Source organism: Myxococcus hansupus (assembly GCF_000280925.3).
Taxonomy (GTDB): Bacteria; Myxococcota; Myxococcia; order Myxococcales; family Myxococcaceae; genus Myxococcus; species Myxococcus hansupus.
Window position 1 is genome coordinate 915,212 of sequence record NZ_CP012109.1, and the last position, 56,539, is coordinate 971,750.

The 56,539-nt window shown below is 69.2% G+C and carries 52 protein-coding genes (2 of these 52 cut by a window edge); 15 read left to right on the plus strand and 37 right to left on the minus strand.

The window, feature by feature from the left end; all coding sequences use genetic code 11:
- Positions 1-111, plus strand: partial view of a helix-turn-helix transcriptional regulator gene (locus A176_RS03835; RefSeq protein ID WP_044889718.1) — the 3' end only. Its footprint begins 255 nt before the window's first position; 111 of the gene's 366 nt are visible here — the last part of the coding sequence; its start codon lies beyond the left edge, outside the window; the stop codon is at positions 109-111.
- Between the two features lie 23 nt (positions 112-134).
- Here the strand turns inward: A176_RS03835 and A176_RS03840 are convergent, their stop codons facing one another.
- Together A176_RS03840 and A176_RS03845 are read right to left on the minus strand one after the other, a co-directional pair.
- Positions 135-1,349: a DUF790 family protein gene (locus tag A176_RS03840; RefSeq protein ID WP_002633402.1), complete on the minus strand. Its 1,215-nt coding sequence runs from the start codon at positions 1,347-1,349 to the stop codon at positions 135-137.
- A 75-nt stretch (positions 1,350-1,424) separates the two neighbouring features.
- The gene (locus tag A176_RS03845) at positions 1,425-2,804 is read right to left on the minus strand and encodes a DEAD/DEAH box helicase family protein (protein WP_002633401.1); all 1,380 of its coding nucleotides are present in this window, start codon (positions 2,802-2,804) and stop codon (positions 1,425-1,427) included.
- A gap of 104 nt (positions 2,805-2,908) precedes the next feature.
- Between A176_RS03845 and A176_RS03850 the strand changes: the two genes are divergently transcribed.
- The 5 genes from A176_RS03850 to A176_RS03870 all read left to right on the plus strand — a co-directional run bounded on the left by A176_RS03850 (position 2,909) and on the right by A176_RS03870 (position 7,108).
- Complete coding sequence (locus tag A176_RS03850) at positions 2,909-3,358, plus strand: DMT family transporter (RefSeq protein WP_002633400.1); 450 nt, start codon at positions 2,909-2,911, stop codon at positions 3,356-3,358.
- Between the two features lie 13 nt (positions 3,359-3,371).
- Positions 3,372-3,779 carry a DNA-binding transcriptional response regulator gene (locus tag A176_RS03855; protein WP_002633399.1) on the plus strand — a complete coding sequence of 136 codons (408 nt, stop codon included), beginning with the start codon at positions 3,372-3,374 and terminating at the stop codon, positions 3,777-3,779.
- Positions 3,780-3,907: 128 nt separating this feature from the next.
- A complete protein-coding gene (locus A176_RS03860) occupies positions 3,908-5,032 on the plus strand; it encodes a formylglycine-generating enzyme family protein (protein ID WP_158513079.1) in 1,125 nt (374 codons plus the stop codon).
- Positions 5,033-5,211: 179 nt separating this feature from the next.
- Positions 5,212-5,511, plus strand: coding sequence for a hypothetical protein (locus A176_RS03865; RefSeq protein ID WP_002633397.1), 300 nt, complete (start codon positions 5,212-5,214; stop codon positions 5,509-5,511).
- A 994-nt stretch (positions 5,512-6,505) separates the two neighbouring features.
- Positions 6,506-7,108, plus strand: coding sequence for a hypothetical protein (locus A176_RS03870; RefSeq protein ID WP_021781123.1), 603 nt, complete (start codon positions 6,506-6,508; stop codon positions 7,106-7,108).
- On the opposite strand, the gene A176_RS03875 is transcribed toward A176_RS03870, so the two are convergent.
- The 5 genes from A176_RS03875 to A176_RS03895 form a co-directional block, all read right to left on the minus strand.
- Positions 7,097-8,083: a hydrolase gene (locus A176_RS03875; protein WP_002633395.1), complete on the minus strand. Its 987-nt coding sequence runs from the start codon at positions 8,081-8,083 to the stop codon at positions 7,097-7,099. The genes A176_RS03870 and A176_RS03875 overlap by 12 nt on opposite strands.
- A gap of 771 nt (positions 8,084-8,854) precedes the next feature.
- Positions 8,855-9,205 (minus strand): YkgJ family cysteine cluster protein, encoded by a 351-nt coding sequence (locus tag A176_RS03880; protein WP_002633394.1) that lies wholly within the window; start codon positions 9,203-9,205, stop codon positions 8,855-8,857.
- The gene (locus A176_RS03885; protein WP_002633393.1) at positions 9,202-10,335 is read right to left on the minus strand and encodes a hypothetical protein; all 1,134 of its coding nucleotides are present in this window, start codon (positions 10,333-10,335) and stop codon (positions 9,202-9,204) included. The genes A176_RS03880 and A176_RS03885 overlap by 4 nt, the downstream gene beginning before the upstream one ends.
- 23 nt (positions 10,336-10,358) lie before the next feature.
- The gene (locus A176_RS03890; RefSeq protein ID WP_002633392.1) at positions 10,359-11,315 is read right to left on the minus strand and encodes a GNAT family N-acetyltransferase; all 957 of its coding nucleotides are present in this window, start codon (positions 11,313-11,315) and stop codon (positions 10,359-10,361) included.
- 75 nt (positions 11,316-11,390) lie between these two features.
- Positions 11,391-12,062 (minus strand): hypothetical protein, encoded by a 672-nt coding sequence (locus A176_RS03895; RefSeq protein ID WP_002633391.1) that lies wholly within the window; start codon positions 12,060-12,062, stop codon positions 11,391-11,393.
- Between the two features lie 245 nt (positions 12,063-12,307).
- On the opposite strand from A176_RS03895, the gene A176_RS03900 reads away from it, so the two are divergent.
- The gene (locus tag A176_RS03900; protein WP_021781122.1) at positions 12,308-13,306 is read left to right on the plus strand and encodes a DUF481 domain-containing protein; all 999 of its coding nucleotides are present in this window, start codon (positions 12,308-12,310) and stop codon (positions 13,304-13,306) included.
- Between the two features lie 85 nt (positions 13,307-13,391).
- On the opposite strand, the gene A176_RS03905 is transcribed toward A176_RS03900, so the two are convergent.
- The 17 genes from A176_RS03905 to A176_RS03985 all read right to left on the minus strand — a co-directional run bounded on the left by A176_RS03905 (position 13,392) and on the right by A176_RS03985 (position 32,876).
- Positions 13,392-13,847, minus strand: coding sequence for a cytochrome C oxidase subunit IV family protein (locus A176_RS03905; protein WP_002635925.1), 456 nt, complete (start codon positions 13,845-13,847; stop codon positions 13,392-13,394).
- A 14-nt stretch (positions 13,848-13,861) separates the two neighbouring features.
- Positions 13,862-14,527 carry a cytochrome c oxidase subunit 3 family protein gene (locus A176_RS03910; RefSeq protein WP_002635924.1) on the minus strand — a complete coding sequence of 222 codons (666 nt, stop codon included), beginning with the start codon at positions 14,525-14,527 and terminating at the stop codon, positions 13,862-13,864.
- The gene (locus tag A176_RS03915) at positions 14,517-16,187 is read right to left on the minus strand and encodes a cytochrome c oxidase subunit I (RefSeq protein WP_002635923.1); all 1,671 of its coding nucleotides are present in this window, start codon (positions 16,185-16,187) and stop codon (positions 14,517-14,519) included. Before A176_RS03915 ends, A176_RS03910 begins: the two co-directional genes overlap by 11 nt.
- Entirely contained in the window at positions 16,171-17,217 is a 1,047-nt protein-coding gene (gene coxB, locus A176_RS03920) for a cytochrome c oxidase subunit II (RefSeq protein WP_002635922.1), read from the minus strand. Before coxB ends, A176_RS03915 begins: the two co-directional genes overlap by 17 nt.
- A complete protein-coding gene (locus A176_RS03925) occupies positions 17,214-18,095 on the minus strand; it encodes an SCO family protein (protein ID WP_002635921.1) in 882 nt (293 codons plus the stop codon). The genes coxB and A176_RS03925 overlap by 4 nt, the downstream gene beginning before the upstream one ends.
- Before the next feature lie 36 nt (positions 18,096-18,131).
- A complete protein-coding gene (locus tag A176_RS03930; RefSeq protein ID WP_002635920.1) occupies positions 18,132-18,599 on the minus strand; it encodes a hypothetical protein in 468 nt (155 codons plus the stop codon).
- Entirely contained in the window at positions 18,596-19,843 is a 1,248-nt protein-coding gene (locus A176_RS03935; protein ID WP_002635919.1) for a hypothetical protein, read from the minus strand. Before A176_RS03935 ends, A176_RS03930 begins: the two co-directional genes overlap by 4 nt.
- Positions 19,840-20,433 (minus strand): c-type cytochrome, encoded by a 594-nt coding sequence (locus A176_RS03940; RefSeq protein ID WP_002635918.1) that lies wholly within the window; start codon positions 20,431-20,433, stop codon positions 19,840-19,842. The genes A176_RS03935 and A176_RS03940 overlap by 4 nt, the downstream gene beginning before the upstream one ends.
- Complete coding sequence (locus tag A176_RS03945) at positions 20,430-20,975, minus strand: DUF3341 domain-containing protein (RefSeq protein WP_002635917.1); 546 nt, start codon at positions 20,973-20,975, stop codon at positions 20,430-20,432. The genes A176_RS03940 and A176_RS03945 overlap by 4 nt, the downstream gene beginning before the upstream one ends.
- A gap of 4 nt (positions 20,976-20,979) precedes the next feature.
- A complete protein-coding gene (nrfD, locus tag A176_RS03950) occupies positions 20,980-22,395 on the minus strand; it encodes an NrfD/PsrC family molybdoenzyme membrane anchor subunit (protein ID WP_002635916.1) in 1,416 nt (471 codons plus the stop codon).
- 3 nt (positions 22,396-22,398) lie between these two features.
- A complete protein-coding gene (locus A176_RS03955; protein WP_044889716.1) occupies positions 22,399-25,593 on the minus strand; it encodes a TAT-variant-translocated molybdopterin oxidoreductase in 3,195 nt (1,064 codons plus the stop codon).
- A complete protein-coding gene (locus A176_RS03960) occupies positions 25,590-26,252 on the minus strand; it encodes a cytochrome c3 family protein (protein ID WP_044889715.1) in 663 nt (220 codons plus the stop codon). Before A176_RS03960 ends, A176_RS03955 begins: the two co-directional genes overlap by 4 nt.
- Before the next feature lie 401 nt (positions 26,253-26,653).
- The gene (locus A176_RS03965; protein WP_002635913.1) at positions 26,654-27,028 is read right to left on the minus strand and encodes an HNH endonuclease; all 375 of its coding nucleotides are present in this window, start codon (positions 27,026-27,028) and stop codon (positions 26,654-26,656) included.
- Position 27,029: 1 nt separating this feature from the next.
- Positions 27,030-27,683 carry a ligase-associated DNA damage response endonuclease PdeM gene (pdeM, locus tag A176_RS03970; protein ID WP_002635912.1) on the minus strand — a complete coding sequence of 218 codons (654 nt, stop codon included), beginning with the start codon at positions 27,681-27,683 and terminating at the stop codon, positions 27,030-27,032.
- Positions 27,653-30,238 (minus strand): ligase-associated DNA damage response DEXH box helicase, encoded by a 2,586-nt coding sequence (locus A176_RS03975; RefSeq protein WP_002635911.1) that lies wholly within the window; start codon positions 30,236-30,238, stop codon positions 27,653-27,655. Before A176_RS03975 ends, pdeM begins: the two co-directional genes overlap by 31 nt.
- Entirely contained in the window at positions 30,225-31,820 is a 1,596-nt protein-coding gene (locus tag A176_RS03980; RefSeq protein WP_002635910.1) for an ATP-dependent DNA ligase, read from the minus strand. Before A176_RS03980 ends, A176_RS03975 begins: the two co-directional genes overlap by 14 nt.
- 3 nt (positions 31,821-31,823) lie before the next feature.
- Entirely contained in the window at positions 31,824-32,876 is a 1,053-nt protein-coding gene (locus A176_RS03985; protein ID WP_002635909.1) for a ligase-associated DNA damage response exonuclease, read from the minus strand.
- 261 nt (positions 32,877-33,137) lie between these two features.
- On the opposite strand from A176_RS03985, the gene A176_RS03990 reads away from it, so the two are divergent.
- Together A176_RS03990 and A176_RS03995 are read left to right on the plus strand one after the other, a co-directional pair.
- On the plus strand, positions 33,138-34,631 hold the full coding sequence (locus tag A176_RS03990; protein WP_044889714.1) for an anthranilate synthase component I family protein: 1,494 nt from the start codon (positions 33,138-33,140) through the stop codon (positions 34,629-34,631).
- The gene (locus A176_RS03995) at positions 34,628-35,191 is read left to right on the plus strand and encodes an anthranilate synthase component II (RefSeq protein ID WP_002635907.1); all 564 of its coding nucleotides are present in this window, start codon (positions 34,628-34,630) and stop codon (positions 35,189-35,191) included. Before A176_RS03990 ends, A176_RS03995 begins: the two co-directional genes overlap by 4 nt.
- On the opposite strand, the gene A176_RS04000 is transcribed toward A176_RS03995, so the two are convergent.
- The 10 genes from A176_RS04000 to aroF form a co-directional block, all read right to left on the minus strand.
- A complete protein-coding gene (locus tag A176_RS04000; protein ID WP_002635906.1) occupies positions 35,192-35,797 on the minus strand; it encodes a histidine phosphatase family protein in 606 nt (201 codons plus the stop codon).
- Positions 35,798-35,915: 118 nt separating this feature from the next.
- The gene (locus A176_RS04005) at positions 35,916-36,452 is read right to left on the minus strand and encodes a hypothetical protein (protein WP_002635905.1); all 537 of its coding nucleotides are present in this window, start codon (positions 36,450-36,452) and stop codon (positions 35,916-35,918) included.
- 15 nt (positions 36,453-36,467) lie between these two features.
- A complete protein-coding gene (locus A176_RS04010; protein ID WP_002635904.1) occupies positions 36,468-38,117 on the minus strand; it encodes a DUF6923 family protein in 1,650 nt (549 codons plus the stop codon).
- A 357-nt stretch (positions 38,118-38,474) separates the two neighbouring features.
- A complete protein-coding gene (locus A176_RS04015; RefSeq protein ID WP_002635903.1) occupies positions 38,475-43,001 on the minus strand; it encodes a CARDB domain-containing protein in 4,527 nt (1,508 codons plus the stop codon).
- A 119-nt stretch (positions 43,002-43,120) separates the two neighbouring features.
- Positions 43,121-43,918: a tryptophan synthase subunit alpha gene (gene trpA, locus A176_RS04020; protein ID WP_002635902.1), complete on the minus strand. Its 798-nt coding sequence runs from the start codon at positions 43,916-43,918 to the stop codon at positions 43,121-43,123.
- Entirely contained in the window at positions 43,915-45,120 is a 1,206-nt protein-coding gene (trpB, locus tag A176_RS04025; protein WP_002635901.1) for a tryptophan synthase subunit beta, read from the minus strand. Before trpB ends, trpA begins: the two co-directional genes overlap by 4 nt.
- Before the next feature lie 5 nt (positions 45,121-45,125).
- Positions 45,126-45,764 carry a phosphoribosylanthranilate isomerase gene (locus tag A176_RS04030; protein WP_002635900.1) on the minus strand — a complete coding sequence of 213 codons (639 nt, stop codon included), beginning with the start codon at positions 45,762-45,764 and terminating at the stop codon, positions 45,126-45,128.
- Complete coding sequence (locus A176_RS04035; RefSeq protein ID WP_044889799.1) at positions 45,761-46,519, minus strand: indole-3-glycerol phosphate synthase TrpC; 759 nt, start codon at positions 46,517-46,519, stop codon at positions 45,761-45,763. The genes A176_RS04030 and A176_RS04035 overlap by 4 nt, the downstream gene beginning before the upstream one ends.
- A gap of 175 nt (positions 46,520-46,694) precedes the next feature.
- Positions 46,695-47,711 (minus strand): anthranilate phosphoribosyltransferase, encoded by a 1,017-nt coding sequence (trpD, locus tag A176_RS04040; protein WP_002635898.1) that lies wholly within the window; start codon positions 47,709-47,711, stop codon positions 46,695-46,697.
- A gap of 3 nt (positions 47,712-47,714) precedes the next feature.
- On the minus strand, positions 47,715-48,740 hold the full coding sequence (gene aroF, locus A176_RS04045; RefSeq protein ID WP_002635897.1) for a 3-deoxy-7-phosphoheptulonate synthase: 1,026 nt from the start codon (positions 48,738-48,740) through the stop codon (positions 47,715-47,717).
- Positions 48,741-48,890: 150 nt separating this feature from the next.
- Here aroF and A176_RS04050 point away from each other — a divergent pair, with 150 nt between their 5' ends.
- The 4 genes from A176_RS04050 (at position 48,891) to A176_RS04065 (ending at position 52,324) form a co-directional block, all read left to right on the plus strand.
- Positions 48,891-50,141: an NAD(P)/FAD-dependent oxidoreductase gene (locus tag A176_RS04050; protein ID WP_002635896.1), complete on the plus strand. Its 1,251-nt coding sequence runs from the start codon at positions 48,891-48,893 to the stop codon at positions 50,139-50,141.
- Positions 50,138-50,797, plus strand: coding sequence for a hypothetical protein (locus A176_RS04055; RefSeq protein WP_044889712.1), 660 nt, complete (start codon positions 50,138-50,140; stop codon positions 50,795-50,797). The genes A176_RS04050 and A176_RS04055 overlap by 4 nt, the downstream gene beginning before the upstream one ends.
- 33 nt (positions 50,798-50,830) lie before the next feature.
- Positions 50,831-51,808 (plus strand): sigma-70 family RNA polymerase sigma factor, encoded by a 978-nt coding sequence (locus A176_RS04060; protein WP_002635894.1) that lies wholly within the window; start codon positions 50,831-50,833, stop codon positions 51,806-51,808.
- 96 nt (positions 51,809-51,904) lie between these two features.
- Entirely contained in the window at positions 51,905-52,324 is a 420-nt protein-coding gene (locus A176_RS04065; RefSeq protein ID WP_002635893.1) for a VOC family protein, read from the plus strand.
- A 52-nt stretch (positions 52,325-52,376) separates the two neighbouring features.
- Here A176_RS04065 and A176_RS04070 read toward each other — a convergent pair whose 3' ends face one another.
- Positions 52,377-52,943, minus strand: coding sequence for a hypothetical protein (locus A176_RS04070; protein WP_002635892.1), 567 nt, complete (start codon positions 52,941-52,943; stop codon positions 52,377-52,379).
- 163 nt (positions 52,944-53,106) lie between these two features.
- Between A176_RS04070 and A176_RS04075 the strand changes: the two genes are divergently transcribed.
- Positions 53,107-54,117 carry an AraC family transcriptional regulator gene (locus A176_RS04075; RefSeq protein ID WP_002635891.1) on the plus strand — a complete coding sequence of 337 codons (1,011 nt, stop codon included), beginning with the start codon at positions 53,107-53,109 and terminating at the stop codon, positions 54,115-54,117.
- Positions 54,118-54,139: 22 nt separating this feature from the next.
- On the opposite strand, the gene A176_RS04080 is transcribed toward A176_RS04075, so the two are convergent.
- On the minus strand, positions 54,140-54,985 hold the full coding sequence (locus tag A176_RS04080; RefSeq protein WP_044889711.1) for an alpha/beta hydrolase: 846 nt from the start codon (positions 54,983-54,985) through the stop codon (positions 54,140-54,142).
- A gap of 387 nt (positions 54,986-55,372) precedes the next feature.
- On the opposite strand from A176_RS04080, the gene A176_RS40750 reads away from it, so the two are divergent.
- The gene (locus tag A176_RS40750) at positions 55,373-55,501 is read left to right on the plus strand and encodes a hypothetical protein (protein WP_257720804.1); all 129 of its coding nucleotides are present in this window, start codon (positions 55,373-55,375) and stop codon (positions 55,499-55,501) included.
- A gap of 84 nt (positions 55,502-55,585) precedes the next feature.
- Here the strand turns inward: A176_RS40750 and nhaA are convergent, their stop codons facing one another.
- Positions 55,586-56,539 carry the 3' portion of a Na+/H+ antiporter NhaA gene (nhaA, locus tag A176_RS04085; RefSeq protein ID WP_002635888.1) on the minus strand. It continues 459 nt past the right edge of the window, so 954 of the gene's 1,413 nt are visible here — the last part of the coding sequence; its start codon lies beyond the right edge, outside the window; it ends in the stop codon at positions 55,586-55,588.

Here is a 56,539-nt window from a genome sequence, read left to right on the forward strand (position 1 = left end):
TACGGCGAGTCCGCCGAGCTGCGGCGGTTGATGCGCCGGGCCAAGCAGCTCGACCGGACGTCCATCCGAATCCTCAGCGTGCTCGCGGCGCAGTTCAAGCCGCGGAGCTGAGTCCCGGCACCCGGGCGCGGGACTCACGGCCCGGACTCCGGGGCCTCCAGCCGCGCCAGGCGTTCGCGCAGCTTGCGCGCCGAGGGAAAGCCGTTGAAGAGCACCACCTGCGGGTGGGCTTCCAACTGCGCGCGCTCCGGCGCCTCCTTCGCCAGCGCCCGGTCCACGCCCAGCAGCAGCCCGGCGTCCGGCCGCGAGCGCAGCTCCGTCAGCCGTCGCGCCAGGGGCGCCGCGTGCCAGGCGTGGAACAGCTCCAGGGCGACTTCACGCCGGGACGCGCGGTGGCGGAAGGTGAGGTCTGGCACGCACAGGCCCGAAGCGCCCACGTGCCGGGGCAGGGGCGTGAGGTCCAGCTCCCACGCCTCGTCCTCGAAGCCCTCGGCGAGCGTCGCCACCTCGGGCGGGATGTGTCCCAGCGCGGCGGGGAGCGGCGAGCGCAGCGGGTCCTTGTGGCTCAGCATCAGCGTGGCCTGCCGCCGCGACGGCTCCACGGTGGCGGTGAGCTCCCAGCGCTCCAGGATGGGAACCACGGAGAGGAAGGTCGCCAGTTGAAGGCCGTACTTCTTCTGGAGCGCGAGCATCGCCCCGGGGCCTTCCACGTCGAGCGCCCAGTTGTCGTCGTCCCGGTAGACCTCCGCGACCAGTCGGCAGAACTTGAGCCACCGGAGCACCTTGCGCACGCGCAGCAGGTCCGGGGCCTGGGCGCGCAGCCGCAGGCGCCGTGCGGACAGCAGGGGGCCCTGGGCCAGCGCCAGGTTGTAGCGGTCGACCAGCTCCTGGGCGTCGAGCGCCTCGCCATCCCAGCCCACCAGCCGCCGGTGGCCGGGCAGGTCCGAGTACAGCGCCTCGCGGGCCTCGGCCAGGGGGACGGGCAGGGACTGGGACAGCCGCGCCTCGAAGTCCTCCACCGTGGCGTCGGGAGGCAGCGCGCGCAGCACCTGGCCCGCGGACTTCAGCCGCTCCCACCGGGACTCCGTCACGCCGGGCGCGGGCTCGTCGAAGAGGAGCCGGTCCTGCACCAGCTTGACCAGGCCTCGGGCCACCTTGGGTTTGGTGAAGGCGCCGGCCTTGAGGCCCAGGGACTCCTCCACGTCGTCGCGCTGGTTTCCTTTCGAGGCGTCGACTTCGGTGAGCAGGTCCTGGGCGAAGCCGAGGAGCTCGGCGTCATCGCGCTTCACGAAGGCGGGACGCAGCACGCCCTGGCGCACGCGAAAGTTGAGCAGCTCGCGCGTCAGCATCGCGTGGGGCCTTCCCTGTCGACAACGGAGCGCGAGGCGTATCCAGACACGTCGAGCAGCGAGCGCGCCCGCATCTCAGGCGCCCTCCTGATAGGCGCCGTGTTGGCGCCGCCGTTCGCTGATGCTGCTCTCCGCCGTTTGCGCCGAGCACACCTCGTACAAGAGGGCCCGCTTCCCCGGGCGCTTGCGCAGGATGCGGCCCAAGCGCTGCACGTGCTCGCGCACGCTGGCACTTCCACTGAGCACCACGCCCACGCGGGCCTCGGGCACGTCGACACCTTCGTTCAACACCCGCGAGGTGAGCAGCACCGGCAGCTCGCCCGAAGCGAACGCGGCCAGCAAGGCCTTGCGCTCCGGCACGGGCGTGTGGTGCGTGAGCGCGGGCAGCAGCAGGCGCCGCGCCAGCGTGTAGACAGTCTCGTTGTCATCGGTGAAGACGAGCACCCGGTCCTCGCGGTGCTCCAGGAGGATGCGCCACAGCACCTCCTGCTTGGCGCTGGACGTGAGGGCAATCCGCCGCTGCTCCCGATACGCGCGATACGCGGCGCGGCCCTCGTCGCTGCGCTGGCTCTGCGCCAGAAACCGCGCCCAGCCGTCCGGCGCGGAGAGCGGGACCCCCAGCCTGCGCACGAAGTTCAGGTACAGCGCCCGGGCCGTGTCGTAGCGGCTCTTCTCGTCCGGGGTGAGCGGCACCTCGATGCGCTTCACCTCGTAGGGCGCCAGGTACTGACCCTGCAACTGGCGGATGTCCGTGTGGTGGACCCGAGGGCCGAGCAGCTCCTCGCACACGCTCTCGCCGCCGTCGGTGCGCTCCAGCGTCGCGGTGAGGCCCAGCCGGTACGGCGCCAGCGAGCCCTCCGCGATGAAGCGATAGCTGCGCGCGGGAAGGTGGTGGCACTCGTCGCAGACCAGCAGGCCAAAGCGGTTGCCGTGGAACTCCGTCTGCATCGCCGCCGAGTCGTACGTCGTCACCGTCAGCGGCTGCCGGTCATTCACCCCGCCGCCCAGCAGCCCCACGGGCACGGAGAAGTGCCGCGACAGCACGCCCTGCCACTGCGCCATCAAGTCCAACGTGGGCACCACCACCAGCGCGGGGCGCTTCACGTGGGCGATGGCCAGCACCGCCAGCAGCGTCTTGCCCGCGCCCGTGGGCAGCTCCACCAGCCCCCGGCCTCCCGCGCGCGTCCACGCGTCCAGCGCCTGCTGCTGATGTGGGAAGGGCTCGATGGGCGAGGCGAGGGGCAGCTCCAGCGGCTCGAAGCGCTTCGCCTTGTCGTCGTACGGGAGGCCCAACTCCCGCAGTCGCAGCACCACGTCGCGGTAGTGCCACGCGGGCGCGCGGTACACCCCGGTGCGCCCGTCCTTCTGGAAGAGGGCACGCAGTCGCGCGTCTTCTGGCAGCGTGGGCGCGACCAGGGTGCCGCAGTCGAAGTGGAGCTCGGTGGGCGACGGCATCGGAAGGGTGGGACCTATCCGGTCATCCTGGGTTTCGCCAGTCTCAATGGGGGCTTGGGGGCAGGCTTGCAGGTGGGCGCTGTTCACGGTACCCAGCGCGCCGCATGCGCTTCATCACGCTCGTTCCCATGCTGTGTGGCCTGGCGGTCGTCGCCCAGGCCGGTCTCAACCGTCGCTTCGCGGGCCAGTGGGGCCTGATGAGTGCCGTCCTCGTGAACATGGTGGTGGCGACGGTGGCCACCTTCGCGGTGTACATGGCCGTGCGGACCGTGCCGGGCCTGTGGCCCGAGGCCGCGGCGGGACAGGGCCGCCTGAATGGCTTCACGCCCTGGCACCTGCTGCCGGGCCTGTGCGGCGTCGTCATCGTGCTCGGCATGCCCTGGGCCATGAGCCGCCTGGGCGCGGTGCAATCCGCGCTGCTGCTGATGGCCGCACAGCTCCTCACCAGCCTCGTGTGGGACGCGATGGTGGAAGGTCGCCCAGCCACCTTCCCCCGCGTCCTGGGTTCGGGGGTCGCTTTCGCGGGGGCCGCCATCGCCGTCTGGAAGGGCTAGATTCCAAGGCACGATGCGCCGCGTCCTCGTCGTCAGTCCTCACGTCCCCTCGCGCGAGTTGCTGCGGCGCATCCTCGAAGCCCCGGACTTGTCGGTCTCCGCGACCGGCGACACCGACGATGCCTTCTCCGCCTTGACGTCCCGTCCCCCCGCCGTGGTGGTGGTGGACCTGCGCCGCCCGGATGAGGACCACCCGCTCTTCCTGGGCTTGTTACGCAAACGTCACCCGAGGCAACCCGTCATCGCGCTGGTGCCTGGCCGGCTGCGCATCTTCGACGGGCAGCATGAGCGCGTGGTGGAAGCCCACGGAGAGACGGCGGAGGCGCTTCACCAGTTGCTCGCCGCGTTGCAGCAAGCCGTGCAGGAGCTGCTCGCGCAAGAGCTGCTCCGGTTGTGGCGCCCTCCCGTCGGCCGCGCCTGAACCGTGATTCAGGTGGTCTGTATTGTCGGGGAAAACATGTTCCGGCTATACAGGCGGCACATGCCTGTCCGTGAGTGCTTTGGGGGCTCGCGCGATGGGAGATGCCATCGGTAGGGGGCCGTACATCCATGGGTCATTCAAGTTGGAAGGCATTCCTGCGCAGCGGTGTGTTCGCGGCGCTGTCGGGCGTGGCGCTCGTGTCCGCGCCCGCGCTCGCTCGCAACACCATCACCACCGCCGCGGGATGCTCGCAGGAGTTCAAGGGCAGCAAGGCGCAAATCAAGACGTGCCGCGAGTGCGTGGATGCCGACGGCCGCTTCCGGCTGAGCGCGGCGCGGAAGAGCTGGTCGTGCGATGCCGGGTCGTCGAGCGGAAGCAGCGGCGCCTCCGGCAGTGGCGGGCTGCGTCCCTCCAGGCCCGTGGGCTCGGACAAGCCTGCCCGGCCCGCGCAGAAGCCCGTGCCGAAGAAGTCACCGGCGTCGCCTCCGCCCGCGTCGCCGGGCAAGCACTTCAAGGACTACGTCACCATCAAGGCGGGCACGTTCACCATCGGCTCGCCCGAAAGCGACCCTGACCGGGATTCGAATGAGCATCGCGCCTCCATCACCTTGACGCGCGACTTCTTGATGAAGACGACGGAAGTCACGCAGGGCGAGTGGCTCTTCATCCAGCGCACGGCCACCGAGTACCACGACGAGGACTGCGGCTATGACTGTCCCGTGGGCGGCATGAGCTGGAAGGGCGCGCTCGAGTACCTCAACGCGTTGTCCAAGAAGGAGGGGCTGGAGGCCTGCTACGTCTTCGACGGTGAGCAGGTGGAATGGCCCAAGGGGCTCGACTGCGCGGGGTACCGGCTGCCCACCGAGGCGGAGTGGGAGTACGCGGCGCGCGGTGGCTCCGAGGCGCCCCGGTATGGCGAGGCGGCGGAGATCGCCTGGTTCTTCGACAACAGCGCCAACACCTTGCATCCGGCCCGGACGAAGAAGGCCAATGCCTATGGCCTGTATGACGTGTACGGCGGCGTCCAGGAATGGACGTGGGATTCCGCGGACGACGCGTCCTTCCAGGAGGGGGCGACGGACCCCTTCACGGGAACGGGCTCGCAGCCCACGGAGCGCGGCGAGCGCATCATCCGCGGCGGCTCCTATCGCGACTCCATCCGGGTCATGCGCGCGCCGTGGCGCCGGGGCTACAACGCGAGCTTCACCTCCGCGGAGCTGGGCTTCCGGCCCGTGCGCACGGTGGTGAAGTAGCGGAGCGGTTTCCCCGCGCGTGTCGCGTCGCTCCATCGGGCGCGACCGCGCCGGCGTTCCGCGGTGTCGTGGTGGCTGTGCAAACACGCCCCGGCTCCACGGGGGCAAACCTGGCCTGTCCGCGAGTGCGCTGAGGACTCACGTGACAGGCGCCGTCACTCGCAGGGGGGAGTCCATCAATGCGTCATTCAACCTGGAAGTCGTTGCTTCGGGGTGGTGTCTTCGCCGCGCTGTCGGGCGTGGTGCTCATGTCCGCGCCCGTGCTCGCTCGCAACACCATCACCACGCCCGCGGGATGTTCGCAGGAGTTCAAGGGCAGCAAGGCGCAGACCAAGGCCTGTCGTGAGTGCGTGACGTCCGGCGGCCGGTTCAAGAAGAACGTCGCCCGGAAGACCTGGACGTGTGAGTCCAAGGAGGGCGCCAGCATTCAGACCTTGAGCGACGACGAGGCGCTCGTGTCCAAGGCCGTGGCTTCCTAGCCTTCAGTTCGTCGCGAGGCTCGAGCCGGATGGCGCGGGACAGGCTTCGTCCCGCGCCATCACTCGCCTCGCGAGTGTGCGGTGCTCGACGTCTGGAGGCGCCTGCCGCGAGGACTCCGGTTTCGTCGCCGTTTCGACAGCGCACCGGTACGCCGGGACAGTCCTTCCGGTCCGCGGACGTAGTTTTTTCCGGCCGCCGTCCAGCGCCGAGCCCGGCTGTTCGCCCCGTGTTTTCATAAAGGGTTGAAACTGCTCGTGTTTTGCCTGCCGTCAGGCGCGGCACGGCGAATGCTATGGCGTTGGGCACGGTACGACGCGGACCGGGAGACGGGGCGGGTTGGTGGGTGTGGCGCTCCGGTACGCGTGGCGGGTTGCAGGGGCGGGTTGGAGCTGGGACGGCGCTTGGAGTGGGGAGGCGGGTCTCGGTGGGATGGGGGAAGCAGCACGGTGCGGCCTTCGCGGCGCCTCGTGGGGGCGGGGACGGTGAGGGACGTACCAGCAAGGCCGGGCTCGAGGACGGGGCTGGGAGCAGGACGGGGGGAGTAGAGGTGCTGAGTCGCCGCGCTTCATGGGGGTGGAGCGGGGTTGATTCGTGCCGCAGGGCCGGGCGCTACGACAGGTTCGGGAGCAGGACGGGGGAGTAGAGGTGCTGAGTCGCCGCGCTTCATGGGGGTGGAGCGGGGTTGATTCGTGCCGCAGGGCCGGGCGCTACGACAGGTTCGGGAGCAGGACGGGGGGCGTGACGGGAGCGGACCCGCTGTGCTTCGTGGGGGCGAAGCGCGGCGGGTTCGCACCGGCGTTTGGGGAGGGGCCGCGGCCTGGGGCCTGGCACGGGCGAGGCGTATTGCCGCCGCCCGGTGCTGACCAGTCAGGCGGTCATTGCGTGTCCGGACCGCGGATGAAAGTCGGAGGGCACGCAGTAGCTTCACCCGTGAGGTCGCTCGAAACGGTGAGGTGAGAGGGCGGGACGGGGTCGCATCACGGGAGGCAGTGCATGGGGGCGGTGTCCGCTCTGGCGGCGGTAGGGATGATGCTGACGGCGCAGACAGCGCCAACGTCGGGGCTCCCGCGGCGAACGCAGGACCCGGAGCGGCTGGCTCCCTTCGGGTTGATGCTGGACGCCAGCGCGCCCGAGGGCGCGGGACTCTCCCTGTCGTTCCGGCCCACGCGCATGCTGCGGCTCCATGTCGGTGGTACGCACAACGGCGTCCGTCCTGGCGCGCGCGTGGGACTCACGTTGCTGCCGTGGAAGGGCGCCCTGTCGCCAGCGCTGACGTTGGAGGCGGGGCACGCACGGCCCGCGAACGGCGAGGGCCTGGAGCGGCGCATCGTGGACCGCACCCAGATGCCCATCCATTCCTTCGAACGCGTGGGCTACTCCTACGCGAGCGCGCTGCTGGGCTTCGAATGGCGGACGCCGCGGCGGCTGACCTTCTTCGTGCGGGGCGGCGTCAGCGTGATGCGGCTCTACAGCCCGGGCATCGTCGGTGTGGACGAGCAGTTCCGCGACGCGCTGGAGCCCGCGAACTTCCACGGGTGGAGCCTGAGCGACATCGAGCCCACGGCGAAGCTCGGCATCCTGTGGTCATTTGGTTGAGGGTCCGGCCCGTACGGCGTCGAAGAAGGCCAGCACCTGCGCTTCGGCCCAGAAGTCAGGGCGGTGCAGTCGGCCTCCGACGAAGCCCACGTGTCCGCCGTGCTCGGTCAGCACGACGCTAAGGAAGGGATTGTCCGTGGCGGCGGGCGGAATGACGGGCGCCTCCAGCATCGGGTCGTCGGCCGCGCTCAGCAGCAGGGTGGGCCGGCGGATGGCGTGCAGTCGGGGGCCCGAGGAGGATTCCGCGTAGTAGTGGGCGGCGTCCCGGAACCCGTGCAGCATGGAGGTGACGGCGTCGTCGAAGGCGCGGATGGTGCGAGCCGCTTCCAGGGCCTTGGCATCGAAGGCGCCGGGAAAGTGCCGCAGCTTGTGCCGGGCCTTCTGCTTCAGCGTGCGCAGGAAGCGTTCGCGGTAGAGCAGGTGGAAGGGGCCGCCGCCATCCAGCTTCCGGCAGCAGGCGTCCAAGTCGTACGGCGCGCTGACGGACGCGGCGGCATCCACGGGCGCGTCGTCGCCCAGCGTCTCCAGCAGCCGGCACAGCACGTTGGCGCCCAGCGAGAAGCCCACGGCGAAGAGCGGGCCGGTGACACGGGCGCGCGTCTCGTTCAGCACGCGCAGCGCATCGTCGACATCACCCGAGTGGTACGAGCGGGCCAGCCGGTTGGGCTCGCCGCTGCATGAGCGGAAGTTGAGCGCGGTGGCGCCCCAGCCTCGCGCCTGCGCGCCTCGGAGGATGGCCGTGACGTAGCCTGCCTGGGACGAGCCCTCCAGGCCGTGCAACGCCACCACATGCGGCGCGCCTGTCGGGCCGTTGAACGAGTCCAGGTCCACGAAGTCGCCGTCTGGCAACTCCAGGCGCTCCCGCCGCAGCACGGGCGTGCGCGTGGGGCGCACCAGTGAGGCGTAGATGGTCTGTGCATGCTCGTTCGCCAGGCCAGGCGCGGGCACGAAGGGCTGGGTGGGCTGGAATCGCACGGCCGGGGGATAACGCCCATGCGCGGTGACGACAAGCGCCGATGGCGGGCCTCCGCGCGGCAGACGTGCGGACAGTCGCCGCGACTCACGCGGCGCGTGCTCGCCTCTGTCAGGCACCCGCCGTGGCCATGCTGGAGCCGCTGACATGTCTGTGTTCGTGCGGACGCCCGCGAGTGCGCGGGCCCCGCGCCGACTCCCCTGGGGGCGGCGCAGGACCTCGCTGTTCGGAAATGTCGGGGGTTTTGTGTCGACAAATGTCCCGACATTTCCGAACAGCGAGCGCTCGACCGCATCTCCACCGCCTCCTGCCGGCGCATGACGTCATGACCTGAAGAGGAGGATTCGCGAGTGGCGTGTCACGCCGTTCCGGACCTCCGGCCGGGAGTGGCGTCCCAACCGCCCAGGAATGCGAGGCACCCGCCCGGAGCATGGGCGTCAGCGCCTGGCAGAAACCGCGGCAGGCGATGTCCGCAATCCTGAGGACTGCCGCGGCAGGCCACATCACCACGACAGGCGGCGAGACCTGCCACGCGGGTTCGGTCCGCAGAAAGAAGGACAGGTCGCCAGGGCCCCTGAACCTCGTGAGCGGTAGCCTCGGTGGCGACACGCACGGGCGCGCCTATCCGTCGCCGCGCCCGCCTGACTTGGGCAGCGCCGCCAACCGTCGCGCCTATCCGTCGCCGCGCCCGCCTGACTTGGGCAGCGCCGCCAACCGTCGCGCCTATCCGTCGCGCGCTCGCCTGACTCGGGCAGCGCCGCCAACCGTCGCGCCTATCCGTCGCCGCGCCCGCCTGACTTGGGCAGCGCCGCCAACCGTCGCGCCATGCGCATGGAGGCACAGCCCTCTTCACGCAGCACCCGCGCCTCCTCCTGGAGTCCGAAGAGGCCCAGGTACTTCTCCACGCGCTCCTCCAGGGTGGGGGCCTCGATGAGGGTGCAGACCTCATCCGGCTGGTAGTCGCGGCAGATGGCCGGACGCTGCTCGTACACGGCGCAGAGGTTGTCCTCCAGGAGGTGCGGGCAGCGCATGCCCAACGGCTTGTCGAGCGCGGCGATGTCGGGCGCCACGCAACAGGCGCCGCAGCAGGTGCACTCCACCTTCTTGGCCGGCGTGCCACTCACCGGGGGAGGACCTTCTCGACCTGTCCCAGGTTCGTCACCGTGAGACTCGCGCTCTGTCCCTTCTTCCATCCGAGGAACTCCCGTTCGCCCTTGGGCTCCAGCACATGCTCCTGAACGCCGTCATTCTCGTAGCGCAGGCGCACGGTGTAGGCCTCCTCGCGGCGCAGCCGGTCCGCGTTGCCCACGGCCAGGTCGGGCCAGCGGGGCGCGTCGTCCGCGCCGGACGCCTCGCGCCGGTCCACGGACTTCCATTCGTAGGTGTCGTACGTGCACTGCCGCGCGTAGACGGGCTCCTGTCGGTAGCGCGTCTCGTTCTGGCAATCCTCGTACGACTCGCGGCAGTACTTCGTCACGTCCTCGCACGTCTCTTCCACGAAGCCGTTGCCCCGGTCCTTGCGGCGGCACTTCTCCTCCGTGCCGCAGGCCACCTTGCGCGTCTTCGTCCGGCACACGCGCTCGGTGCCGTCGGCGACGCGGCGCGTGCCCCGCTGGCGCGACACGCAGTCGCGGATGTGAGCCACACCGGCCAGCTCTCCCGTTCCGTTGACGGGCATGCGAGGCGCCACGGCGCGCAGCTCGTCCTGCCAGCCCGTCTTCGACACCGGCGTGAAGCGCTCTTGCACCACGGCGCGCTTCCAGGCCGTGCCGACGACTTCGCCGGCGTACTCGTGCGTCCTCCCCGCCCACACGCCGAAGACGCTGGAGCCGAAGCAGCAGAGGAACACCGCGCCCAGCGCGAGCCACAGCATCGGCCTCTTCCGGGCGGGAGGCGGCGGTGGGGGCGGCGGCTCCGAGAACGCCTGCCGGGGCGCCACCTTCGCGTCGTCGGTGCGCTCCGCGCCGCAGTGCTTGCAGCGCGCCTGGTCACCCCGGGTGGCCGCGCCGCAGAACGCGCAGAACCAGTCTTCGCCCGCGTTGGCCAGCTCCAGCGCCGACGCATCCGTGACGCCCTCGCGCCGGGACTTGCCGGTGGCGGCGTCCACCTCTCCGAAGTCGAAGTCCGACTCCTGGCCCGTCAGCTCGCGCGGGTTGTTGCACCGGGGGCAGCGCTTGTGCCGGGCGGCAATCGCCTTCGTGTCACACGAAGTGCAGTTCCACGTGCCCTCGATGATGCGCGTTCGCTTCGCCATGATGTTTCATCCTAGCTGCCCTTTCACGCCCACAGCGCGCGAGGGAAGGGGACATCCGAGGCGGCGGGGAGCCCTTCGCGAAGCGGGCGCAGCATGGGCAGGGAGCCGTCGCGGGCCTCGCGGCTCGCCTCGGGCAGCCGGGCCACCCACGGCATGGTGTCGGGCTCCTCCCACAACACCACCTTCGACAGGCCGGCCTTGTGGGCCTGGGCCCGGGCGGCCTCCAACAGCGCGGCGGCGTCTTCCTCGGAGCGCGCGTCCAGCATCAGCACCACCAGCTCGCCGTGCCGGGCCATCATGGCCCACATGGCCGTGGACGCGCCCACCACCGCGCCGCAGGCCCGGGGCCGTGGACGGCGCAGCAGCTCTGCGTAGATGCGCTCCCGCTCCAGATGCCAGTCCACCTGCTCGGCGCCGGGCCACATGAAGAAGGGGACCTCGGGCCGCCGCATGCGCGCGAGCGCGGCCGGCACGTCCTTGTCCTCGAGCAGCGAGTCCACCTTGTGCAGCACCGGCCCCCCGAGCACGGGCAGGTGCCAGTCCCAGGCGGGGACCTCCCGGTAGCCCGAGCGGCCATAGATGCGCGGGCCCACGTCGGAGTAGAGCACCGCCGCCTGGGCCCGAGGCTCGGTGCGCTCCAGTTCGGAGGCCACCAGGTCCATCAACCGCGTGGCGTGGCCGTGGCCGCGCAGGGCCGTCTCGGTGAAGACGCTGGCGATGATGAAGCTGTCGCCGGGCGTGGACTGGCACTCCGAGTCCCGCAGGAAGCTGTGCGTGCGGAACGTCTCGCAGGAGGTGAGCACCTGGCCCGCGTCGTCACACAGGAGCCAGGTGCGCATGCCGTCCTGGCTCCACGCATGGGCGCGCAGCCGGAGCTCCCGCTGGAGGAACTGCTCCACGGTGAGGGGCGAGCCCCAGGCGGCGTAGGTGAGGTGGTCCCGTTCGGCCTTCTGCGCTTCGTTGGCAACGACCAGATGCATGGCGGCGGAGGGTATCCGCGCCCGCGTCGCCGCGCAGCAGCCGCGCGGTGGCGCCCGGCCGCCCTTCCTCCCCCCTCACAACTGGACGGTATAGGGGAAGCGGACGTGGAACTGCAGGTAGGCCTGTCCGACGTGGAAGATGCCGTCGCGCAGGCGCTCGGGCAGGCCCAGGCCCCCCAGCTCCTGCGGGACGTAGAAGGCGGACTCCCAGCCAAGGCTCACCAGGAAGCTCTTGGACACCTGCAGCTCCAGGTCCAGGCCCACCTCCGCTCCCGGCCGGACGAAGTGCGTGTTGGGCAAGGTGTTCGAGTGCAGGTACGCGTACGTCAGCAGCGCCCCCACGCCCAGGGACAGGCGCGCCGGTCCGGACGACAGCGGCACACCCAGCGACAGCGGCTTCCACGTCGCGCCGTACATGCCGGTGTCGCGCAGCTTGGGGGAGATGATGAGCGTGTCGGGGATGAGCAGGGACGGAGAGATGCGGACCTCGTCCAGGCTGGCCGCATACTTGCGGTAGCGCGGGGGCACCCGGCGCTGGTTCTTCTTCAGCCAGTCCTTGTCCAACACCGCCTGGACGGAGAGCTTCAGGCCCGTGTGGATGGGCTGGTCCTCGAAGACGGGGCCAAAGAAGGCGAAGGCGGCGGGGCCCACCCCCACGTCCACCGGCACGGTGAAGCGTTGGGCGGAGGCCAGCGCGGGCAGGAGCAGCGCGCTGAGCAGCAGGAGGGGCGCGGAGCGCAGGGGCATGGTTGTCCTCGACGACGTGCCCCGACTGAAGTTCGGCGCTGATTTTCTTGCAAGATGCGTCTGGAAAGCGGTGTGAACGGACCCACCCGGGGCCGCCACCGGCCCTCCGTCCAAAATCGACCAAGAAGGCATTGAAGCGCGGCACGCCTTTGAAGCAGGAAGGGGCTGCGTCGGCATCGGGGGGAACCACAGGCTTTCCGTACCCGGATATGCGATTTCGCCGGCGTCGCTGATTTGGAGACCCGATGCTTTCCGCCGCATTCCTGATTGCCACGTCCCTGCAGGCCCAGGCGCCTGCGCCTGCCCCTTCCACGCCCGCGGCCCCCGCCGCGGCCACCGCGCCCGCCGCACCGGAGGCCACGCCCCTCAGCATGGAGGAGCGCACCGCCCTCGCCGCGGAGCGCGCCGCCCTCGCCGCGGAGCGCGCCGCGGAGGCCAGCATCCGCGCCGCCGAGGCCGCCGAGCGCGCCGCCGCCGTTACCGCGCCGCCCCCGGCTCCCGCCGCCGCGCCCGCCACCGACAAGAAGAAGGGTGAGTGGGACGTCACGGTGGGCCTGGGCCTCATCTCGCTGACGGGTAACGCGTCCACCCTGACGGTGAGCGGCCTGGCCAGCGCCCAGCGCACGACGGACAACTGGATCTACGCCATCAAGTCCTTCGGCTCCTATGGCCGCAGCCGTCCGCCCCAGGTGGAGGGCCAGGAGACCGAGTCCCAGGTGGTGGCCCTCAACGCCGGCCTGGAGCTGCGCGGTGACCGCCGCTTCACCCAGGTCATCAGCGGCTACCTGCTGGCCGGCGCCGAGGCCGACCACGTGAAGAGCGTGGAGTCCCGGACCTACGGTGAAGGCGGTATGGGCGTGCTGTGGTGGGACGAGAAGAAGGAGAAGGGTCGCGAGTCCTACCTCCGCACCGACGCTGCCTTCCGCTACGCCAACGAAACGCGCTTCCAGTACTACCCCACGCGCATGGACCTGCCCGACGTGGACCTGGGCGGCCCCCGCTTCGGCGCGGTGTTCCGCTACGGCCTGGCGCAGAACGTCCTCTTCAAGGAGGACGTGGAGGTGCTGGTGAGCGTCATCGGCGACTCGCGCATGCTGTTCAACAGCCAGACGCAGCTCTCCGTGGGCCTCACCAAGCAGCTCTCGCTGGGCGCCAGCTTCCTCATCAAGCACGACAGCTCGCCGCCGCCGGGCAAGTTGCCCACCGATACGGCGCTGGCGCTGAACTTCGAAGTGATGCTGTAGCCCGCAAAAGCAACGCGGCGCCGGGGAAAGCCCTCGGCGCCGCGCGGTGGAGTGGGGCGGTGTGGACCGCCCCGGCTTCCTGTGACTACTGACGGGGACTGCCGGACTGCTCGCCCGTCTTGCCTTCCTTGCGGAGCCCACCGCCGAAGCGGCCTTCCATGGCGTCCGCGCCGATGTCGATGGCCTGCATGTCGCTGACCGTCGAACCCGGGGGCGTGGCGCCGCGGTAGCGGGTGCCCAGGTCCACCAATGGGATGGCGAGCATCAACACCACGAAGAGGATGGAGACGGCGAACACGAGGCGGTTGGCGCCCCGGTGGTCAATCAGGTGCATGAAGTACAGCAGCACCAGCGTGCCCTTGGTGGTGGCGACGACGAGCGCCAGCACCAGACCCCACGTCGGGATGTGGATGCGCCCCGTGACGACGGTGACCGCGGTCAGCACCAGCAGGAGGACCCAGATGAGCCAGTAACGGCCCGCTCCGTGGTGCTCCTCGCGCATGTTCTGTTCTTCTTGCCGGGATTCGTTGGCAATGGCCATGGTCGAGGAACCCTTCAAACGAGGTACAGCATCGGGAAGAGGAAGATCCACACCAGGTCGACGAGGTGCCAGTACATGCTGCCCAGCTCGACCATGGTGTAGTTGTTCGGCCCGAAGTCCGCCTTCGTCAGCGCACGGACCATGGAGAAGGCCAGCACCACCATGCCGATGACGACGTGGAGGCCGTGCAGGGCCGTCGAGCAGAAGTAGACCGTGAAGTACATGGGCACGCCCGGAAGCTGGATGCCCTCGTACGAGTAGAAGCGGCCCGGCAGCGTGCCAATCTCGAACTTGTGGTGGTACTCGAAGTACTTGATGACGAGGAAGCCGACGGCCATCAGCAGGGTGAGGGCAATCTGCACCGCGACCATCTTGTTCTTCCCCTCCTTCGCGTAGTGCACCGCGAGCGCCGCGGTGAGCGAGGAGGTGATGAGCACCACCGTGTTCACGGTGCCCATCGTCAGGTCCAGGCTGCGGCTCGCCGCGGCCCACGCCTCCGGGAAGAGGAAGCGGTAGACGCCGTAGCAGATGAACAGGCCGGCGAAGAGCAGGATTTCCGTGGCCAGGAACAGCCACATGCCCAGGCGCGCGGCGTGGTTCTGCACCTCGAGCGAGGCGAAGTGGCCGGCGAGCCGGGGGACGGGCAGCGCCCCCTCGGCGGCGTGAGAGCTAGACTGCATCGGGCACCTCGGCCTTCTTGGGATCCACGTAGAAGTGGGGCTCTTCCGGGAACACCGGCTGCGGCCCCACGAAGTTGTGGGTCGGCGGCGGGGACTCGGAGACCCACTCGTAGCCCTTGCTGCGCCACGGGTTCTTCCCGGAGGCCTTGCCGTACACCAGGGCGTACGTCAGGTACATGGCGATGATGATGAACCCGAACGCCAGCAGGGACGCGCCCGCCGTCGAGGCCACGTTCAGCGCCTGGAAGCGCTCCGGGTACTCGTAGTAGCGGCGCGGCATGCCGTTGTTGCCCAGCAGGAACTGGGGGATGAACGTGGCGTTGAAGCCCAGGATGATGAGGGCCGCGGACACCAGACCCCAACCCTCGTGGTACGTGCGCCCGAACATCTTCGGGAACCAGTAGTGGAGGGCGGCCAGGAAGGCCATGATGGTCGCGCCCACCATGATGAAGTGGAAGTGCGCCACCACGAAGTAGGTGTCGTGCCAGGCGACGTCCAGCGACACCGTGCCCAGCGCGATGCCCGTCATGCCACCGAACACGGTGAAGAACAGGAAGCCGCAGAAGTAGGCGAAGGGCGTCCGGAAGTCGACCGCGCCCTTGTAGACGGTGCCCACCCAGTTGAAGACCTTGATGGCGGTGAACACACCCACCAGCATGGTCAGCACGCCGAACAGACCGCCCGTGAAGGTGGACTGGCCGGACACGAACATGTGGTGGCCCCAGGCGAAGAAGCCGACGAAGGCGATGCCGAGGCTGGAGTACGCCACCGCGCGGTAGCCGAAGATGTTCTTGCGGCTGTAGGTCGCGACGACCTCGCTCATCACGCCGAAGGCGGGGAGCACCATGATGTACACGGCCGGGTGGCTGTAGAACCAGAACAGGTGCTGGAAGAGCACCGGGTCACCGCCGCGGGCCGGGTCGAACATGCCGAACCCGAACAGGTTCTCCACCGTCACCAGGCACAGCAGCAGACCGATGACGGGCGTGGCCAGCACCTGGATGCAGCTCGTGGCGTAGATGGCCCACACGAACAGGGGCATCTTGAACCAGGTGATGCCCGGGGCGCGCATGGTGTGGCACGTCACGATGAAGTTGATGCCCGTGACGATGGAGCTGAACCCGATGATGAACGCGCCGAACAGCACCGGCGCCACCGTGGTCGTCGTGTGCGCGCTGTACGGGGTGTAGAACGTCCAGCCCGTGTCCAGGCCGCCGTTGAGCATGCCCCACAGCGCGATGAAGGCGCCGCCCAGGTAGATGTAGAGCGACAGCAGGTTCAGCCGGGGGAAGGCCACGTCCTTGGCGCCCAGCATCAGCGGCAGCAGGAAGTTGCCGAAGACGGCCGGGATGGCCGGAATCATGAACAGGAAGATCATGACCAGGCCATGGAGCGTGAACGTACGGTTGTACGTCATCGCGTCCATGATGGTCGGGCCCGGCGTCAAGAGCTCCACCCGGATGAGCAGCGCGAAGATGCCGCCCACGAGGAAGAACAGCAGGACCCAGAACAGGAACATGAGCCCGATGCGCTTGTGGTCAACGGTCAGCAGCCACGACTTGATGGTGGTGCCGTCGACCAGGTAGCTCGGGTGGTGGTCGTGATGCTCCTCGGGCGCGGGGGTGGCGCCCGGGGCTGCGATGCTACTGGATGGCGTCATAGGCGGGTCCCTCGGAGGCGCCCTCGCGGACGTTCGGAGTGCGAAGCGACTTGATGTACTCGACGATGGCGGCCGTCTCCGGGCCCTGCAGCTTGCCCTGGTAGGTCGGCATCACGTTCTGGTAGCCCGCCACCAGGTGGGCGCCCGGGTCCATCATCGACTGGGTGATATAGGCCTCGTCCACGCGGATGGTCTGCCCGTTGTCGAGCTTCTCCTCGCGGTCATACATGCCCAGGAAGGTCGGGCCAATGTGCTGCGAGCCGTCCACGGAGTGGCACTTGAGGCAACCCTGCGTCCCGGCCAGCACCTGGCCCTGCTCCACCATGCGCGCCACCGGCGGCACCAGGGAGTTGTCGGCCAGCGCGTCCTGACGGTCCTGCAGCCGGCCGCGGCGCTGCTCCTGAATCCAGTCCTCGTACTCCTCCTCGGGGAGCACGACGACCTCGGCCAGCATCTTCGAGTGCGACAGGCCGCAGTACTCGGTGCACAGCACCTGGTACGTGCCCGGCTTGGTCGCCTCGAACCAGATCTGCGTGTAGCGGCCCGGGAGCGCATCCATCTTGATGCGGAAGGCCGGCACGTAGAACGAGTGCAGCACGTCACGCGAGGTGATGAGCAGGCGCACCGGACGGTTGGCCGGCACGTGCAGCACGTTCACCCCGTTGGGGCCTTCCGGGTAGGCGAACTTCCACATCCACTGCTTGCCCATGACGTAGACGTCCATCGCGTCCTTGGGCGGCGTGGTGACCCACGTGAAGTCCCGGAAGCCGATACCGAACCAGGCCAGGAAGAACACGAGGGGAACGGAGACGAAGAGGAACTCCGTCTTCAGGGTGGGGACGACGTACTCCGTGGCCTGCGCGGGGAGTCGACGGCGGTAACGGAAGAAGAAGAACAGGGCCGCCAGACCAACCGCCGCAGACATCACCATCGTCGTACCGACGACGAAGTGATGCAGAAAGTCGATCCGCTCCGCGAACGTTGACGCGGCCTCCGGGAGGAACAGGATATTGTTGAGAAGCTCGCTCATGCCGCCGCGCCTTTCTTCAGCTCGCGCCTCCAGAAATAGATCAGCATCGTCGCCAGGGCGCAGAACACGGCAATGCCGCCCAGGCGGATGAACCCGAAGATGTAGAAGCCATACCGCCGACTGGCGGTGTCATACTTGAAGCAGGACAGGATGACCTGGTCGAAGCTGGTACCCACGCGGCCATTGGCCGCCTCCAGCAACGCCAGCTTCATGTCCGAGGGGGGAAAAGACGTCCCGTAGAGGTACCGGGAGATGCTGCCTTCCGGCGTGAGCACGTGCACCACGGCCGCGTGGGCGTACTGCTTCGTGCTCTCGTCGTACGTGTACTGGAAGCCCAGCGCGTCAGCGAGCTTGCGGATCTCCGCGTCGTCGCCGGTGAGGAAGTGCCACGGGGCCGTCTCCGGCTTGCCCATGGACTGCAGGTGACGCCGCCGCCGCTCCATGCTCTGCGCGGGGGTGTCCTCCGGGTCGATGCTGACGGTGATGGCCTCGTAGTCCTTACCGAGCTCCAGCCCCAGCTCCTTCATCGACTGCACCTGGGCGTTGAGCACCAGGTTACAGAGCATGGGGCAGTTGTAATAGACGAGCGTGAGCAGGGTGGGCTTCGCCTTGGGCATCACGTCGCCCAGGCGCACCTCGCGCCCGGAGGCGTCGAGGAAGCGCGTCTGCGTGGGCACCAGCTCACCCAGACGCTCCTGCACGTCCACGCCCTTCACCTGCGGCGGCAGGTCCTGCTGCGCCTCCAGGATGGCCCGGGGCGTCTTCCCGGCGCCCGGCATGGCGGATGCTGGCACCGCGACGGCCAGCACCAGCGCCATGGCGGCGAGGAAGCCCGCGTGGCAGGCACGCGGGAGGATGTAGGAAAGGGTGGACATCATTGCAGGGCGGCTCTTACGTCAGGGAAGCGGCGAAGGCTACTGCTGCGGTGCGGGAGGCGTCTGTCCGGGAGCGGTCTGCGGAGCAGGCGTGGGCGCCGGAGCAGGGGGCGGGTTGCGCTTCTGCTCGATGACCGTCTTCATCGCCGCGTCGATGCCGGGGTGCTTCTTCACGCCCGGCTGGTCTCCCCAGCCCGCGCGCAGCGCCTGGTCCTGGCCGCTGATCTTGTCCTCGGCGTGCCAGTCCTGCTCGAACAGGCGCTGGTTGACGATGCCAATCTCGTATTGGCCGATGGCCGCGGGGCGCGGAGGCGGGCCGTCCGGCTGGATCTCCGCCGTGGTCCGGACCTGGATCCACCAGGCCCAGACGATGCCCACCGCGAAGATGGCGAGCGAACCCACGCCGATACCCACCACCTTGCCCATGACAAGGTGGTCTTCCTCGGCCGCCACGCCGTGCGCGCCAACGATGACGCGCGACTCGAGCTCAACCTGGGTCTTCTTCATGGCTGCACGTACCTCAAGGACTCGGCGATGTAGGGGTCCTTCACCGTGAGCGTGTACTGGCCACGCGCCAGGAGGAGGGCCGTGCCCACCGCGATACCACCCACCCCGAAGAAGGCCGTGAGCAGCGACCAGTGGAACGTCGGGCCCGCGTCACCGGACAGCGCCGGCCAGACCAGCCAGTACAGGTCCACCGCGTGGATGACGAGCAGGTACACGGCGACCACGGCCAGCTTGCGGGGCTGCAGCTTCAGCTTCCGGGACAGCAGGACGCCGAAGGGCAGCACGAAGTGCAGGAAGAACAGGGCGATGGAGAGCGGCCGCCACGCGCCGAAGATGCGCAGGCCGTACCAGGGCGCCTCTTCCGGGATGTTCGCGATCCACACCAGCAGGAACTGGGAGAAGGCGATGTAGGCCCAGAACGCCGTGAAGGCGAGCATCAGCTTGCCGAGGTTGTGGAAGTGGTCCAGCTTCACGAGACTGCCGTAGAGGTCCTTGCCCTGAGCGTTCACCGTGACGATGGTCAGGATGCAGAAGGCCGCCAGGAAGCTTCCGGCGAAGTAATAGACGCCGAAGATGGTCGACTGCCAGAGCGGCGTGAGGCTCATCAGCCAGTCGAAAGAAGCGAAGGTGATGGTGAGGGCAAGGAAAGGCAGCACACCCGGAGAGAACTTGCGCTGCTTGATGGTGAAGTCGAGCCCGCCCTCGGTGTCCTGCTTCAGGCTCCACGTCCGCAGCCGCCAGGCCGCGAAGGACCACAGGCCGAAGTAGATGATGTGGCGGACGCCCACGCCCGGGGGGAAGGACAGGTGGTTGTTCAGGTACCCGTGCTGCTTGTGGCTCAGGTGCTCCAGCTCCAGGCTGGAGTAGCCCTGGGTCAGCGAGGAGCCTTCCCACCAGGGGTACAGGTACGCGGCCATGGCCAGCAGGGGCAGGGCCAGCACGAAGAAGACGGGAATCACCGCGGAGGCCGTCTCCATGGTCCGGCGCAGCACGATGAGCCACTTGGCCTTCGCCGTGTGGAAGATGGCCTGCATGATGAGGAAGGCGATGCTGATGCCCACCCAGTAGGTGAAGCCAATCAGGTACGCGTGCGCCGTCTCGCCCTTGGCGCTGGTGGCGAAGAAGCCACCCAGCGTGGCCAGGAGGCCCAGGATGCCCACGGCGAACGCGGGCACCATGAGCTTCGGCGTACCGGTGTAGCGCTCGAAGCTGGTGTGCGAGGTGGTGGTGACGGGGGGACTCATCGGTTCTCCTGCGGAACGGGCTGCTGGCCGTCCGTGCGGGTATTGCGGGCGGTCTGGAGCGCGCGGACGTAGGCGACCACGGCCCAGCGCTCGCGCAGGTCGAGCTCGCCAGAGAAGGACGGCATCACGCCGTAGCCCTCATTGATGGCCATGTAGAAGTGGCCGTCCGTCTTGCTCGCCAGGTCCAGCAGCGAGGGCGGCAGGCGCAGGCCCATGTTCTCCGCGACGACGCTGTTTCCGTCGCCCAGCACGCCGTGGCACTGCGAGCAGACGATGTTGTACTTCTTCTGACCCAGGGTCAGCAGGTTCTGGTCCACCGTGATGGGCACGTGGGCAATGGGCTGACCACCGCTGCGGCCGGTGAGGGCCACCTGGCGCTGCACGGCGTCCTTGAGCTCGGGGAGCTTGTCGAAGCGCTCACGAGGAACGGTGCCCTGGGGGGGCGTGCGCATGGCGCGGCCGTCCGCCCAGAAGTCGGACGCCTCGTAGTACTCGTACTTCGCCTGGTGCTCCATGCGCTGGAGGAACTCCGAGCTGACGTTGCAGCCCGTGAGCGCGGCGAGTCCGGCGGCGGGGATGAGCCACCTCATTCCTTCTCTCCCGTGACGAGGGTCACCTGGGTCGCGCCCAGGGCCTTGAGCTGATCCATGACCGGCGCCGCGTCCGAGCCCGTCGCCTGGGGAACGCTCAGCCAGAAGCCGTGCGTGGAGGCGGTGCGGAAGTCCTCGGACTCGAAGACGGGGTGGTACGGCTGGGGCAGGCGGCTGAGCCCCAGCAGACCGAAGAAGATGCCGAAGGCGGCGAACAGCACCCCCAGCTCGAACGTGATGGGCACCCAGGCGGGCAGCGACAGCAGGGGACGACCACCGATGTTGAGCGGGTAGTCGATGGTGTTCATCCAGGTCTGCATGGCCAGCGCGGTGGCCACGCCCGTCAGACCGCCGCACAGGGCGATGAAGGGCACGCGCGAGGGCGGCAGACCGAGGGCCTCCGAGCCGCCGTGAAGCGGGTACGGAGAGTAGGTGTCCATCCCCTCGAAGCCCTTCTCCCGCATCTGGCGGGTGGCATCCACGAGGGCGTCCGGCGTCGGGAACTCCGCCAGGACCCAGGAATCGAGAACGGTGGCTTCCATGACTCTAGTGCGCTCCGTGGGTGTCCGCGCCGTGGTGGGCGTGCGCGGCGTGCTTGAGCTCGAGCTGGAGTTCCTTCACTTCCATGACGGCGACGGCCGGCACGAACTTGAGGAACAGCAGGAACAGGGTGCCGAACAGGCCCAGGGTTCCGACGTAGATGGACCAGTCCACCCAGGTCGGCGTGTAGATGCCCCAGGACGAAGGCAGGAAGTCCTGGCTCAGCGAGGTGACGATGATGATGAAGCGCTCGCACCACATGCCGATGTTCACCGCGATGGAGGCCACCCACATGATGGGGATGCTCGTGCGGCACTTCTGGAACCAGAAGATGTTCGGGGTGATGACGTTGCAGGCAATCATCAGCCAGTACACGCCGGCGTAGGGGCCCGTGGCGCGGTTCACGTAGAACGTCCACAGCTCGTACTGGTTCTGGGAGTACCAGGCGACGAAGTGCTCCATCAGGTATCCGTAGGAGACGAGCAGGCCCGTCGCCAGGATGACCTTGTTCATGTTCTCCAGGTGGCGGTCCGTGATGACGTCCCGCAGACCCAGGTACTTGCGCGCCGGGATGATGAGGGTGATCACCATCGCGAAGCCGCTGAACACGGCGCCGGCCACGAAGTAGGGCGGGAAGATGGTGGCGTGCCAGCCGGGGAGCAGCGAGACGGCGAAGTCGAAGGAAACGATGGTGTGCACGGACACCACGAGCGGCGTGGAGAGGCCGGCCAGCAGCAGGTAGGCAATCTTGTAGTTGTGCCAGTGCCGACCGGAGCCGCGCCAACCCAGCGCGAACAGGCCGTAGATGGTGCGCTGCAGCTTCGTCTTGGACGCGTCACGCAGGGCCGCCAGGTCCGGGATGAGACCCACGAACCAGAAGAGCGCGGACACCGTGAGGTACGTCGAGATGGCGAACACGTCCCACACCAGCGGCGAGCGGAACTGCGGCCACGCGCCCAGGGTGCTGGGGTAGGGGAACAGCCAGAAGGCGAACCAGGGCCGGCCCGTGTGCAGCAGCGGGAACAGACCGGCGCACATGACGGCGAACAGCGTCATGGCTTCCGCGAACCGGTTGATGCTCGTGCGCCACTTCTGCTGGAAGAGCAGGAGGATGGCGGAGATGAGCGTACCGGCGTGGCCGATACCGACCCACCAGACGAAGTTGATGATGTCGAAGGCCCAGCCGACGGGCTGGTTGTTACCCCACACGCCGATACCGCGGGCCAGCGTGTAGGTGACGCCGATGACGAGCAGGCCCAGGGCGCTGAGCGACAGGCCGAAGAGCATGAACCAGCCCTTGCCCGGCTTGCGCCAGACATGGTCCAGCAGCGTCTCGGTCAGGGTGACGTCGTCATGGTGCGGCGCGACGAGGGGACGCGGCTCGAGCGGATCGAGCGCAGCGTTGGCAGCAGTTTCAGCCATGGCTTAGTGGCTCCCTTGGTTCGCCGCGGCGGGCGTGGCGGGCTCGAGGGCAGGGTTGGGATTTCGGACGCGGATGAGGTGCGCGGTGCGCGGGCGCGTGCCCAGCTCGTGGAGGAGCTTGTACGCGCGCTCGTCCTCGTGGAGCTGCGTGACGCGCTGCTGCGGGTCGTTGAGCGAGCCGAAGGTGATGGCCTGCGTGGGGCAGGTCTGCTGGCAGGCCGTCTGCAGCTCCTTCTCGTTGATGAGCCGCTTCTCGACGCGGGCGTCGATGCGCACGCGCTCGATGCGCTGCACGCAGTACGTGCACTTCTCCATCACGCCGCGGTTGCGGACGGTGACGTCCGGGTTCATCAGCATCTTCTCGGTGGCCGTCTTGTCCGCCGTGTAGTGCAGGTAGTTGAACCGGCGCACCTTGTACGGGCAGTTGTTCGAGCAGTACCGGGTGCCGACGCAGCGGTTGTACACCATGTCGTTGAGGCCCTCGTCCGAGTGCACGGTGGCGTTCACCGGGCAGACGTACTCGCAGGGGGCCTTCTCGCAGTGCACGCACATCACGGGCTGCATGACCATCCGGGGGTCGCTCTCGCTGCCCTCGAAGTAGCGGTCGATGCGCAGCCACTGCATCTCGCGGCTGACGGAGACCTGCTGCTTGCCCACGACGGGGATGTTGTTCTCCGCCTGGCAGGCCACCACGCACGCGCTGCAGCCGGTGCAGCGGGACAGGTCAATGGCCATGCCCCACTTGTAGCCCTGGGGGTTGTTGGGGCCCTTGCTGTAGTCGAAGGACGGCAGGTTGTCCTGGATGCCGAACTTCAGCTCGCCCTTGACGCGGTGGAGCGTGTGCTCCGTCGCGGTGGAGGGGTTCTTCAGCTCGGACAGCGGCATGTCCAGCGCCAGCGGGCGGTTCTCCATCCGCCAGTGCGTCTGGGTCAGGCTGAACTTGTAGCTGCCGCGCACCTTGGTGAGCGTGGCGCCGCCGTCGAACCAGGGGGCCTTCAGGCTGCGCACGGCGTTGCCGTTGAAGCCCACCGCCTTGGCGACCTGCTCGTGCAGGCCGTCACGGCCGTAGCCCAGCGACACCGTGATGGTGTCATCCGCGTGGCCGGGGGTGATCCAGACCGGCACGGTCTGCTTGCGGCCGCCGTAGTTCAGCTCGGCCAGGTCACCGGGCTCCAGGCTCAGGCGCTTGGCCGTCTCCGGGCTCAGCAGCGCGGCGTTGTCCCAGGTCATCTTGGTGATGGGGTCCGGGAGCTCCTGCAGCCAGGAGTTGTTGCCGAAGCGGCCGTCGAAGACCTTGTAGTCGTAGACGAAGTTCAGCTCGAGCTCGCCCGAGGCCGGGGGCGCGAAGGCCGTCACCAGCGAGGCGGCGGCGCCGAAGTCCGGCGCGGTCTGCACCGCGGCGGCCTGCGTGCCGGGGATGGCGCCGTCGGAGACCCAGCTCTCCCAGCGGGCCTCGAAGTCACCCTGGCCCTCCGCCTGACCCTGCCAGTAGTCGCGCAGCATCTGGTACGCGGGGCGGTAGGGCTCGTCGAGGAACATCGCCAGCAGCTCGGACTCCGGCACGCCGTTGTAGAGCGGCTGGATGAGCGGCTGGGCAATGGCCACGGTGCCGTCGAACGAGCGGCCGTCGCTCCACGTCTCCAGCGGGTGCGCGGCGGGGACGAACCAGTCCGCGTACTGGCTGGTCTCGTCCTCGAAGAGGCCCGTGTAGAGGACGGTGAGGTTGCCGCGGTTGGGGTTGGTCGCCGGGTCCAGCAGATCCTTCAGACCCGTGTCCGCCGGAACCGAGAACACCGGGTTCCAGCTCGTGATGACCAGCGTGTCCACGCGGCCGGCGGTGATGTCCTCCACCAGCGCGCGGACCTGGCTCAGGCCCTCCTGCTCGGCGATGGACGACTGCACGTACTTCACCGTGGTGCCGTTGTTGCCCAGCGCCGCGTTGATGGCGTGGGCCAGCGCGTGCACCGCGGCCGGCTGGCGCTCACCCGCGACGACCAGGGTGCGGCCCGGGCGCGCGGCGCGCAGGTCGGCGATGACGGCCTGGATCCAGGCGCTGTGGTCCGACTTCAGCGACGCCTTGTTGGCGGCGGCGCCGGCCAGCGAGGCGGCGGGGCCACCCACGCCCTGGGCCACGGCGGCGGCGACCGCGAGCACTTCCTGCGACTTCACGCGCAGGCGGTGGTCGGCCATGCCGCCGGTGATGGACATGCGGGCCTCAGCCACATACAGGCGGTTGAGGGGGCCGTTGTTCGGGTCGCGGCGGTTGCCGAACTGGCGCGAGTAGCCCAGGTTCTCCGGGCGGCTCTCCAGGAAGTCCGCGTCCAGCGACAGGACGATGTCCGCCTGGGCGAAGTCGTACACGGCGGAGACGGCCTGACCGCCGAAGAGGGCGCGGGTGGCCTCGGCCTGCGTGTCGTGCGTCTGCGCGGTGTAGTTGTGGAAGCGCGCGTTCGGCAGCTTCTTCAGGATGCGGTTGCGCAGGTCGCCCGTGAACGGCGAGTTGCCGGGCTCGGACAGGAAGCGCACGCGGCTGCCACCGTCACCGCCGGAGGCCTTGCTGGTGCGGTTCGCCAGGTCCTCGCGCAGCGCGCGGAGGGCGCGGGGGGCCTTGCCCTGACGCAGCACGCGGGCGCGGCTGGGGTCGTACAGGGACAGGAGGAACGCCTGCTCCCAGACGCCGGCGGCACCCTGGTTGACGGGGTGGTCCGGGTTGCCCTCGATCTTCACGGGGCGACCCTCGCGGGCGGTGATGAGCAGACCGGAGGTGTGACCGGCCAGCGTCATGCCGGACGCGTAGTGCAGCGGGTTGCCCGGGACGAGCTCCGGCGGCGTCTTGGTGTACGGCAGGATGCGCTCGTCCACCGGACGGGTGCTGCACGCCGTGGCGCCGGCCAGGGCCATGGAGGCGCCCAGCAACTGCATGAACTCGCGGCGCGCGAAGCCGGTGGGGGCCAGGTCCGCGCCCACGGGGAACTCGGGCCGGGTCTCTTCAAGGTACCCGGGCGTGCCGAGCTTCTCCTCCAGGCTGCGCCAGTACGTCTGGCCATAGCCGGGCTCGGAGGAGGAGGCCTGGGCGGCCGCGTGCTCGAGCGCCTCGCCGACGACGTCGGTCTTGGCGGTGGGCCGGTCCGTGACGACCGGGAGCGCGAAGGAGGAGGGGGTGTCCTGCGACGGGGCGCCGTCGCGCTTCGTGTTCATCGGTGGCATGTGGAGCAGCTCTCGCGCGAGTGGACGTCGTACGCTTCTGCCAACTGGCGACCCAGGTCAGCGGCCTTGGTCTTGTCTTCGGGCGGGGTCCAGGTCATCGAGGTGATGAACTCGGTCGGCCGCAGGTGGGGCTCCGGATTGCGGTGGCAATCCAGGCACCAGGCCATGGTGAGCGGCGCGACCTGCTCGACCGCGGCCATCTGATCGACGCGGCCGTGGCAGGTGGCGCAGCCGACGCCCTTGGCCACGTGGATGGAGTGGTTGAAGTAGACGAAGTCCGGGAGGTTGTGCACCCGGATCCACGGAATGGGCATGTCGGAGAAGAAGGCCTCGCGAACCTTGGTCAGGTACGGGCTCTTGTTCCAGACCTGCGCGTGGCAGGACATGCACACCGTGGTGGAGGGGATGCCCGCGGAGGGCGCCTCCTCGACGGACCAGTGACAGTACCGACAGTCGATCTGCTCATCACCCGCGTGGTGGCGGTGATCGAACTCGATCGGCTGTTCGACGGGTCGCTGCTGGCCAGTGACGTACGGCGAGCGCACATAGGCCATGAGGCCGCCGATGCCGATGGCCGGCACGGCAAGGAGCGCCGCGGCGGACAGCCGCGACACCGTGTTCGTCCAACGTGGGAAGAGAGGGCCGCTCATACCGGGACCATGGGCAAGGGGGCTTCTACAACAGCACCCGTGAAGGGAACGAAAGACGAGGCGTGGGCGTTACCGGGCGCGGGGAGCGGAGGGGCATTCCCGGCCCCACTGGGGCGGGTGGGCGGTGGCTCCTGGCGCACTGAAGGCGAAGCGGACACGTCCAACGAAACCTCTATTAGTAATGCCGTGGGCGGGGCCCTCCTCCTCTCCCTGCCCTAATGCGGCGCGGGACCATCGGGCATCGACACGGCAGTGTCAACCATTCAGATATGGCGGGAGGGGGATACCACTTCCTCGCGCGGGGGCGGAAAGTCGCGGTCGCGCGGTGATGAATCTCTCTTCTGGCGGGAGGTAGGGACGATTGAACGAAGCATGCGTCAGGGTGGATCAGCGCCCGTGATTCACGTCTCGTCGTCGTCCTCGTCGGCCTCGGGCGGCCGCCAGCGCTCACGGCGGCGGGCCAGAAGCCGCTCCACCAGCTCCCGGGCCCGTGCGTCCCGGTGGTAGCGGAGGTCATGCCGGGAGCCCTTGCCCTGATTGCACCGGGCGCACGCCAGGCCCAGGTTGGTCAGCGCCTCCGTTCCGCCGGCCGTCTTCGGGAGGATGTGCTCGATGGTGGCGCGGCTGATCGGCTCGCCATCCAGGCCGACCCATAAGTGCGCGTTGCAGTGCAAGCACTTGCCGAGCCACGCCTCGCGGTCCCGGTGGGTGGCTCGCTCGAAGGTATTATCTGTTTCGATGATACCCAGAATCTTTCGACGCTTGGCCTGACTCACCCTACACCTCGACGACCGCGGGGCTGGCGATGGCGAAGATGCGATCGCCCGCGCGGCGGGTGACGTTGGCCCCGCCGGTGAATGCGCTGAATGCCGGAAGCACGCCCACGCCGGGACCTACATGGAAGCAGGGAAGCCGCAGGCTGTCGCCTCTTCCGCCCAGTCGCACCATGGGATGGAGGTGACCTGCCCACACGTAGCGCCCTGCCGCGGGCTCCGGGTGGTGGGCGAAGCGGAAGGGGCCTTCGTCTGCGTGTGTCTCCCGCACGTCCAGGCGCCAGCTTTCGGGCAGCGTCTTCAGGTGCCGGTCGTGGTTGCCCCGCACGAGCACGCACGCCACGTGCGCGTGTGTCTCACGCCAGCGGGCGAGCCGCTCGACCAGGGCGGGGGTGATGCCCTCGCGCGAGTGGATGAGGTCCCCCAGCAGGAGCAGCCGGCGGGCTCCGGTGGCGGTGAGCGCGGCGGACAGGCGGGCCAGGTCGTCCTCCAGCACGCCGGTGGGCAGGGGGATGCCGTGCTGCTGGAAGCTCTCCGTCTTGCCCCAGTGGAGGTCCGCCACGGCCAGGGTTCCGGTGTCGGGCCAGTAGAGGGCCCGCTCGGGGAGCAGCTCCAGCGCGGTGTCCGCTACGCGGACCTGGCATCTTCGCGAGTCCATCGCTCCTTCATGCGCTCCACCCGCTCCAGCAGGGACTCGCTGGACAGGCTCGCGCTGATGCGCTCGACGACGAGCGGGAAGCCCAGGGGCGTGGGTCTTCGGACGTGGAGGAACTCCAGGGGCGTGGCCTGAAGCCGCTCCAGGGTCCGCTCCAGGCGGCCCTCCTCGAACTGCTGCTCCAGCACCTCGCGGCGCGCCTGGACGAGCAGGAGGTTGTCCGGGTCGTACTTCGCGAACACGTCGTGGAGCAGCGACGCGCTGGCCTGGACCTGCCGCGAGGACTTCCGTGCGCCGGGCAGTCCTGGCAGCACCAGCCCCGCGATGCGCGCGATGTCGCGGAACTGGCGCTTGGACAGCTCGCCCACGTTGACGCTCTCCAGGACGTCCGCTTCCAGGTGTTCGCGCGTGAAGAGTGAGGGCTGCAGCACCTCGTCGAAGGGGAACGGCGCGGGCGTCAGCAGCTCCAGGCCGTAGTCGTTCACCGACAGGGTGAAGGTGGCCTTGCGCAGTCGCGTGAGCCGCAGGGCCAGCAGCGCCGCCAGGCCCTCGTGCACCAGCCGCCCCTCGAAGGGGTAGAGGAAGAGGTGGTGCCCGTCTCGCGTCTGGCACGTCTCCGCCAGCAGGATGTCCGCGGCGGGGATGCGGGACAGTCGGGCCTGGGCATCCAGCACGGGCCACGCCGCGGCCAGCTCGTCCGACGTGACGTCGCCCTGCCGCGCGGCATCCAGCGTCCGGCGCACGGCGGCGGCCAGTGAGCTGGACAAGGGCAGGCGGCTGCCACCCCAGCGCGGCGTCTGCGTGACTTTCGTCTTCGCGGGCCGCACGTACGCGGTCATGTCCTGGATGCTGCTGAACTCCAGCTTCTTCCCCGCGAAGATGAACGTGTCGCCCGGCTTGAGGCGGCTGACGTAGGACTCCTCCACGCTGCCCAGCCGGCCGCCGCTCCAATAGCGGAGCTGCACCACCGCGTCGGAGGTGATGGTGCCGATGTTGAGGCGGTGCATGCGGGCCACGCGCGCGTCCGCGACGACGCAGCGGCCCTCGTGCTCCACCACGCGCCGGAACTCGGGATAGGCGCGCAGCGTCGGGCTGCCTTCGCGGACCAGGGACAGGGTCCACGCGAACTCCTCGTCCGTGAGGCTGGCGAAGGCCGCCGCGGTGCGCACCTCGTCGCGCAGGGCGTCCGGCGTGAAGCCGCCACCCAGGGCACACGTCACCAGGTGCTGCGCCAGCACATCCAACGGCTTGTCGGGCGGCGTGCGGGCCTCCACCTCGCGGCGCAGGAGCGCGTCCTTGGCGGCGGCCATCTCCACCAGCTCCAGCGCGTGCGTGGGGACGAAGAGGATGTGGCAGGTGGCGCCCGGGCGGTGGGCGCTGCGCCCCGCGCGTTGCATCGTTCGGCCAATGCCCTTGGGGCTGCCCACCTGCACCACGCGCTCCACGGGGCCGAAGTCCACGCCCAAGTCTAGCGACGAGGTGCACACCACGATGCGCAGCGAGCCTTCCTTGAGGCCGCCCTCCACGCGCTCGCGCTCCTCGCGGTCGATGGACCCGTGGTGGAGCGCGATGAGGTGTTCCCACTCCGGCCGGGCGAAGCGCAGGCCTTCGAACCAGCGTTCGGCCTGGGCGCGGGTGTTGGTGAAGATGAGCGTGGAGCGCTCCGCGTCCAGCCACGTGGCCACGCGGGCCAGCATGGAGAAGCCCAGGTGCCCCGCCCAGGGAAACGCGTCCACGGATTCGGGGAGCAGCGTCTCCACGGCCACGGGTCGCTCCAGTGACGCGCTGACCCGGGTGGGCGTCTGGCGGGTGCCCACGGCGTGACGGGCGGCCTCGTCGAGGTTGGCCAGCGTGGCGGACAGCGCCCAGGTGCGCAGGCCCGGCGCGAAGTGGCGCAGCCGGGCCAACGCCAGCTCCAACTGCGAGCCCCGCTTGGAGCCGAGCATCTCGTGCCACTCGTCCACGATGACGGAGCGCAGCGACGCGAACATCTCCGCGGCCCGCTCGTGCGTGAGCAGGACGCAGAGCGACTCCGGCGTGGTGATGAGCACCTGGGGCAGTTGCTCCCGCTGGCGCTGGCGCACCGAGGAAGACGTGTCACCCGTGCGGCTCTCCACGGAGATGTCCGCGTCCAGCACCTCGAGGGGCTCCCTCAGGGCCTTCTCCACGTCCCGGGACACCGCGCGCAGCGGCGTGACATAAAGGAGCTGAAGCCCGGGCTGCCCCCGCTCCGCCACCTCCGCGAGCGGGCCCAGGTAGGCCGCGTACGTCTTGCCCGCGCCGGTGGGCACGTGGATGAGGCCGCTTTCGCCGCGCGCATGGGCGGCCCAGGCTTCCTCCTGGAATGGATAGGGCGTCCACCCCTTCGCGTGGAACCAGCCTCGAAGCCTGTCCAGGGGGGCTTGTGGGTGCTCCGCCTGGGTTCGAGGAGGCCGCCTGCCGCGAGGGCGCCGGGGCTCACGCGGAGGTTGGGGCGCGGGCGGCTCGGTGGCGGCGCGCAGGGCCTTTCGGCTGGCGGCGATTTGCGCCCGCAGCGAGCGAGGCCTACCCGCTGGCATGGAGCAGCTCCTTCAGCGAGTCCAGCGTGTCGGCGTCCTGGGGCTTCTTGTCCGTGCGCCAGCGGGCGATGCGGGGAAAGCGCAGCGCGACGCCGCACTTGTGGCGAGGCGAGGACTGGATGCCCTCGAAGTGCAGCTCGAACACCTGTTCGGGGTCCACCGAGCGCACCGGGCCGTACTTCTCCCGCGTGTGCGCGCGAATCCACCGGTCCAGCCGGCCAATCTCCGCGTCCGTCAGGCCGGAGTAGGCCTTCGTCACCGGTTGGAGCTCCGTCCCGTTCCACACGGCGAAGGTGTAGTCCGTGTAGAGCGACGAGCGGCGGCCATGGCCCGGGTGCGCGTACAGCAGCACCGCGTCCACGGTGAACGGGTCAATCTTCCACTTCCACCAGTCGCCGCGTTTGCGGCCGGTGAGGTACGGCGAGTCCAGGCGCTTGAGCATGAAGCCCTCGACGTTGCGCTCACGGGCTCCGTCGCGCGCCGTGGCCAGGGACTCCCACGTCTGTGCGCCCACGATGGGGGACACCGGAAGTTGGGGCGAGTCCTTCAGCAAGGCCTCCAGCTTCGCGCGGCGCTCGCGCAGCGGCAGCCCGCGCACGTCCTCGCCTCCCAGCTCCAGCAGGTCGTAGGCCATGAAGGCCGCGGGCGCCTCGGCCAGCACCTTGGTCGTCAGCTTCTGCCGGCCAATGCGACGTTGCAGCTTCGCGAAGGGCAGGGGCTTGCCGTCTTCGTACGCGAGCACCTCGCCATCCAGCACGGTGCCCTCGGGCAGGACGCTGGCCGCGTCCACGATTTCGGGGAAGCGCTCGGTGATGAGCTCCTCGCCCCGGCTCCACAGGTGCACGCTCCCCTGGCGGTGGATGAGCTGGCCGCGGATGCCGTCCCACTTCCACTCGACCTGCCAGTCCGCTCGCGCGCCAAGGTCCGTCGGCGCCTGTTCCAGCGGCGACGCGAGGTAGAAGGGATAGGGCCTCGAGCTGTCTCCGTCCGACACGTCCTGGGACACGAGCCGCCGGAAGAAGTCGGCGGAGGGCGTCCACGTTCCCATCAGCCGGTGCGCCACGCTGGGCGCGGGCAGCCCCGTCACCTGGGCCAGCGCGCGGACCACCAGCGTGGAGGACACGCCCACGCGCAGCTCGCCGGTGAGCATCTTGTTCAACAGGAACAGCTCGCGCCGGGGCATGGTGTGCCACCAGGACACCACCTGCTCACGTTGGCCCGCGGCGTCCATCTGCCGCAGCGGCAGCAGGCGTTGCTCGAGCCAGACGGACAGGGGCAGCTCCTCGGTGCGCGGCGGTCGCTCCCGGGCGTCCAGCAGCAGGGCAATCACCTCCGCGAGGTCGCCCACGGAGGCGTAGACCTCCTCGAAGAGCCAGCCCGGGATGTCCGTCAGCTCCTGCGTCCAACCCGTCAGCAGCTTGGTGGGGATGAGCCGCTTCAGCTTCTGGCCCGTGAGGAAGTAGAGCGCCCACGCCGCGTCCTCGGGCGGCGCCGCCTGGAAGTACCGCGCGAGCGCCTCCACCTTGGCGTTGGTGGACGTGGTCTGGTCCAGCGTTTCGTAGAGGTCGGCCAGTCGCCGCACGCGTCAGTCCTCCGCCTCGCCTTCGAAGGGGGTCGCCAGGGGCGCGGCATCCACGCCGTGTTCGCGCAGGTAGCGCGCCAGGGGCTCCGAATGGCCGTGTGTCACCAGCACGCGCTTCGCCCGGGAGTCCTCCACCGAGCGCAGCAGGTCTGGCCAGTCCGCGTGGTCCGACAGCACGAAGCCCCGGTCGAAGCCCCGGCGGCGGCGGTTGCCACGCACGCGCATCCAGCCCGACGCGAAGCCCGTCTCGTATTCACCGAAGCGGCGCATCCAGGTGGAGCCGCCCGCGCTCGGCGGCGCCAGCACCAGCGCGCCGGCGAACGAGGTGCCCTTCTCCACTTCCGACACCGGCTGCGTGGGCAGCATGCGGATGCCCGCGTCCCGATACACCTCCAGCAGGGACTGGAGGGCGCCATGGACGAAGACGGCGCGGTCCGTCAGCTTCGCCAGCTCCGCGAGCAGCCGCTGCGCCTTGCCCAGGGCGTAGCAGAACAACACCGACGCGCGTCCCACCGCGCGGTTGGCGTCCCACCAACGCAAGATGTCCTCCGCCACCTGCTCCGCCGGGTCCCACCGGAAGATGGGCAGGCCGAAGGTGGACTCGGTGATGAAGGTGTCGCAGGGCACGGGCTCGAAGGGCGCGCACGTCGGGTCGGGCGCGCGCTTGTAGTCGCCGGAGACGACCCACGTTTCGCCGCCGTGCTCGACGCGCAGTTGCGCGCTGCCCAGGACATGGCCGGCCGGATGGAAGCTGACGGTGACGCCGTTGATGTTCAGCCGCTCGCCGTAGTCGAGCGTGTCGATGGTGGCGTCTTCTCCCAGCCGCCGCTGCAGGAGCCCCTTGCCTGCCCGCGCGCCCAGATAGCGGCGGCTGCCAGTTCGGGCATGGTCGCCGTGCGCGTGGGTGATGAGCGCCCGGTCCACGGGGCGCCAGGGGTCGACGTGGAAGTCGCCTGGAGCGCAGTAGAGGCCCTGGGGCGTCACCGTCATCAATGGAGCGGAAGAAGAGGCGCTCAAAGCCCTCTTCAGATAGCGAGGCGCACCACGACGGACCACCCGAGGTGCGACTTCGCCTCACCGTGAGACGCTCTCCGGGCCGCTCTCCTGCCACCCTCCGGCGAGGGGGACTTGCGCCTCGCGTGGACAGGAATATCGGACCCCTTGGAGGACTCCCCGGGACGGGGGATAACCGTGGGGATGGCGCCCGTCCTGCTGCTGTCGTGATGCCTCAACGCCGCCAGCGAACCCCTTTGCCGGGAGTGACGGGCCACCCCATTCCCCCTGCCGTGACACGCGGTGGGAAGTGAGTCAGAGACGATGGATGCACAGGAGCGGAAGCAGGCCTACCGGCGGCGCGCGGAGCAGGGCGAGGCGGTGCCGGTGTCGGTGGAGTTGCCGGCGGACCTCGACACGCCGCTGTCGGCCTACCTGAAGCTTGGCGGTGGTTCGCGCGGCTTCATCCTCGAGTCGTGCTACGGCGGCGAGCGCTTCGGGCGCTACAGCCACATCGGGACGGAGCCCGCGGGCCGTGTGCGGTTGGACCGTGATGGCGCCACCCTGTGGCGTGGCGCGCGCGAGGAGCGACGGGACGGCAAGCCCCTGGACGTGTTGCGCCAGCTCTGGCGGGAGCTGGCCGTCGCCCGGCTTCCCGGCGAGGCGCCCTTCCTCGGCGGGCTCGTGGGGTACATGGGCTACAACTGCTTCTCGTGGTTGGAGCCCTCCGTTCCGGACCGGCACCCGAACGATGGGTCCTTCCCGGATTCGGAGTGGTTGGTGTGCGAGGACTTCGTCACGCACGACACCCGCACCGGCACGCTCAAGGCCACCGCCATTGCCCGGCCGTCGCTGCACGGCAGCGTGGACGCCGCGCTGAAAGACGCGGAATCCCGGGCGCGGTCCATGGCGGACCGGTTGCTCAAGCCGCTGCCCCCGGAGGCGTACGCGCCCGCGCCGCGCATGAAGGGAGACGCGGCGCCCACCGCGTGTTGGGACCGGGCGGGTTACGAGGCCGCGGTGTCGCGGGCGCAGGAGTACATCCGCGCGGGAGACATCTTCCAGGTCGTGCTCGCGCGCCGCTTCGAGGCCCGGGGCGCGCCGCCGCCGCTGTCGCTCTACCGGGCGCTGCGGCGCGTGAATCCCTCTCCGTACCTCTTCCTCGTGGAGCTGGGCGAGGCCCGCGCGCTGGTGGGCGCTTCGCCCGAGCTGCTCGTGCAGGTGCGCGACGGTGACGTGGTGGTGCGGCCCATCGCTGGAACGCGCCGCCGGGGTGCCACCGAGGCCGAGGACCTGGCGTTGGAGAAGGAGCTGCTCGCGGACGAGAAGGAGCGCGCCGAGCACATCATGCTGGTGGACCTGGGACGCAACGACGTGGGCCGCGTGGCGGCGCCGGGCTCGGTGCGGGTCGAGGACATGATGCTCATCGAGCGCTACAGCCACGTGATGCACATCGTGTCGCAGGTGCGCGGCAAGCTCGACGCGAAGTACGACGCGCTGGACGCGCTGGCGAGCACCTTCCCCGCGGGCACGGTGTCCGGCGCTCCCAAGATTCGCGCGATGCAAATCATCGACGAGCTGGAGGTCCAGCGGCGCGGGCCCTATGCGGGCGCGGTGGGCTACCTGTCCTTCTGCGGCACGCTGGACGTGGCGATTGCCTTGCGCACCTTCTTCGTGGACGGAGACCGGACGATGTGGACCGCGGGCGCGGGGCTCGTCGCGGACTCGGTGCCGTCGAAGGAAGCGGACGAGACGGAAGCCAAGGCGGGCGCCATGGCCGCCGCGCTGCGGCTGGCGCGCGAGGGAGGTGGCCGGTGATTTGGGTCATCGACAACTACGACTCCTTCACCTTCAACCTCGTGCAGCTCCTGTACACACTGGGCGCCGAGGTGAAGGTGGTGCGCAACGACGCGATGGACGCGGAGGCCGTGTCTGCGTCTGGCGCGTCCCACCTGGTGATTTCGCCCGGCCCCTGCACGCCGCACGAGGCGGGCGTCAGCGTGGCCGCCATTGCCCAGTCCCGCGTGCCCGTGCTGGGCGTGTGCCTGGGGCATCAGTCCATTGGCGCCGCGTTCGGCGGTCAGGTGGTGCGCGCGCCGGAGCCCGTGCATGGCAAGGCGGCGCGCATCCAGCACGGCGGCGCGGGGCTGTTCACGGGACTGAGCGACGGGTTCTCGGCGGCGCGTTACCACTCGCTCATCGTGGAGGCGGCGTCCCTGCCCGCGGAGCTGGAGGCCACGGCGTGGAGCCAGGACGGCCTCATCATGGCGCTGCGCCACCGCGCGCGGCCCGTGGTGGGCGTGCAGTTCCATCCGGAGAGCGTGCTCACGCCGGAAGGCCCGTTGCTGGTGCGCAACTTCCTGGAGGGGCGGCTGTAGCTACGCGCGCAAGTGCGTGGTGTCGTTCCACGACACGATGGCCGGGCGGCGCCTGTCACCGTCATGGCCGAGCACGCTGATGGACGCGGTGCTCAGCAGGAAGAGGCGGCCCTCCCAGGGGGGCAGCCCCAGCCACCGCGCGGCGAGCACGCGGAGCAGGTGCCCGTGGGCGAAGATGAGCACGTCACCGTCCGTGCGGAGCGCGTCGGAGATGACGCTGTCCACCCGGGCGGCCACCTGCGCCGCTGTCTCTCCATTCGGGACGCCGTTCTTCCAGATGGTCCAGTCGGGCCGCTCCTCGCGAATCTGCGCGCCCGTGCGCCCCTCGTAGTCGCCGTAGTCCCACTCCATGAGTTCCTCGCGAGGAACCGCGCGGTCTCCGTAGCCGGCCAGGGCGCAGGTATCCGCCGCGCGGCGCAGGGGGCTGGTGTAGACGACGTCGAAGCACCAGGCCTTCAGCGGCGCTCCGAGCAGGCGGCCCATCTCCCTTCCGGACTCGAGGAGCGGAATGTCCGTTCGTCCCGTGTGCCGGCCGCTGCGGCTCCACTCCGTCTCTCCGTGCCGGACGAGGACCACCTGTTTCCCGGAATTCTTCATGGCGCGCATTCTGCCAGCCGCGACCCGAGGCGCGTGAAGAGTCCATCAGGGCGCACCTCGGGGCGGTGGGCCGTCGCTTCTTGAAACAAGAACCGCCTCGCTCAGGTGGGCGCCGGCGCTGAAGCGGTCAGTAGGCGATGTAGGTCGACGGGAGCAGCGTCTTGCCGCCCGTTCCGTCGAAGAGGCTGTCCTTCAGGTGCAGGTGGATGACGACGTGTGAGCGCTGCTCCAGGGCGCTGCGTGTGGCCGTGAACTGGATGGTTCCCGCCTGGGCATTGATGAGTCCCGCGGCACCGGCCTCCTTGAACGCCCCGACGTCATCCAGGCGCACGGTGATGTCCACGTGCTTCACGTGCCTGGGCAGGAAGAAGCGCCCCAGCAGGTGGGCGTGGTCCGTGAGGGCCAGGTCCATGGCGCGCGCGTCGGGCGAGGGGTCGAAGCGGATGGGCTCGCCATAGAAGGTGACGTCGACCTGTCCCATGCCCAGCAGGAGCTTTTCGTACGGGGCCGCGTCCTGACCCCGCATGCGGATTTCGAAGGCGTCCAACACGGGGTCGCCCAACGCCCGTCTCAAGTCGTCCTCGCTGGTGTCGCAGGAGGCGGCCCCCAGCATCACGAGCAGGCTCGCGGCCCGCATCCACCGGGCTTGGGATGGAAGCTTCATGCGTGTCTCCCTCTCTCAGAACCGAGGTTCCTCGGCGCGCTCCATGGCCCGCAGCGGGTCCACCGCGAAGATGCGCTTTCGCAGGGGGATGGCCGTCCTCCTGCCGGAGTGGTTGTGCCGCTCCAGCTCCTGCCGCAGCGCCTCCATCCGTGCGAGGTCGAGCGAGGCCGGGTCCTCCAGCGCGGACAGGTCCGGCGCGGGCGTGCCGAAGAAGCGCTCGTTGCAGACCGCCGTCAATGCTTCGCGGGCCGTCCGGACCTTCATGGACTCTTCGGGGGTGCGGCGCGCGTGATTCGAGGCGATGGCGGGGTTGGCCCAGAGGACGCCCAGGGCACCCGGAAGGGTGGAGACCTCGCCCAGCGCGCCGAGGGAGACGGGGCCGTGGAACAGGCACTCCAGGAGCGCGCTTTCACTCGAGCCGAAGAACCCCCGGTCCCGGGTCGCTGGCTGCGGGCGGGGCGCGCCCCAGAGATAGAAGGCGCACATCGCGCCGTCTCCAAACGGGGGCACCGGCTTCTGGCTGAGCGTGGTCAGGTCGCCCGTCGTCACGTCCACGGCGTGGAAGCCGCTGCTCCTGGCGTCGTCGGGCCCCTTCGCGCCGTAGAGGAAGAGCTCTCCGTCGCGGGTGAAGACGGCCGCGCTCATGACCGGGTTCGCCGGGGCCTTGCCGTCGATGCGCGCGGGCGCCGCGAAATCCGTCGCCACGCCGGTGAGCGGGTCGAGGCGGGTCAGCCGCTGGGTGGCATTGTTGAAGGCGTAGAGCAGGCCGTCGCGGGGGCTCACCGCGAAGTCCGTCATCCGGAGGTCGAAGGGCGCGGAGACCTGCTGCTCGGAGAGCGTCTGGCCCGTGCTGGGGTCGACGCGGATGAGACGCTGGCTGCCGTGCTCGAAGCCGACGTAGGTGCCATCCTTGAGAAAGGTGCCCGCGGTCCAAAGAGACGTGCGAGGCGCGGCGGTGTCCAACGGCGCGATGACGCTCGCGGCGCCATCCGGGCCCACGCGGATGAAGCGGGGCGGGCTGACGCCGTCCGCCGCGATGGCGTACAGGGCGTTGTCGAAGTGGTTGAACGCCAGCGCGTCGTAGGGAAGCGAGGCTTCACCCCGCGGCGTCAGCGCGCCGGTCGCGGGGTCGAAGATGGAGAGCCGCGTGGGCTCCGTGGGCCGTCCCTCGGGAGAGGTCGCGGCCGAGGAGAGGTAGACGGTGTCGTCGCAGAAGAGGGCGGGCTGGGGGAGGCAGAGCACGTTGGTCCCCGCATGGCTGGCGCCCGCCGCCCAGATGACGCTGAAGGTGCTGGTGAAGGTGACCTCGTTGTTGGGCGTCGCGGGATTCGAATCGTGCTCGCCCAGCGAGAGGCAGTTTCCGTAGCTCTGCACCTGGACTTCACATTGATATGTGACCTGTCCTCCCGGGGGGACCACGAGCGGTGGCTGTGGGGCGAGCGTGCAGGATTGCAGCAGGGGGTCGACCGCGGCGTACAGCTCGGAGGGGAGCGCCGGGTCGATGTTGGTTGCGGTGAGCGTGAAGCGCAGGGTCGCCGGATAGGCATCCACCGTGTACTGCTTGAGCCCATTCACGAATTGCCCGGCCCGGAAATCATTGGCCCAGGCCTGAGAAGCCCAGACGGCTCCGATGAACAGGAGCGCGAGCCACTTCCTCTTCATCATGGGGGTCTCCACGTCCGTGACTGCTGGGGGGACGGGAAACAGGCTGCAGCCGATGTGCCAGGGTGTCTCTTGTTTTACATGAATCTTGGAGTGTGATTCGGAGGCCCGGTAGGGCAGTGGGATGTCGAAGGGTGTTGTCTGGGAATGTCTGGCGAGACGCGGGGCTCCAGGCCTGAAGTCGGGGGTCTGTTTGGGATTGCTCGTTGAATGGCGCTTGAAGGCTGGCCGGCCGGGTGCTCCATCCGGAGCGCGCTGGCGTGAGCGTGTAAGAAGTGCCGAGCGGAGGGCTGGCATTCTTTCAGGGCCCGGCTGAACGCCGGTGCGCTCAGCCGGGCCCGTTGTGTCATCCGGTGAAGACTACGGCATCACCAGGATGAGCCGGTCCGCGAGGGTGTTGTTGTCCTTGCGGAGTTCCTCCAAGTACCAATCGGGGTCGGCGATGGCGCCCAGGTAGAAGGACCCCGTGGAGCTCGAGCTCGGAGGCGTGTTGGCCGTGACGGACACGTTCCGGGTGCTGCACTGCCCTGGCTCCAGGTTCATGAACGTCACCCTGCCAATGGACTGTTGGCCTTCGGGGAGGCTCCACGGTGTCAGATAGGGAGGCTTGAGCGTGCTGCTGTTCGCCAGATACAGCTCCACGCTCGCGTTGCTGGCGGCGGTCGTGCCCTGATTGCACACGCGGAGGGTGGCCATGAAGGGCGCTCCGGATTGCACGGAGGCCGGTCCCGAAACGGACGTGACCACGAGGTCCGGAGCGTTTCCTACTCCGATGAGCCCAGCGACGAAGGTGTTGTTGTCGTCGCGCAGTTCATTCATGGATGGGTAATCGTCAACGACCGCTCCCAGATACAGGGGGTGGTTGGGCTGCGCGTTCTGGGGCCTGTGCGCCGATGACGTCACCTGTTCAATGACGCACTGCCCCGGATTGAGTGTCTGCACGGGGAAGTTCCCGATGGGGGTCTGTGATGCCGGATAGGGCCAGCCGGATCCGCCCCAGCGGGGTTTGAAGATGCGGGCCTGCGTCGAGAGATAGAGGTTCACGTAGGTGCTGGCTGCCGCATCCGTGCCCTGGTTGCAGACGGTCACAACGGCGGTGAAGGGGGAACTGCCGAGGCCCGTACTGGGTGGCGCGGAGATTCCTGTGATGACGAGGTCCGGACCGTAACCGATGCCCATGATGCCGCCTACGAATGTGTTGTTGTCTTTTCGGAGTTCATTTTCTGTCTGGTATGGATTGATGATGGCGCCCAGGTGGAATGCCTTTTCGGTCTGTGCCGCGTCGGGGCGTCGTGCGGTGACAGGGACGACGAAGCTGGTGCATTCGCCGACCTCCAGTGACGGGACGAAGAACGTGCCGATGGTTTGTTGTCCGCGGCGCGCCATGGAACCCGAAGGGCCCGATGCGGGCACCACCAGACGTGCTTCCATGGACAGGTACACGTCCACGGGGGTGCTGGCCGATATGTCCGTGCCCTGGTTGCAGACCGCGACGGTCGTTGTGAACTGTTCGTGTTCGAATGCGTTCGCAGGACCGGTGACAGAGGTGATGACGAGGTCGGGCCCGTATCCAATGCTGAGACGTCCGCTCACGAAGACGTTGTTGTCTTCACGCAGCTCCTGCTCGAAGTGCTCCCCATCAACGACGGCGCCCAGATACAGGGGCTGGCCAGGGATTGACGTGGGAGGCTCCGCCGCCGTGGCGAAGATGCTTCCAGTGAAGCACCCGCCAGCGTTGATGGGAGGAAGGCTCATGAAACCCACGGAGGTCTGTGTGGACGGCAAGGGTGGGAGTGAACCGTTTCTGCGCCGCATGACCAGGGTTGGTTCCGAGGAGAGATGCACCTCCACGGAGGAACCGGTCGAGCCTGTCGTGCCCAAGTTGCACACGGTGAGGGTCGCATCGAAAGCGCTTCCTGGTGCGACGCTGGAAGGGGCTTGGAGCGCGGTGATGATGAGGTCGGGACGGCTCCCGACCCCAATCGGCTCGCTGACGAGGGTGTTGTTGTCGTAGCGAAGCTCATATGTTCCTGACCAGACATTGGCGAATGCCGCCAGGTAGAGAGGCTGGTCGGGGATGGAGAGGTACGGGCGGCGCGCGTCCACATAGGTTGTCTGTGTGAAGCATTCCTCGGGACTGAGCGAGGGGATGTGTACCATCCCGACGGGGGTTTGTGTTTCAGGCCAGGGTGGACCGGAGCCATCCCAGCGCGGCATTGTGGCCGTGGGGATGGAGGACATGTGGAGCTCCAGGTCGGAGGCGTTCGAATAGTCCGTGCCTTGATTGCAGAGGGTGACAGTGGCAGTCATGGCGCTGTCGGCGCGCGCGCTGGGGGAGGTGGTGAGCTCGGTGACGACGAGGTCAGCCCCGTCACCCACTCCGATGCGGCCCCTCACGAGCGTGTTGTTGTCTTCCTGGAGCTCGGAGACATGGCCATCCGCGTCCGCGATGGCGCCCAGGTAGTAGACCTCGCCAGTCATGGGCGGGAGGGAGACTGAGCTGGGCGCATCTGCCGTGAAGCATTGGCCCGGGAACAAGTCCGGCACACTCAGTCCTCCGGCGGGGATGTAACTCCAGGGAAGCGACGGGCCTGGGCCCTGCCCACCCGACATGCGCAGGTGCGGGTCGAGGGTGAGGAACACGCGAGCTGTGGTGGCGTCGGAAGGGGCCGTGCCCTGATTGCACACCCGAAGGGTCGGGGTGAAGGACCCGTTCTGCCTCACAGCGGGGGCGCCGGTCACGGTGGCAATGACGAGGTCGGGGCCGATCCCGACGCCCACGCGGTGACTGATGAACGTGTTGTTATCCTTTCTCCGTTCAATCACCGAGGCGAAGGGGTCAACCGTTCCTCCAAGGTAATAGGTGCTGGACGCGCCGTGCCCGAGCCCGTGGGCGGTCACGGACGTGGAGCGCGTGACGCAGTCTCCCGCTTCAAGCGGTGGCACGTCGAGCGCGCCGAGGGAGAAGCGCGCATCGGGTTCTGGAAAGAGTCCACCTGGGCCGACAGGGGCATTCAGGAATGCGTGCCGGGTGAGAGAGAGCTCGACGTGGGTCGAGTTGGCGGGATTCGTGCCTTGGTTGCAGACACGGGTCGACACGGTGAATGGCTCGGTGGCGACATTGGGGGGGCCTTGAATCGAAGTGATGACGAGATCCGCCCCGGCACCCACACCGATGCGCCCGCTCACGTAGGTGTTGTTGTCTTCGCGGAGTTCCTGCTGGCTCCACCACGGGTCGACGGTGGCCCCCAGATAAAAGGAGTCATACCCATGGGGGGCCTCGTATGGGCGGTCCGCGTAGACCTCGACGTCGGCCGTGTGGCACTGGCCTGGCGCCATCCACGGAAGGGGCAGCCAGCCAATCTCTCTCTGGGTGGCGGGGATCGGGGGCCATTCTCCAGGTGGGTCCAATGTCGGAACCATCGAAAGCTGGATCGCCACTTCGGAGGTGGTGGCGTGGTCAGTTCCCTCGTTGCACACCGTGACGGACACGGTGGCGGTGGTGTTCCAGTGGTCCATCAGCGTCGAGGGCCCACGCAGCTCGGTGATGACGAGATCTGGGCCCATTCCTACGCCCACGCGCCGAACCGTGGAGATGTTGTTGTCTTCGCGCAGTTCCAGAACGTCCTGGGATGGGTCCACGATGGCGGCCAGCGAGAGGGCTCCCATGGAAGGAGCCCCGGGCGGAGGGCCCACCGTCGTCCGCACGCCGAGGGTGACGCAGTGTCCAGCGCTCAGCGGGGGGACGTCCGCTTGTCCCACCACGAGTTGGCCGGCAGGGAGCGGCGTGCCGGAGCCCGGCATGATGATGTCAGGGTTTGAGGAGACATGGAGTTCGACGGTGCTGTGGAAGGCGGGAAGGGTCCCTTCGTTACAGATGCGCACAGCCGCGTCGAACTGGGTTTCCCGCCTCCAACTGGGAGGCGCCGTCAGCGAGGTGACCACGAGGTCCGGTGCCCCGCCGAGGCCCATGGGAGACCGCACGAAGAGGTTGTTGTCTTCTTGGAGTTCCTCGGTGAGTTGCTGGGCATCCGCGACGGCGATCAAATAGAGCGGCTGGTTGGGCGTGCTGGCCGGAGGAGGCGTCACCGTCGCCTGCACCTGCTGGATGGTGCATTGACCCTGCGTCAGCGCTGGGAGTGGGGCCGTTCCCACGAGGCGTTGGTCGGTCGGAGGCGGGGCTCCGGGACCGGGGAATGCCAGGGTCTCGTCCGTGGAGAGGTAGAGCTCCACGGTCGAACTGGTGGAGGGCTGCGTCCCCTGGTTGCACACCTTGATGGCGGCGGTGAATGCATCTCCGCTCCTCGCACTGGATGGACCCTGTACCTCGGTGACGACGAGGTCTGGCAGGGTACCGATGCCCAATGCACGCACCGCGGTGTTGTTGCTTTCGTCGAGTTCGACGAGGACCTGGTCAACGTCTGCGATGGCGCCCAGGTAGAAGGTGCCGTCCTCCCAGGGGCCTGGTGGTGTTGCGGCCCCGGTGAAGGCGCGTGTCATGCACTGCCCGGCACCGAGTGGGAACACGTCGATGGTGGCCAGAAGCAACTGATGGGGGGGAGGGGGGAGTCCCGGGTCGGGCCACGAGAGTGTGCCGCTCGTCGAGAGGTACAGATTGACGAACGAAACTCCGATAGGGCTTTCGGCGCGAGCCGTGCCTTCGTTGCAGAGAGTCACCGTGGTGGTGAAGGTCTCTCCGAATCGGATACTGGCGGGGCCTCGTAGCTCCCGAATCACGAGGTCGGGGCCAAACCCTCGATTTTGAGTCTGACTTTTGAGATGCCCTGGCTCGGTGGAGGGAGTCCCTTCCCCACAGCCAGTTCCTGCCAACAGTCCTGCTGTCAGCAGGAGCGCACTGCTCCAAGACGGCCTTTGCCGTTGCAGCATGTTGCCTCCGGACGAGTGGCCCCGCGGACGCGCCGCACGATGCGGGCGTCCGTGGAGGTCCGGAGTGTTTATAGAAAGAAATGCTATTCAGGGAAAACTGCCTAAGCGGGCAGCCGTGTCTACCCCCGAGGTCGAAGCCCTCGCTTGATGTCGGCGCAGACTGCCTTTGCCGCCGTGGCGCCTTCTGTGTGCGCGGCACGCACCAGCGCGCTGCCCACCACGACGCCGTCCGCATGGGCAGACAAGGTCCGCGCCTGCTCCGCGGTGGAGATGCCAAAGCCTGCCACCACGGGCACGGGGGAGGCCTTGCGAACCAAATCCAACCGTTGCGACAGGTCTGGCGGCAGCTCCGCGCGCATGCCCGTCACGCCCGACACGGACACGCAATAGACAAAGCCCCGGCCCTCCTTCGCGATGGCCTGGGCCCTCGCGGGGGGCGTGGTGGGCGCGCACAGCGGAATCAGGTCGATGCCCTCCGCGTCGAACGTCGCCCGCAGCTCCGCGCTCTCCTCGGGCGGCAGGTCGGGGAGGATGGTTCCCGACACGCCTCGCTCACGCGCGAGCTTCGCGTAACGCGCTCCGCCCATGGCCATGATGACGTTGACGTACGTCATGATGACCAGCGGCGTCTCCGGGCAGCGCTTGCGCACCTCCGTCACCACTTCGTCCAGCACGCGCTTGAGCGTGGAGCCGGCCTTCAGCGCCCGCTCCGCCGCGCCCTGGATGACGGGCCCGTCCGCGATGGGGTCGCTGAACGCCACGCCCAACTCGAGGATGTCCGCGCCACCCTCCACCAGCGCGGCGAACACGTCCACCGAGCGGGGCAGGTCCGGGTCTCCGGCCATGGCGTAGGCCACCAGGACGCCTTCGCCCCGCGCCTTCGCCCGCGCGAACGCCTGTGCAATCTCGCCGCTCACGCCTTCACCCCCACCGGCGGCGGCACGCCCCGCGCCGAAATCGTGGCCACGTCCTTGTCCCCGCGGCCCGAGCAGTTGATGACCAGGTGCTTGCCCGCGCCCAGCTCGCGCGCCAGCTCCCGGCCGCGCGCGAAGGCATGGGACGTCTCCAGCGCCGGGAGGATGCCCTCCATCCGGGCCACCTCGTAGAAGGCGGCCATCGCCTCGTCGTCCGTGGCGGTGCGCACCTCCATGCGCCCTGTCTTCGCCAGGTGCGCCAGCTCCGGGCCCACGCCCGGGTAGTCCAGGCCCGCGGAGATGCTGTGCGCCTCCTGAATCTGGCCGTCCTCATCCTGGAGCACCAGCGAGCGCGAGCCATGCAGCACGCCCTCCGTCCCCAGCGTCAACGAAGCGCCGTGCTGCTTCGAGTCCAGCCCGTGGCCACCCGCCTCCACGCCAATCAGCCGCACGCTCGCGTCGCCGATGAACGGGTGCAGCACGCCAATGGCATTCGACCCGCCACCCACGCACGCGATGATGGCATCCGGCAAGCCACCCCATGCCGCCTGGGCCTGCGTGCGCAGCTCACGGCCGATGACCGCCTGGAAGTCACGCACCACCGTCGGGTACGGGTGCGGCCCCGCCGCGCTGCCGATGACGTAGTGCGTGTCCGACACCTGCGACACCCAGGTGCGCATGGCCTCGTTCATCGCGTCCTTCAGCGTGCGCGAGCCCGACTCCACCGGCCGGACCACCGCGCCCAGCGCGCGCATGCGGAAGACGTTGAGCGCCTGCCGCTCCACGTCCAGCGCGCCCATGTACACCTCGCACGGCAGTCCGAAGAGGGCGCACGCGGTGGCGGTGGCGACGCCGTGCTGACCCGCGCCCGTCTCCGCGATGATGCGCTGCTTGCCCATCCGCTTCGCGAGCAGCACCTGCCCCACGGTGTTGTTGATTTTGTGCGCGCCGGTGTGCGCGAGGTCCTCGCGCTTGAGCCACACATTCGCTCCGCCCCAGGCCTCCGTGAGCCGCCGCGCGGGCGTCAGCGTGGTGGGCCGGCCCACGTATTCGCGCAGCACGCGCGCGACTTCCTCGCCAAAGGCCGGGTCCGCGGTCGCGGCGGCATAGGCCTCTTCCAGCTCCAACAGCGCCGGTACCAGCGTCTCCGGCACGTAGCGTCCGCCGAAGCGCCCGAAGCGTCCGGTGGCGGTCTCCGTACTCATGACAGTCACTCCCAGAGGTTGATGGACTTCGCGGCGCGCACGAAGGCACGCACCGCTTCCACGTCCTTGATGCCAGGGGCGGACTCCACCCCGCTGGCCACATCCACGCCGTACGGCCGCGTCGCGCGCACCGCCTCGGCCACGTTGGAGGGCTTCAGTCCTCCGGCCACCAGAACCGGCACGCCGCTGCCCGCCAGCCCCGCGACCAGCGACCAGTCGAAGCCCACGCCTCCACCGCCATACCCCGGCGACGCGCCGTCCAGCAGCAGCCCCGCCACATCCCCCACGCCCACATACGTCCGGGCCCGGGCCACGTCTTCCGGACCTGCGATGCGCAGCGCCTTGATGACCGGCACGCCGTACCCCGAGCACGCCTCCGGGGGCTCGTCCCCGTGGAGCTGCACGGCCGTGAGGCCACAGGCGCGGACCCGCTCCCGGATGTCGTCCGGCGAGGCGTTGACGAACACCCCCAGCACCGTCCCCAGGGGCGGCCGCGTGCGCGCCAAGGCCGCCGCCGTGGGGATGTCCAGGTAGCGAGGGGACTTCGGATAGAAGTTGAGCCCGAGCGCGTCCGCGCCCGCCTCCCAGGCCGCCACCGCGTCCGAGAGACGGGTGACGCCGCACACCTTCACGCGGACGCTCATGCGCTGGCGTCCTCCGTGCCGAGCAGGCGCCGCAGCGCGCGTCCCGGGTCGGGCTCGCGCAGGAGGGACTCGCCCACCAGGACCGCGTCCGCGCCCGCGTCTCGCGCCGCGAGCAGGTCCGCCAGCGACTTCAGCCCGCTCTCCGCCACCAGCACGCGTGCCCGTGAGCGGAGCAGCGGCATCACCCGCAGCGCGGTGCCCGTGTCCGTCTTCAACGTGGCGAGGTTGCGGTTGTTGATGCCCACCAGCTTCGCGCCCGCGGACAACGCACGCTCGGCGTGCGCCTCCGTGTGCGCCTCCACCAGCGCCGCGACGCCCACGGCCTTCGCGGTGGCGATCATCTCGCGCAGTTCGCCGTCCTCCAGTGCATCCGCGATGAGCAGCACCGCGTCCGCGCCCCACTGCGCGCTCTCTTCGACTTCGCGCGCGGCCACGAGGAAGTCCTTGCGGAGCACGGGCACGGCTACGGCTTCCCGCACGGCCACGAGGTCTTCCAGGGCACCTCCGAAGTCAGGCCCATCCGTGAGCACGCTGATGGCGCTCGCACCCGCGGCCTCATAGGCACGGGCCACCGCGACCACGTCCGAGTGGGGGAACGCGCCTCCCGAGGGGCTCTTTCGCTTCACTTCCGCGATGACACTCAGCGGACGCCCGGTCCGCTGCGTCACCAGTCCGAGGGCGAAGTCCCGATGCTCGGGACGCACGCGAGGCGCCATGGGGGGACGCGCCGCGAGCTCCTGGCGTTTGCGCGCCATGATGCGGTCCAACGTTCCGGGCGCCGCGCCTCCATCCGAGGTCGCACTCACGAAATGACTCCAACCCGAGAAGGTAAGGGGAGGGCCCTTGCCGGCGCCGTGTGCTCACAAGGAGCACCGCGCCAGCCCGAAGGGACGCTGACTCGCGATTCGACGGAGGGCCGCGGCGCCGTGCTCATGACGCGGCCCCGTCGATAAGCGCACCCAGCTTGCCGCGCGCCGCGCCAGAGTCGATGGCCTGCTCCGCCTTGCGCACGCCGTCGCGCAGGTCCGCGGCCAGGCCCACGACGACCAGCGCCGCCGCCGCGTTGAGCAGCACCGCGGTGCGCAGGCCGGAGCGCTCGCCGTCCAGCAGCGCGCGCAGCCGGTGGGCGTTCTCGTCCGCGTCACCGCCCGCGATGGCGTCACGTGGCACCACGTCCAACCCCGCGTCCGCTGGGGACACGGTGAAGGTGTGGACCGTGCCATCCTCGCGCAGCTCCGCCACCTCGGTGGGGCTGCACGGCGAGATTTCATCCAGCCCGTCGTGGCCGTGCACCACCCACGCGCGGCGGCTGCCGAGCCGCCCCAGCACGCGCGCCGTCTGCTCCACGCGCTTGCCGTCGAAGGTGCCCAGGAGCTGGTAGCGCGCCCCGGCCGGGTTCGTCAGCGGCCCCAGCAGGTTGAACACGCTGTGGAAACCCATGTCCCGCCGCGCCTGCGCCACGTGCCGCAAGGCCCCGTGGTGCGAGGGCGCGAAGAGGAAGCCCACGCCGTGCTCGTCGATGTCCCGCGCCACGCGCTCGTGCGGACGCTCCATGGAGACGCCCAGCGCGGCCAGCACGTCCGCGCTGCCACAGCGACTGGAGACCGCGCGGTTGCCATGCTTGGCCACCGTCACCCCCGCCCCGGCGGCCACGAAGGCCACCGCGGTGGAGATGTTGAAGGTGTGCGCGCCATCACCGCCCGTGCCGCAGGTGTCGAGCACCACCTCCGCACGGGGAGACAGCTTCGCCGCGCAGGCCCGCATGGCCTCCGCCGCGCCGAGGATTTCATCCTCCGTCTCACCCTTCATCTTCAGCGCCGTCGCCAGCGCTCCCACTTGGGCAGGCGAAGCCTCCCCGGCGAGCATCAGACCCATGACGCGGGTCATCTCCTCGCGGGTGAGGTCGCGCCGGCCCACCACCTTGCCCAGCGCTTCCTTGAGGGTCATCGCCTATCCCAGCCGGACCACTTCGCGGCCCATCGCCTGGGCGATGGCGCGGACCTCGGTCATGGACTTCTCGAACTCGGAGAAGTCCAGCGACTGGGCGCCGTCTGACTTCGCGCGCGGCGGGTCGGGGTGCACTTCGACGATGATGCCGTCCGCGCCCACCGCCGTCGCCGCGCGCATCATCGCCGGCACCGCCTTGCGCACGCCGATGCCGTGCGAGGGGTCCACGAAGACGGGCAGGTGCGAGAGCGCCTTCAGCATGGGCACCGCGTTCAGGTCCAACGTGTTGCGCGTCATCGTCTCGAAGGTGCGGATGCCGCGTTCGCAGAGGATGACCTGGGTGTTGCCGCGGGCGACGATGTACTCGGCCGCCATCAGCAGCTCCTTGATGGTGGCGCTCATGCCCCGCTTGAGCAGCACGGGCTTGCGCATGTCGCCCACCGCCTCCAGCAGGCTGAAGTTCTGCATGTTGCGCGCGCCAATCTGGAGGATGTCCGTCGCGTCCGCCACGGCCTGCAGCGTCGCGGTGTCCTTGACCTCGGTGGTGACGAGCAGGCCCGTCTCCTGGCGCGCCTCGGCCAGCAGCGCCAGTCCGTCGCCCTTGAGGCCCTGGAACTCATAGGGGCTGGTGCGCGGCTTGAACGCACCGCCGCGCAGCATGGTGGCGCCCGCCTTCTTCACCGCGTGGGCGGTGGAGAGAATCTGCTCGCGCGACTCCACCGAGCAGGGGCCGGCGATGACATGGAACGCCGCGCCGCCAATCGTGAGGTCGCCCACGCGAAGCTGCGTGTCGTCCGGCTTCACCTCGCGGCTGACGAGCTTGAACGGCTGGGAGATGGCCACGGCATCGGCGACGCCCGGCAGCACGCGGAACGGCTCTGGCTCCACGGCCCCCGGGTTCCCGGTGATGCCGATGGCCGTGCGAGTGCCCCCTGGAATCGCGTGCGGTTGCCAGCCACGACGGCGGATCTCATCGTTCACTCGCTCGATGTCCTGGGCCGTCGCGTCGGGTCGCATCACGATCAACATGGGGATACCTGCTTTCTCTCGCTCCAGAGTGTCCGTGTTACTGCATCAACTGTCTGTTGCCCGCAACCACGACTGAGTCTCCCTTGCGCCTCCCACGCTTATCAAGCGAGCGTGGGCGCTTTTCTTGAGCGGAAAGTGGAAGGAACGCGCGTGTCGAATCCGGAGGTCATCGTCGTTGGCGCGGGGCTCGCGGGACTGGCGTGCGCTCGGGCGCTCGTCGCGTCGCGGGTGAAGGTGTTGCTGCTAGAGGGAAGCGATGCACCGGGAGGCCGGGTCCGCACGGATGTCCATGAGGGCTTCCTGCTAGACAGAGGCTTCCAGGTGTACCTGTCGGCATATCCGGAAGGCCGGCGGATGCTGGACCTGGACGCGCTGTCACTCCGCCGGTTCATCCCCGGCGCCAAGGTGTGGCGGGGTGGCAAGCTGCACACGGTGGTGGACCCGCTGCGCAGGCCCGTGGATGCGCTCGCTCACCTGTTCGGTCCGGTGGGCACCTTCGGAGACAAGCTGCGCGTGCTGGAGCTGCGGCAGCTCGCACTCTCAGGCGAGGTGGAGGACGTGTGGCAACGTCCGTCACGCACCTCGCGGCGCTACCTGGAGGAGCTGGGCTTCACCGCGTCCATGCGGGAGTCGTTCCTGCGCCCCTTCTTCGCGGGGGTCTTCCTGGAGCGTGAGCTGTCCACCTCCAGCCGTTTCCTGGAGTTCGTCTTCCGCATGTTCGCCAGCGGGTACGCGGCGGTCCCGGAGTCCGGGATGGGGGCCATTCCGGAGCAGCTCTCCGCGCGGTTTCCCCCGGGCATGTTGCGGATGCGCGCGCCGGTGGCGGACGTGTGGGGCCACCGCGTGCGCATGGCGGACGGAGAGATGATTGGCGCCAGGGCGGTGGTGGTGGCCACGGACCCCGCGAGCGCGGTGGGGTTGCTTCCGGGCATGGTGCCGCCGGTGATGAACCGCGTGACGTGCCTCTACTTCGCCGCGCCGGAGCCGCCCGTGGAGGGGCCCTGGTTGCTGCTCAACGGTGAGGGCCGGGGGCGGGTGAACAACGTGGCGGTGATGAGCGAGGTGTCCCCAGCGTACGCGCCGCGCGGACAGGCGCTCGTGTCGGTCTCCGTGGTGGGCGCCACGCCGGACCTGGACACGTTGCTGGCGGAGGTCCGCGCGGAGCTGACGGCGTGGTTCGGGGCCGCGGTGTCCGCGTGGCGGCACCTGCGCACGTATGCGCTGCCGCTCGCGTTGCCCGCGCAGCCGCCGGACGCGCTGGAGCCGCCGCACCGGTCCGTGCGCTTGTCGCCGGGACTGTTCGTGTGTGGAGACCATCGTGACAATGCCTCCATCGACGGCGCGCTGGTCTCCGGCCGGCGCGCCGCGGAGGCGGTCGTGCGGGAGCTGGAGCGCGAATGAGGCGACAGGGGTTCGTGGTCATCGTGATGGGCGCCGTCAGCCTGGGCGTGGGGGTGGGGTGCAAGTCCTCGAAGACCGCTCCCGAGGCGCCCCCTCCGCCCGCCGCGGACGCGGGGAACACGCTCCGGCCCGTGTCCTCGTTCGCCTCCATCGCGGACGAGAAGGCGCGCTCGGCCGCGCTCTTCGTGGAGGCGGGGCGTGTGATTTCGCATCCGCGCTGCGTCAACTGTCACCCCGCGGATGGCGTGCCCCGGCAGGGCATGAACCAGCGTCCGCACATACCCGCCGTGACGGGAGGGCCCACCGGGCATGGCACGCCAGCCCTGCCGTGTACGTCCTGTCACCAGGAGCGAAACACTCCGCTGGTGGGCGCGACGTTGCGGAGCGTGCCCGGGAATCCAAAATGGGCGCTGGCGCCCGCGGAGATGGCCTGGGTGGGCGTGCCCTTGGGGAAGATTTGCGAGCAGCTCAAGGACCCCGCGCGCAACGGTGGCAAGTCGCTGGACGCACTGCACCACCACATGGCCGAGGACGTGCTGGTGGGGTGGGGCTGGGACCCGGGCCCGGGGCTGGAACCCGTGCCAGGGACACAGCGTGTGTTTGGCGAACTCATCCGCGCGTGGATTGACACCGGGGCCGCCTGTCCAAGCCCCTGACATGACCTGTCAGGACTGATAGACAGCCCCTCGATGAAGGACCTTCCGGATTCGGGGAAGCTGGCGTTTGGATTCGAGGAGCACCGCACGGCGCTCGTCGGTCATTGCTACCGCATGCTGGGCTCCATCGCGGAGGCGGACGACGCCGTCCAGGAGACGCTGGTGCGGGCGTGGCGCGCGATGGACCGCTTCGAGGGGCGCGCGTCGCCTCGGACCTGGCTGTACAGCATCGCCACGCGCGTGTGCCTGGACGCCTTGGCGAAGAGCGGGCGCCGCGCGCGGCCCATGGAGCTGGGGCCCGCGTACTCCATCGACGGGCCGTTGACGCCGCTGCCCGCGGACAGTTGGCTCGAGCCCATCCCGGACGCGTTGGCCGTGCCCTCGGACGCGGACCCCGCCGAACGGTTGGCGCTGCGCCAGAGCATCCGGCTCGCGTTCCTCGCGGCGCTTCAGCACCTGCCGCCGAAGCAGCGCGCGGTGCTGCTGCTGGCCGAGGTCCTGGGCTGGCCCGCCACGGAGATCGCCGAGACGCTGGAGACGTCGGTGGCCTCGGTCAACAGCGCGCTTCAGCGCGCCCGGGCGACGGTGGCGGACCTGGGCCTGGAGGACACCGACTTCCAGTCGCCTCAGTCCGACGCTCAGGCGGCGTTGCTGAATCGTTACGTGGACGCGTTCGAGCGCTACGACATGGACGCCTTCACGGCGCTGCTCCACGAGGAGGTCACCCTGTCGATGCCTCCGTTCGCGCTGTGGCTCCAGGGGCCCGAATCCATTCGCGGCTGGTTCCTCGGCCGGGGGGCGGTCTGCCGAGGCTCCCGGTTGGTGCCGGCCTCCGCGTGCGGCTCACCGGCCTTTGGCCAGTACCACGACGACGGCTCCGGGGGCCCTTTGCACCCGTGGTCACTCATCGTCCTCGAAATGGCCGGTGGACGCATCGCGGCAATGACCCACTTCCTCGACGCGAAGACGTTATTCCCCCGGTTCGGCCTCCCCCTGGAGCTGCCCCGGTAGGCGAAGGGGGGCGGATCATCTTTTTAAAAGTCGGCCGATGATTTCCGGCGGCTGTGGCAGTCAAAGCCTTCGTAACCATCCCGCCTGGAGGCGAACATGAAGGTCAGCCGTCCCCGCAAGCTCTTCCTCAACCTGCCCGTGGCCGACCTGAAGCGGTCGGTGGATTTCTTCACGAAGCTGGGCTTCGAGTTCAACAAGGACTTCACCGACGACAACGCCACCTGCATGGTGGTGGGTGAGGACGCGTTCGTGATGCTGCTCACGGATGCTCGCTTCAAGGACTTCATCAAGAAGCCGCTGCACGACGCGACGCAGAGCACCGCCGGCACCTATGCGGTGTCCGCCACCAGCCGCGAGGAGGTCGATGCGCTGGTGAAGATTGCCCTGGCCAATGGTGGCACCCCCGCTGCGGAGGCCATGGACCTGGGCTTCATGTATGGCGGCAGCTTCTACGACCCGGACGGTCACCACTGGGAGCTGGCTTGGATGGACCCGAACCAGATGCCCCCGCAGTAGTCGGTGTGATGTGCCGCGCGGAGTCTCCGTGCCTCCGCGCGGCGCACGGTCCTCAGAACCGGTAGCCCAGATGGACGGTGGGAAAGAAACCGAAGCGCGAGGTCTCGAACTCGCGCCCGTCGACTTCCACCGCGTCCTGGAACACCGAGTAGGACACGCCCACCCAGGGCGTGATGTAGAGGTGGTCCGTCACCGCGAACCGGTAGCCGATGCGTGGGCCCACCGCGACGTCCGCGCCCACGACGTGCTGGCCCGTCTCGTCCAGCGTGTAGCGGTTGCGGGTGACGTTCAGCTCCAGCCCCGCGAACAGCCCTCGGACGTCCGAGCCGAAGTAGTCGAGCTTGGCGCTCATGCCCAAGGTGGACTGCGTCCAGTCGTCGTTGCCGTGGAAGAACTTGGGCACCCGGGCGCCGAAGACGCCCAGGTTGAAGCGCACGTGGTCGAAGGCGAGCGCCACGTGGCCGGAGCCTCCTCTCAGGAACAGGGCCACGGGGTCCGTCTCCAGCTCCACCGTGGGGCCCGCGTGGGCGGTGCCCGCGGCGAGCAGGCAGGCGGCGGCGAGCGTCCGTGCCGGAGACGTGGAGGCGATGGTGCGGAAGGCCTTGGGGGCGCGGTGCATGGGAGACTCCGAGGGTCGGGACTGCTGCGGTTCGTGACGCATGCATAGGGCTGGCGATGCGTCCGGGCGCTGACGGGCTCCGCCAAATCCGTTGACTCTCCTCGCCACCGGTGGCCAGTGTTTCGGCGCAATGCGCGGCCCTGCGACGCGAAGTGGAGCGACGGTGTCGGGCCGGACGGTCCTCCCCGCCATCGGCCGGCTCCTGGCCCTGGGGATGGACATCGAGCCCCTGCTGAAGGAGGCCGGCGTCCCACGCGCCGCCCTGGAGGACGCCGACGCGCGCCTGCCGCATGAAGTCGCGCTCGACGTATGGCACCGCGCGGTGCGGTTGAGTGGTGACGCGTCGCTGGGCATTCACGCGGCGGAGTCCGTACGGCCCGGCGCCTTCGACGTGCTCGACTACACGCTGCGCAGCAGCGCCACCCTGGGCGAGGCCTGGGGCCGGCTGACGCGCTACTACCGCTTGTTGCACGACGCCGCTCAGGTGCGGCTGACGGTGTCCGGAGGACTGGCGCACCTGACACACGCCTTGCCGCCCTCGCTACCGCCGCTGCCGCGACAGGTCGCGGAGTTCATCCTGACGGCCCTGATGGTGGCCTCCAGGCAGGCCACGGGCGTGGACCTGATTCCTTCACGGGTGTCCTTCCACCACGCGGCGCCAGACGATGTCTCCGAGCACGTCCGTGTCTTCCGGTGCGAGCCGCGCTTCGAGCAGCCGCACAACGGTGTGTCGGTGGCGCAAGCGGTGTTGGAGACGCCGCTGTTGAAGGCGGACTCGGGACTGTCCACGGTGTTGGAGCGGCACACGCGGGAGCTGCTCGCGCGGCTCCCCGAAGTGCAGGGCCTGGTCGAGCGGGTGCGCGCGCATGCCGCGGAGGGGCTCGCGAGTGGCGGCGCGACGAATGAGCGCATCGCGAAGCGGCTCCACATGAGCGTCCGGACGCTGCATCGGCGGATGCGCGATGAGGGTACCTCCCTCCAGGAAGTGGTCGACACCCTGCGGAGGGAGCTGGCCTTGCGCTACCTGGAGGACCGTCGGCTCGCGATTCCGGAGGTGGCCTATCTGCTCGGGTTCTCGGAGGCGAGCGCCTTCCACCGGGCCTTCCGCCGCTGGACGGGGACGACGCCCGCCGAGCACCGGCGAGCGCCGCAGGCGGTGATGGGGGACGCGTGACGGGCCGCGCGCGCTTCCCTGCTCAGGGCGTCGCGTTCGTGGTCGCCACGGGGGGCAGCCACTTGCGCAGCACGCCAGGCGAGCTCTGCCGGTAGATGTTGTCGTGGCGCAGGTCGGGCCGGGGCTCGACCTCCCACTTCAGTCCCGCGGGGGCGTTCGCCCGGAGGGACTCTTGAAGCCTTGCCACCGCGGGGCCGATGTCCGTCTCGTCGGCGGAGGACAGGTAGATTCCCGCGCGCAGGTCGGGATGGGTCGCGAGCCATTCTCCCGCCCCATTCACCAACGACTCCGCGTTCCACCACAGGCTGGGGCTCAGCGCGAGGTACGTGTCGAACAGGTCCGGCTGGAGGAAGAACGTCTCCACGATGAAGTAGCCCGCGAGCGACTCACCGATGATGGCCCGCTCCTGCGTCACCCGGTAGCGCCGCTCCACCTCCGGCATCAGCTCTTCGTGGATGAAGGCCCGGAACGTCGCGGAGCCGCCCGTGACGGGGGCCACTTCCAGGTCCGTCGCCACCGTGGTCGGCCCCGTCATGTCCCGGCGCCGCACGGTGTTTTCGATACCCACGATGATGACAGGCCGCAGTTCACCCGCGCGGATGGCCGTGTCGACGGTGGTGGCCAGATGCGGGAAGTCTTCCTTCAGGCCGCCGTCGGGCATGTAGAGCACCGGGAAGCGGGTGTCTCCCGACGCCGCGTATCCAGGAGGCAGGTAGACGTTGATGGGGCGGGGCTCCTTCAGCTTCGCGGAGTCGAGCGTGAACGTCTGATGCGGTGGCACGGGTTCGGTGGGGAGGGGCTTGGTGCTCGCGCACGCGCATCCCAGGACGAACAGCAACAGGCCCACGCACTTCATCGACGTTCGCATCACAGTCTCTTCCCGCGTCCCGAGAAACATGCCGGACGCGCGCCGAATCCTGCCTGAGCAGACCCGCTGTCGCCAGGGCTCCGGTTGCGTTGCCGCATCGTCGCGCGGGCCTCGCCAGCTATGGGCGAGCGCCTTCCTATTCGGAGTCTCCATGTCTGGCATGAAGAACCTGTGCGCTGCACACGCTCGTCTACTTCTTCGAGAACGGCGCGTGGTTCTCCCAGAAGACGGCGGACGACATCGCCTCGGTCTGCGCGCTGGATGGCAAGGGGAAGGCGCTGAACCTCCTCGGTCCGTGGCGGCCGGTGACTCCTGGGCATCGCCGCCTTCCAGGGCCACCTGTGTCTCTCGCGCGTGGAGGGGGTGTTCCGGCTGGAGGAAGGGCGCTTGAAGAAGGTGCTCAAGGCGACGACGCGCACGCTGTCGTGCTCGGACGGGCTTATGTGGTCCGTGGGCGAGCACTCGATTGTCTCCACGGTGGACGGAACGTCCTGGGAGCGTGTCGAGGCCCCCTGAGTCACGGCGACGCGCCCAGGGGGCCGCGGCGTTCACTTCTTCAGCGCGCGGTTGGCAGGTGCCGGGAGGATGCGTCTCCAGCCATCACAACGCCGTCGAACGCTCCGCCTCGTCCACCGTCGTCGCGGCGCCGGGCCGGGCCGAGGCGGTAAGCAAGGCCCGTCCCAGGATGAGCGCGAGGATGGCCATGCCCGCGCTCGCGGCCAGGACTCCCAACTTCGCGGCGGCCAGCAGCTCCGCATCCGCGAAGGCGAGCTGCGCGATGAACAGGGCCATGGTGAAGCCGATGCCCGCGACGACGCCCAGCACCGCCAGCTCCCGGAAGCCCAGCCCCTGCGGCAACGTCCCCAGCTTCAGCCGCAGGGTCAGCCAGCACGCCGTCACCACGCCCAGGGGCTTGCCCGCCATGAGGCCGACGGCCACGGCGGTCACCACCGTCCATGACGCGCCATCGAGCGGTCCGCTCGAGATGGACACGCCCGCGTTGGCGAGCGCGAACACCGGCATGATGCCGAACGCCACCCAGGGATGGAGCGTGGCAATCAGGCTCTCCGAGGGTGACAGCGCTTCCTTCCGTGCGGCGCCCACCCGGCGCAGGGCCTCCGCGACATGGTGGGACGTGAGCGTCTCCGGCCGCGCCTGTGCGAGGTGCTCCAGTTCCTTCTGCGTGTCCGTGATGAACCCCTCGGTGCCCAGCCATGCGCGCACCGGGGTGACGAGACCGACGATGACCCCGGCAATCGTGGGGTGAATCCCCGCGCTGTAGATGCCCGCCCACGCCACGAGCGCCGGGACGATGTAGGCCACCCTCGAGCGGACTCCGAAGCGCTGCATCGCGAAGATACCGAGGAACCCGAGCGCGGCCACGAGCAGCCCGGTGACCGACACGCCGGATGAGTAGAACAGCGCGATGACGACGATGGCGCCCAGGTCATCGATGACGGCCAGCGCCAGCAAGAGGACGCGGAGCGCGGGCGGCACCCGGCTGCCGAGCAGGGTGAGGATGCCCACCGCGAACGCGATGTCGGTGGCCATGGG

Coding starts and splice junctions, on each gene's coding strand:
- A176_RS03855 (WP_002633399.1), top strand. CDS start 3,372: ATGCGCCGCGTCCTCGTCGTCAGTCCTCACGTCCCCTCGCGCGAGTTG.
- A176_RS03900 (WP_021781122.1), top strand. CDS start 12,308: ATGCTTTCCGCCGCATTCCTGATTGCCACGTCCCTGCAGGCCCAGGCG.
- A176_RS04000 (WP_002635906.1), bottom strand. CDS start 35,797: ATGCGCGCCATGAAGAATTCCGGGAAACAGGTGGTCCTCGTCCGGCAC.
- A176_RS04035 (WP_044889799.1), bottom strand. CDS start 46,519: ATGGCGCGCAAACGCCAGGAGCTCGCGGCGCGTCCCCCCATGGCGCCT.
- A176_RS03905 (WP_002635925.1), bottom strand. CDS start 13,847: ATGGCCATTGCCAACGAATCCCGGCAAGAAGAACAGAACATGCGCGAG.
- A176_RS03865 (WP_002633397.1), top strand. CDS start 5,212: ATGCGTCATTCAACCTGGAAGTCGTTGCTTCGGGGTGGTGTCTTCGCC.
- coxB (WP_002635922.1), bottom strand. CDS start 17,217: ATGAGCGAGCTTCTCAACAATATCCTGTTCCTCCCGGAGGCCGCGTCA.
- A176_RS04005 (WP_002635905.1), bottom strand. CDS start 36,452: ATGAAGCTTCCATCCCAAGCCCGGTGGATGCGGGCCGCGAGCCTGCTC.
- A176_RS03945 (WP_002635917.1), bottom strand. CDS start 20,975: ATGGAAGCCACCGTTCTCGATTCCTGGGTCCTGGCGGAGTTCCCGACG.
- trpD (WP_002635898.1), bottom strand. CDS start 47,711: ATGACCCTCAAGGAAGCGCTGGGCAAGGTGGTGGGCCGGCGCGACCTC.
- A176_RS03870 (WP_021781123.1), top strand. CDS start 6,506: ATGGGGGCGGTGTCCGCTCTGGCGGCGGTAGGGATGATGCTGACGGCG.
- A176_RS04065 (WP_002635893.1), top strand. CDS start 51,905: ATGAAGGTCAGCCGTCCCCGCAAGCTCTTCCTCAACCTGCCCGTGGCC.
- A176_RS03840 (WP_002633402.1), bottom strand. CDS start 1,349: ATGCTGACGCGCGAGCTGCTCAACTTTCGCGTGCGCCAGGGCGTGCTG.
- A176_RS03960 (WP_044889715.1), bottom strand. CDS start 26,252: ATGAGCGGCCCTCTCTTCCCACGTTGGACGAACACGGTGTCGCGGCTG.
- A176_RS03910 (WP_002635924.1), bottom strand. CDS start 14,527: ATGCAGTCTAGCTCTCACGCCGCCGAGGGGGCGCTGCCCGTCCCCCGG.
- A176_RS03850 (WP_002633400.1), top strand. CDS start 2,909: ATGCGCTTCATCACGCTCGTTCCCATGCTGTGTGGCCTGGCGGTCGTC.
- A176_RS03925 (WP_002635921.1), bottom strand. CDS start 18,095: ATGATGTCCACCCTTTCCTACATCCTCCCGCGTGCCTGCCACGCGGGC.
- A176_RS03930 (WP_002635920.1), bottom strand. CDS start 18,599: ATGAAGAAGACCCAGGTTGAGCTCGAGTCGCGCGTCATCGTTGGCGCG.
- A176_RS04010 (WP_002635904.1), bottom strand. CDS start 38,117: ATGATGAAGAGGAAGTGGCTCGCGCTCCTGTTCATCGGAGCCGTCTGG.
- aroF (WP_002635897.1), bottom strand. CDS start 48,740: ATGTTGATCGTGATGCGACCCGACGCGACGGCCCAGGACATCGAGCGA.
- A176_RS03975 (WP_002635911.1), bottom strand. CDS start 30,238: ATGCCAGCGGGTAGGCCTCGCTCGCTGCGGGCGCAAATCGCCGCCAGC.
- A176_RS04030 (WP_002635900.1), bottom strand. CDS start 45,764: ATGAGCGTCCGCGTGAAGGTGTGCGGCGTCACCCGTCTCTCGGACGCG.
- nrfD (WP_002635916.1), bottom strand. CDS start 22,395: ATGGCTGAAACTGCTGCCAACGCTGCGCTCGATCCGCTCGAGCCGCGT.
- A176_RS03990 (WP_044889714.1), top strand. CDS start 33,138: ATGGATGCACAGGAGCGGAAGCAGGCCTACCGGCGGCGCGCGGAGCAG.
- A176_RS03935 (WP_002635919.1), bottom strand. CDS start 19,843: ATGAGTCCCCCCGTCACCACCACCTCGCACACCAGCTTCGAGCGCTAC.
- A176_RS04015 (WP_002635903.1), bottom strand. CDS start 43,001: ATGCTGCAACGGCAAAGGCCGTCTTGGAGCAGTGCGCTCCTGCTGACA.
- A176_RS03940 (WP_002635918.1), bottom strand. CDS start 20,433: ATGAGGTGGCTCATCCCCGCCGCCGGACTCGCCGCGCTCACGGGCTGC.
- trpB (WP_002635901.1), bottom strand. CDS start 45,120: ATGAGTACGGAGACCGCCACCGGACGCTTCGGGCGCTTCGGCGGACGC.
- A176_RS03915 (WP_002635923.1), bottom strand. CDS start 16,187: ATGACGCCATCCAGTAGCATCGCAGCCCCGGGCGCCACCCCCGCGCCC.
- A176_RS04080 (WP_044889711.1), bottom strand. CDS start 54,985: ATGCGAACGTCGATGAAGTGCGTGGGCCTGTTGCTGTTCGTCCTGGGA.
- A176_RS03890 (WP_002633392.1), bottom strand. CDS start 11,315: ATGCATCTGGTCGTTGCCAACGAAGCGCAGAAGGCCGAACGGGACCAC.
- A176_RS03845 (WP_002633401.1), bottom strand. CDS start 2,804: ATGCCGTCGCCCACCGAGCTCCACTTCGACTGCGGCACCCTGGTCGCG.
- A176_RS03860 (WP_158513079.1), top strand. CDS start 3,908: ATGGGTCATTCAAGTTGGAAGGCATTCCTGCGCAGCGGTGTGTTCGCG.
- A176_RS04070 (WP_002635892.1), bottom strand. CDS start 52,943: ATGCACCGCGCCCCCAAGGCCTTCCGCACCATCGCCTCCACGTCTCCG.
- pdeM (WP_002635912.1), bottom strand. CDS start 27,683: ATGGACTCGCGAAGATGCCAGGTCCGCGTAGCGGACACCGCGCTGGAG.
- A176_RS04055 (WP_044889712.1), top strand. CDS start 50,138: ATGAGGCGACAGGGGTTCGTGGTCATCGTGATGGGCGCCGTCAGCCTG.
- A176_RS03885 (WP_002633393.1), bottom strand. CDS start 10,335: ATGGCGAAGCGAACGCGCATCATCGAGGGCACGTGGAACTGCACTTCG.
- A176_RS04060 (WP_002635894.1), top strand. CDS start 50,831: ATGAAGGACCTTCCGGATTCGGGGAAGCTGGCGTTTGGATTCGAGGAG.
- A176_RS03955 (WP_044889716.1), bottom strand. CDS start 25,593: ATGAACACGAAGCGCGACGGCGCCCCGTCGCAGGACACCCCCTCCTCC.
- A176_RS03895 (WP_002633391.1), bottom strand. CDS start 12,062: ATGCCCCTGCGCTCCGCGCCCCTCCTGCTGCTCAGCGCGCTGCTCCTG.